Origin of the sequence: Kitasatospora sp. NPDC091335 (assembly GCF_044757205.1) — a bacterium.
Taxonomy (GTDB): Bacteria; Actinomycetota; Actinomycetes; order Streptomycetales; family Streptomycetaceae; genus Kitasatospora.
The window spans coordinates 223,919-280,085 of sequence record NZ_JBIVUM010000010.1 but is presented as its reverse complement, the minus strand read 5'-3'; the positions used below and the strand labels follow the sequence as shown (position 1 = coordinate 280,085).

The following is a 56,167-nucleotide window of genomic DNA, read 5'->3' as shown; positions in this document are numbered from 1 at the left end:
GTGGCCGTGGGCCCGCTCGCCCGCGACCTCGAACCCGGGATACGGCTGGACGCCGACCTCGGCGGCGAGGACCTGCTGAGGGCCGTCCAGGCCACTCCGGCGGGGGAGTACCTGGTGGTGGAGCCGGACGGCCGGGTGTTCGGCGTCGCCGCGCTCAGCGACATCGAGCAGCGGCTGACCGCCGCCGTCACCGGCCGCTGATCACCCGCGTCCCGCGAGCCGGTCCGCTTCCCTTAGGATTGGGCACATGTCCGAACCGACCGGTGCCGCCCGCCGACGCGGGCCCTTCCAGGTCGGGGACCAGGTCCAGCTGACCGACCCCAAGGGTCGCCACTACACGTTCACGCTCCAGGCCGGGAACCAGTTCCACACCCACAAGGGTGCGTTCCCGCATGACGAGCTGATCGGCGCTCCCGAGGGCACGGTCGTGCGTACGACGGGGAACGTCCCGTACCTCGCGCTGCGTCCCCTGCTCCCCGACTACGTCCTGTCCATGCCGCGCGGCGCCGCCGTGATCTACCCCAAGGACGCGGGGCAGATCCTGGCGATGGCCGACATCTTCGCCGGCGCCCGCGTCGTCGAGGCCGGTGTCGGCTCGGGCGCGCTCAGCACGTACCTGCTGCGCGCCGTCGGCGAGCAGGGCTCGCTGGCCTCCTACGAGCGCCGGCAGGACTTCGCCGACATCGCCAAGGGGAACGTCGAGCGCTACTTCGGCGGTCCGCACCCGGCGTGGAAGCTCACCGTCGGCGACCTCCAGGACAACCTGGTCGAGACCGACGTCGACCGCGTCATCCTCGACATGCTCGCCCCCTGGGAGTGCCTGGACGTCGCCTCCAAGGCGCTCGTCCCCGGCGGCCTCATCTGCTGCTACGTGGCCACCACCACGCAGATGTCGAAGACCGTCGAGGCGCTGCGCGACCACGGCACCTTCACCGAGCCGCAGGCCTGGGAGACCATGGTCCGCACCTGGCACCTGGAGGGCCTGGCGGTCCGCCCGGACCACCGGATGATCGGCCACACCGGCTTCCTGCTCACCGCCCGCCGCCTGGCGGACGGTGTCGGCCCGCCGCTGCGCCGCCGCCGCCCGGCCAAGGGCGCGTACGGCGAGGACTACGACAACGGGTCGGCCGAGCCCACCCTCCAGGAGCGCGCCGCCGCTCGCAAGGCCGCCCTCGGCGCGGAGACGGAGCAGCCCGACCTGGGCTGATCCCACAGACGGTCAAGGGGTGGTACGGGCTCTGCGCCCGTACCACCCCTTTCGCGTTCCGCCGGCCACGGTGTGGGACGATGCTCGCTCACGCAGACCAGCTCCTGGAGCTCTGGAGGGGACGCCTGGTGGAGACCGCGGTCGGGACGACGGCGACGGCTGGACAGCAGACACCGCGGGGCCGTACCGGGCCCGGGCACGCGCGAACCGCCCCCTGGCACTGGGCCGTCGCCCTGGCCGGCTGCGGCGCGGTGGTGGGCGCCGCGCTCGCGGCCTCGCCGGCGACCGGCAGCCCGGTGCCCGTGCACGGCAGCACCGCCGGGCCCCTCGCCGCCGGCGCGGCCCCCGACCCGGCCCTGGCCCAACTTCCGCTGGACTGCGGCCCGTTCCCGGTCAAGACGGCGCTCAGAGTGCCCGCGAAGCTCGGCGACGGGCGCCCCGGCACGGTGGTCGCCGCGCACTGCGCCGCCGAGACCGGCACCCCGCCGGACGCGGTCTTCCTGCTCGGCTTCGGCAGGGGCGGGAGCCCCGAGGTGGTCGCCACCCTGCTGCCCGAGCGCGAGAACCTCACCGTGAGCCGCATCACGGTGCGCTCGGACGGCGCCATCACCGGCCACGCGCAGGGGTATTCGAGCGAGGACGTGCCGCGCTTCAAGCCCGACATCTCACTCGACCTCACCTGGACGCACAGGGGCGGCGGCTGGGAACGCTCCCAGACCGCCGCCCCGGTCTCCGCCGTGTGACGACCGCCACCCGTCCGGACGCGGACTACTCCGCGTCCGGGCCGTAGACCTCGACCCGGTCGGCGACCCGGCGCACGTGAATGCAGTCGCCGGGGCACTCCTTCGCCGAGTCCACCACGTCCTGAAGGATCGTCAGCGGCACCGGGGCACTGTCCCCGGGCTGCTGGCGCAGCTCGTCGTCCGGGCCCTTCACGTAGGCCAGCCCGTCGATGTCGAGCTCGAAGACCTCGGGCGCGTACTGCACGCAGATGCCGTCGCCGGTGCACAGATCCTGGTCGATCCACACCTCCAGCGCCTCGGCCGCTGCCGCCGTCTGCTCGGTCACCGACATGGTCCCCTGCCGTTTCTGTCCCGGGTCGCCCCTATTCCTGGAGCAATCCCGCCATTCGTACAACGATCGGACCTCTACTTGTGGTCGCGATCGGATATCACTTCGCTCGACGATACATCTGGCCCGCTTTGGGTGGTGCGCGGTGGGTATCCCCTTAGCAGAGGGGAAGCACGCTGGGGCGAAGATCGGACACGCCCGTTCCATCTTTCTTGATCTAGGGGTTTACGGACCCCTGGTCCCAGGTAGGGTCTGGAAGCGTCCAGCTCCCCGGAGGAGGTGAGGACCGTGGCAGCCCACGATGACGACTACACCCGCAGCACCGGCAGGCCCGCTCGTGGTTCCGACGAGGCCGCTCAGGTCTCGTACCTTGAGCAGGAAATCGCAGTGCTGCGCCGCAAGCTCGCCGACTCGCCGCGCAATTCGAGGATCCTCGAAGAGCGGATCGTCGAGCTCCAGACCAACCTGGCGGGCGTGACCGCCCAGAACGACCGGCTCGCCTCCACCCTGCGTGAGGCCCGCGACCAGATCGTGGCCCTCAAGGAGGAAGTGGACCGGCTGGCACAGCCCCCGGCCGGTTTCGGCACCTTCCTCGACGCGAACGAGGACGGCACCGCCGACATCTTCACCGGCGGGCGCAAGCTCCGCGTGAACGTCAGCCCCGACGTCGCCCTCGACGAGGTGCGGCGCGGCCAGGAAGTGATGCTCAACGAGGCCCTCAACATCGTGGACGCGATGGCCTTCGAGAACATCGGTGAGATCGTCACCCTCAAGGAGCTCCTGGAGGACGGCGAACGCGCCCTCGTCCTCGGGCACACCGACGAGGAACGCGTGGTGCGGCTCGCCGAGCCGCTGCGCGGGCTGACCATCAGGCCCGGGGACGCCCTGCTGCTGGAGCCCCGCTCCGGCTACGTGTTCGAGGTCGTGCCGAAGTCCGAGGTCGAGGAACTGGTCCTCGAGGAGGTCCCGGACATCGACTACCGCCAGATCGGCGGCCTGAGCAACCAGATCGAGCTGATCCGCGACGCGGTCGAGCTGCCGTACCTGCACGCCGACCTCTTCAAGGAGTACGAGCTGCGTCCGCCCAAGGGCGTGCTGCTCTACGGCCCGCCCGGCTGCGGCAAGACGCTGATCGCCAAGGCGGTCGCCAACTCGCTGGCCAAGAAGGTCGCCGAGGTCACCGGCCGCCCCCAGGGCAAGAGCTACTTCCTCAACATCAAGGGCCCCGAGCTGCTCAACAAGTACGTGGGCGAGACCGAGCGGCAGATCCGCCTGGTCTTCCAGCGGGCCCGGGAGAAGGCGAGCGAGGGCACGCCCGTCATCGTCTTCTTCGACGAGATGGAGTCGCTGTTCCGCACCCGCGGTTCCGGCGTCAGCTCGGACGTGGAGAACACCATCGTCCCGCAGCTGCTCGCCGAGATCGACGGCGTGGAGGGCCTGGAGAACGTCATCGTCATCGGCGCCTCGAACCGCGAGGACATGATCGACCCGGCGATCCTGCGGCCCGGCCGGCTGGACGTCAAGATCAAGATCGAGCGCCCGGACGCCGAGGCCGCGAAGGACATCTTCTCCAAGTACCTCAAGGACTCGCTGCCGTTCCACCCGGACGACCTCAAGGAGCACGACGGCTCCGTCGACACCACGGTGGCCGCGATGATCCAGTCGGTGGTGGAGCGGATGTACTCCGAGACCGAGGAGAACCGCTTCCTGGAGGTCACCTACGCCAACGGTGACAAGGAGGTCCTGTACTTCAAGGACTTCAACTCCGGCGCGATGATCCAGAACATCGTCGACCGCGCGAAGAAGATGGCCATCAAGGACTTCCTCGACCACGGCCAGCGCGGTCTGCGCGTCTCCCACCTGCTCGCCGCCTGCGTGGACGAGTTCAAGGAGAACGAGGACCTCCCGAACACCACCAACCCGGACGACTGGGCCCGCATCTCCGGCAAGAAGGGCGAGCGGATCGTCTTCATCCGCACGCTGGTCACCGGCAAGCAGGGCGCCGAGTCCGGCCGCTCGATCGACACTGTCGCCAACACGGGGCAGTACCTGTAAGCACGCGGTCGACCGGGCCGGCAGCGGCCCCGGAGCCGTACGCACACCGTCCGGCTGTGGCGCCTCGCGGCCCCGCAGCCGGACGGCGCGTCTCCGGGCCCGCCGGTCGGCGCCCGGTCCTAGGCTCGACCCACCGTCCGCGGGCAGAGGAGTCCGGCGTCGGTGTTGTTCGGCGGTACGTCAGAGTGCTCCGCCCGTCGGGGGCGGCGCACCGGGCAAGGAGGGCCGCATGACCGTACGGCGCGTGATGGGCATCGAGACCGAGTACGGGATCTCCGTGCCCGGGCACCCCAACGCCAACGCCATGCTCACCTCGTCCCAGATCGTCAACGCGTACGCGGCGGCGATGCACCGGGCGCGGCGGGCCCGCTGGGACTTCGAGGAGGAGAACCCGCTGCGCGACGCACGGGGGTTCGACCTGGCCCGCGAGGTCGCGGACGCCAGCCAGCTGACCGACGAGGACATCGGCCTCGCCAACGTCATCCTCACCAACGGGGCCCGGTTCTACGTGGACCACGCGCACCCCGAGTACAGCTCGCCCGAGGTGACCAACCCGCGCGACGCCGTGCTCTGGGACAAGGCCGGCGAGCGGATCATGGCGGCGGCCGCGCAACGCGCGCTGGAACTGCCCAACGGGCAGAACATCCACCTGTACAAGAACAACACCGACAACAAGGGCGCCTCCTACGGCACCCACGAGAACTACCTGATGAAGCGGGCGACACCGTTCGCCGACATCGTCCGCCACCTGACCCCGTTCTTCGTCTCCCGCCAGGTGGTCACCGGCGCCGGCCGGGTCGGCATCGGCCAGGACGGCTCGGCGCACGGCTTCCAGATCAGCCAGCGGGCGGACTACTTCGAGGTCGAGGTGGGCCTGGAGACCACCCTCAAGCGCCCGATCATCAACACCAGGGACGAGCCGCACGCCGACGCCGAGAAGTACCGCCGGCTGCACGTGATCATCGGGGACGCCAACCTCTCCGAGATCTCCACCTACCTCAAGCTGGGCACCACCTCCCTGGTCCTGGCGATGATCGAGGACTCCTTCATCGCCGCCGACCTGGCCGTCGACCAGCCGGTGCGCACCCTGCACCGGGTCTCCCACGACCCGACGCTCAAGCACCTGATCACCCTGCGCAACGGGCGCAGGCTCACCGCCGTCCAGCTCCAGCTGGAGTACTTCGAACTGGCCCGCAAGTACGTCGAGGACCGCTTCGGCACCGACGCGGACGAGCAGACGGTGGACGTGCTGGCGCGCTGGGAGGACGTCCTGGGCCGGCTGGAGCGCGACCCGATGTCCCTGTCCAAACAGCTGGACTGGGTCGCCAAGCGGGAGATCCTGGAGGGCTACCGCAGCCGGGACGCCCTGGAGTGGGCCAATCCGCGGCTGCACCTGGTCGACCTCCAGTACAGCGACGTACGGCCCGAGAAGGGCCTCTACAACCGCCTGGTGGCCCGCGGGCGGTTCGAGCGGCTGCTCGCCGAGGACGAGGTCGAGCGGGCCGTCTCCAAGCCCCCCGAGGACACCAGGGCGTACTTCCGCGGGCGCTGCCTGGAGCAGTACGCGGAACACGTCGCGGCGGCCTCCTGGGACTCGGTGATCTTCGACCTGCCCGGCCGGGACTCGTTGCAGCGGGTGCCCACGCTGGAACCGCTGCGCGGCACCCGCAACCACGTCAAGGAGCTGCTGGACCGCTGCCGCACGGCGGAGGACCTGCTCCGGGTGCTGTCCGGCGGGTAACTTTTCGATCACCATGGGTGAACGTCCGCCGAATGGGAATCATCCGGGGTGGCAGCGGGCGTTGGACAGTAAGCGCCACCGGCAAACCGGGAGCGGCAGTCGCACCCTGTGTATAGGGTCGGTGCAGCAGCAGCGACCGAACCGTGCCAGACGAATCGAGCGGGGTGAGGGAAATGGCGAGCAAGGACACCGGCGGCGGCCAGCAGCGGGCAAACCGTTCCTCCGAGGAGGTCGAGGAGCAGGCCGCGGAAAGCCAGAATTCCGACGACCTCAAGGAGCGCCAGGAAAAGCTGAGCGACGACGTCGACGCGGTACTGGACGAAATCGACGAGGTCCTCGAATCCAATGCCGAGGATTTCGTCCGTGGATTCGTCCAGAAGGGCGGGCAATAGCCCGGCCCGGCCATTCGGGAAATCACGGTCGCGACCGTCGGAGGCGGCCGGACGGGGAACACCGTCCGGCCGTCCGGCACCGGCCCCTCCACCCGTGGACGGTGATCGTCGGGCGGGTAGGGTGCGGGCAGCGCGCGCTTCAAGCTACCTGGAAGGAATCGTGTGGAAGCCAACACTCGTGGCACCGGGCGTCTACCGGCTGCCTTCCTGACCCCGGGGTCCTCCTCGTTCCTCGACTTCCTCGCCGAGCACCGGCCGGAGCTGGTCCCCGGCGGCCGCCGCGGACTCCCCGAGGGCGCCGTGGTCGAGGCCCCGCACGGGACCACGATCGTGGCCGCGGTCTTCGACGGCGGCGTGGTGATCGCGGGTGACCGCCGGGCGACGATGGGCAACGTGATCGCCCAGCGCGACATGGAGAAGGTCTTCCCGGCCGACGAGTACAGCGCGGTCGGCATCGCCGGCACCGCCGGCCTCGCGATCGAGATGGTCCGGCTGTTCCAGCTGGAGCTGGAGCACTACGAGAAGATCGAGGGCACCACGCTCTCGCTGGAGGGCAAGGCCAACCGGCTCACCACCATGATCCGGGGCAACCTGGGCATGGCGATGCAGGGCCTCGCGGTGGTGCCGTTGTTCGCCGGCTACGACGTGGAGCTCGGCCGTGGCCGGATCTTCAACTACGACGTCACCGGCGGGCGTTCCGAGGAGCGCAGCTTCACCGCGACCGGCTCGGGCTCGGTCTTCGCCCGCGGCTCGATGAAGAAGCTCTACCGCGAGGAGCTGACGGCCGACCAGGCCGCCACCATGGTCGTCCAGGCGCTCTACGACGCGGCGGACGACGACTCCGCCACCGGTGGCCCCGACCTCGCCCGCAAGATCTTCCCGATCGTCTCGCTGATCACCGAGGACGGCTTCCGCCGGCTCACCGAGGCGGAGGTCACGGAGATCGTCGTCGCCATCACCGACGAGCGCCTGACCCGGCCCAACGGCCCGCAGGCCCCGCTGATCTAGTCACCTCACAGGAAAGGGACGACCGCCGGTGTCGACACCGTTCTACGTCTCGCCCCAGCAGGCCATGGCGGACCGCGCGGAGTACGCCCGCAAGGGCATCGCCCGCGGCCGCAGCGTGGTCGTGCTCACCTACGCCGACGGCATCGTCTTCGTCGCGGAGAATACCTCCAGGGCGCTCCACAAGGTCTCCGAGATCTACGACAAGATCGCCTTCGCGGCGGTCGGTCGCTACAACGAGTTCGAGAACCTGCGCATCGGCGGCGTCCGCTACGCCGACCTGCGCGGCTACTCCTACGACCGGGCCGACGTCACGGCCCGGGGCCTCGCCAACGTGTACGCCCAGACCCTGGGCACCATCTTCTCCTCGGTCGGCGAGAAGCCGTACGAGGTCGAGCTGATCGTGGCCGAGGTCGGCCGCACCAGCGACCAGGACCAGATCTACCGGCTCACGCCGGACGGCTCGGTCGTCGACGAGAAGAACTACGTGGTGGTCGGCGGCAACGCCGACTCGATCGGCAACTACCTGGGCCAGAGCCACCGCGCCGGCCTGAGCCTCACCGAGGCGGTGAAGGTCGCGGTCGACTCGCTCGCCCGCGACCCCAACGGCGGCAGCCCGCGCAGCCTCACTCCGGAACAGCTGGAGGTAGCGGTCCTCGACCGCCAGCGGTTCCAGCAGCGCAAGTTCAAGCGGATCCTGGGCAACCAGCTGGGCCGGCTGCTCGACGGTGACCAGTCCGCCGAGGCGGACGACGAGGAGAACCCGGCGGACGGCACGCCGGTGTAGCAAGTGCCTGCGGAGTCCCGTGCGGCGGCCCTGCCGCCGCCGTGCGGGACTCCGGTGCCCCTGCGGCGGCCCAGTCGTCGTGGAGGCGGTTTCGGACAGCTCCGACAGAGAATGGAGTGCTCATGGACCGCCGGATTTTCGGGCTGGAGAACGAGTACGGCGTGACCTGTACGTTCCGCGGGCAGCGACGGCTGTCACCGGACGAGGTGGCGCGGTACCTGTTCCGCCGGGTCGTCTCCTGGGGCCGCAGCAGCAACGTCTTCCTGCGCAACGGCGCCCGCCTGTACCTCGACGTCGGCTCCCACCCCGAGTACGCAACCCCCGAGTGCGACGACGTCGTCGAGCTGGTGACGCACGACAAGGCGGGCGAGCGCATCCTCGAAGGACTCCTGGTGGACGCCGAGCGGCGGCTGCACGAGGAGGGCATCGCGGGGGACGTCTACCTCTTCAAGAACAACACCGACTCGGCCGGGAACTCCTACGGCTGCCACGAGAACTACTGCGTGGCCCGGCACGGCGAGTTCTCCCGGCTGGCCGACGTGCTGATCCCGTTCCTGGTCACCCGGCAGCTGATCTGCGGCGCGGGCAAGGTGCTCCAGACCCCGCGCGGCGCGGTGTTCTGCGTCAGCCAGCGGGCCGAGCACATCTGGGAGGGCGTCAGCTCGGCCACCACCCGCTCGCGCCCGATCATCAACACCAGGGACGAGCCGCACGCGGACGCCGAACGCTACCGCCGGCTGCACGTGATCGTCGGCGACTCCAACATGTCGGAGACCACCACGCTGCTCAAGGTCGGCTCCACCGACCTGGTGCTGCGGCTGATCGAGGCCGGCGTGGTGATGCGCGACCTCACCCTGGAGAACCCGATCCGGGCGATCCGCGAGGTCAGCCACGACCTCACCGGCACCCACCAGGTGCGGCTGGCCAACGGCCGCGAGGCCAGCGCGCTGGACATCCAGGAGGAGTACTACACCAAGGCCCTGGAGTTCGCGGACCGCAAGGGCATCAACACCGGCACCGTCGCCCGGGTGCTCGACCTCTGGGGCCGCACCCTGGAGGCCGTGCGGTCCGAGCGGCTGGACGGGGTGGCCACCGAGATCGACTGGATCATGAAGTACAAGCTCATCGAGCGCTACCGCGAGAAGCACCAGATGAGCATGTCCAACCCGCGGGTGGCCCAGATCGACCTCGCGTACCACGACATCCACCGCCGCCGCGGCCTGTTCTACCTGCTCCAGGGCAAGAACCAGGCGCAGCGGGTGACCACCGACCTCAAGACCTTCGAGGCCAAGTCGATCCCGCCGCAGACCACCAGGGCGCGGCTGCGTGGGGACTTCATCCGCCGGGCGCAGGAGCAGCGCCGGGACTTCACGGTGGACTGGGTGCACCTGAAGCTGAACGACCAGGCGCAGCGCACGGTGCTGTGCAAGGACCCGTTCCGTTCGGTGGACGAGCGGGTGGAGAAGCTGATCGCGGGGATGTGACCGCGCGGCGGCGCGAGCGAGCCGTGTGAACACGTGGTGTGACCGAGTCCGTGATCACGACGCCATGATCAAGACCCTGGAGCCGGCCCCGGTGGTGTCTACCGGGGCCGGACGCGTGCCGGGCATACGCTGTCCGTCGAGTCAGGAGAGACGACTTCGACCGACAGTTAGGACCACCGTGCGCCGCACCGCCGGTTTGCTTCTCACCCTGCCGCTGCTGCTCGCGGTCGCCTGCGGCAGCTCGCCCAAGGCAGCCGGCCCGGCGACACCGTCCTCGGCGAGTGCCGCCCCGACGGTGCCGGCGCCGGTCGCCGAGGCGTCGCCGATGCCCACTCTTTCGGGTGGCGGGTTCGGGAGCAAGGCCACCATCACCATTCCCGAGGGCCAGCAGCCCAGCGGCCAGTTCGTGGTGAACACGGTCAGCGAGGGCGAGCGCGCGACCGTCGGCAAGGGCGACTGGGTGACGGTCAACTACACCGCCAAGGACTGGACCACCGGCAAGGACCTGCCCAGCTCGTACGACGCCAACGGCAAGCCGCAGCTGTACCAGGCCGGCAGCGGGCAGCTGGTGCCGGCGCTGGACCAGAGCGTGATCGGCAAGAAGGTGGGCACCCGGCTGCTGGTGGTGGCCCCGCCGGCGGCGGCCTTCGGCGAGCAGGGCTCCGGCCAGCTGGGCGTCAACAAGGGCGACACCGTGGTGTTCGTGCTGGACATCATGGAGAGCCTGCCGCCGGACTCCACGCTGACCGGGAACATGACCGAGCCGGCCGCGACGATGCCGCAGGTCAAGGACAACGGCAAGGCGGCCGCGACGATCACGATCCCGGCCGGGCAGGCCGCGCCCACCGACCTCCAGCAGGCGGTGCTGATCAAGGGCGAGGGCAAGCAGGTCAAGAGCGGACAGACCCTGGTGGTGCAGTACACCGGGGTGCTGTGGGCCGACGGCCAGCAGTTCGACGCCTCCTGGACGCACGGAGGCGCGCAGGCGGTGCAGATCGGCACCGGCAGCGTGATCGAGGGCTGGGACAAGGGGCTGGTCGGGCAGAACGTCGGCAGCCGGGTCCTGCTGGTGGTGCCGCCCGCGCTCGGTTACCAGGACAAGGCGCAGGGCTCGGTGCCGGCGAACTCGACCCTGGTCTTCGTGATCGACATCCTGGAAGCGGTCTAGGAAGATCTCAGGGGGATTCCGTACGCTTGGGCGGACGCTCGTACAACGTAGCGTCCGCCCTCATCCTGAGCTGTCATACTGCCCACGCACTGTGGCAGGCGCCGCCCGGTGCCGAAGGTCCTGGGCGGGCGGTGCGACCGCAGCCGGCGTGCCCACGCCGGGCGCAGACCTGGAAGACCTCGTGGCGAGATGGATGGGGAGTCATGACTGAGAAGACGCCGAGCCCGGGCGGGGCCGGTACCGCGGCGAACGACAGCTCTGCGGGTGACCCGGCCGCCTCCCGTCCCGGCGGTCAGGTCGGCGGGGACCGCGAGTCGATCGTCGTTCCGCCGGCGATCCTGGCGCAGCAGGCCGGCTGGGCGCAGCCCGGCGAGGCGCCGCGCCCCGCGGGCGGGACCAAGACGGACGACGCCCCGCAGATCTTCGCCTCCAACGTGCGCAAGGCCGACACCTCGGAGGCCGGGTACGACGAGAACCCGCCCGGCGTCGGCAAGCTGGGCGTGGTCCTCGGCACGGTGCTGGCCCTGCTGCTGGTCGGCAGCGGCATCACGCTCTACGTGGTGAACAAGGACGACGGCAAGGACACCGCGGCGGCCAAGCCGGACTCCACCACCGCGCCGCCCACGCCGACCGCCGATCCGGTGCCGCCGATCAAGGACAGCGCCAAGGTGCTGCCGACGGTCACCGGCGACTTCGGCGCGAAGGCCGAGATCCAGGTGCCGGGCGAGCCCTCCGACGGCTCCTTCGTGGTGAAGGTGCTGTCCGAGGGCAACGGCCCCAAGGTGGAGAAGAACTCCTGGGCCTCGGTGGACTACACCGCCAAGGACTGGAACACCGGCAAGGACATCCCGAGCTCGTACGACTCCGGGAACAAGCGGCAGATCTTCCAGGCCGGCACCGACGCGCTGATCCCGGCGCTGGACCAGGCCGTGGTCGGGAAGAAGGCCGGCAGCCGGCTGCTGGTGGTGGCCCCGCCGGCCGCCGCCTTCGGCTCCCAGGGCAAGCCCGACATGTCGATCGGGGCCAAGGACGACCTGATCTTCGTGATCGACGTCCGCAACAGCACCGCGCCCGACGCCGTGGTGAGCGGTACCGTCACCCCGCCGCCGGCGGACTTCCCGCAGGTCAAGGACAACGGCAAGAAGCCGGCCGAGATCACCCCGGTCGCCGGGGCGAAGGACCCGACCGAGCTGAAGTCGCACGTCCTGATCAAGGGCACCGGCCCGAAGGTGGAGAAGGGCGAGAAGGTCGTCGTCCAGTACACCGGCGCGCTGTTCTCCAGCGGCAAGGTGTTCGACTCCTCGCTCAGCAAGGGCCAGGCGTTCACCTTCCCGGTGGGCGGCAGCCAGGTCATCGCGGGCTGGGACCAGGGCCTGGAGGGCCAGACGGTCGGCAGCCGGGTCGAGCTGGTGATCCCGGCCGCGCTGGGCTACGGCGACAAGGGCCAGGGCGACATCCCGCCGGGCGCGGCGCTCGTCTTCGTGGTGGACATCCTGGACGCCGGTCAGGGCTGATCCACTTTCGGGTGACAATGGTGGACGTGTGACCTTCGGGTCCGGCCGCGTGGCCGGACCCGGACGGGCGGCGGGTGCCCGTACGGTGGTCTGCCCGGACGGTCGTCCGGTCGGACCGGGTGCGGGCGCCCGCCGCTTGGTCGTGAATGCAAGCGAACGTGAGAAGAGGGACCGTGAACCTGAACGAGAAGCCCGAGATCGACTTCCCGATCGGTGACGCTCCGAAGGAGCTGCAGATCCGCGACATCGTCGTCGGTGACGGCGCGGAGGCCAAGTCGGGCCAGGTCGTCAAGGTCCGCTACGTCGGCGTGACCTTCGAGACCGGTGAGGAGTTCGACGCGAGCTGGAACCGGAGCCCCAACGAGTTCAAGTTCCCGCTGGGCGGCGGCCGTGTCATCAAGGGCTGGGACCAGGGCGTCGTCGGCATGAAGGTGGGCGGCCGTCGCGAGCTGACCATCCCGTCGCACCTGGCGTACGGCGCCCAGTCGCCGACCTCGGCGATCCCGCCGCACTCGACCCTGATCTTCGTGGTCGACCTGCTGGGCGTCTGAGCCTGCCGAGACCGTGGGCCGGACCCCTCGGGGGGCCCGGCCCACGGGCCTGTCCGGGCCGGAACGGCCCGGCGCGGGCAGGAGGTGCGGGAGGCCGCTTTTGCCGTGCGTACCGCTACCGGTACGGTCGGTCCCGCCGGGTGGTGATCGCCCGGTTGGCGCACCCCGCGCGCGGCGCGGCACACCGGAAGGGTCAGCGATGGCGATCGCCAAGGCAGAGCGGCTGATGAATCTCGCCCTGTGCCTGATGAACACCAGACGTCCGCTCTCCAAGAAGGAGCTGCGGGAATCCGTCGAGGCGTACCGCGAGGCCTGGCAGAACGGCAGCGAGGACGCCTTCAACCGGATGTTCGAGCGGGACAAGGACGATCTGCGCGAGCTCGGTCTGGTGATCGACGTCGACGAGAGCACCCTGGACGGCGAACTCGGCTACCTGGCCCGCGCCGACCGCAACCGGCTGCCCGAGATCGCCCTGGACGCCGAGGAGGCGGCCGCGCTGACCCTGGCCGCCAGGGTCTGGCAGCAGGCCAAGATGTCCGGCGCGGCCAGCGGCGCCCTGCAGAAGCTGCGCGCGGCAGGGGTGCCGTTCACCGAGGCCGAGGGCCGGACCGCCCTGGAGCCGCGCATCCCCGCCCGGGAGGCCGCGTTCGAGCCGCTGCTCACCGCCGCCCGGGACCGCCGTCCGGTCACCTTCGAGTACCGCAAGGCCGGTGCCGCCGCCGTCGAGCAGCGCAGCGTGGAGCCGTGGGCGCTGGAGTGCTGGCGCGGGCACTGGTACCTGGCCGGGTACGACCGCGACCGGGGCGACGCCAGGGTGTTCCGGCTCAGCCGGATCACCGGCCGGGTGAAGACGAAGCCCGGGGCCTTCGTCGGCACCGTTCCCGAGCACGTGGACGTCCGGGCCACCGTGGCGAAGTTCGCCGGCGAGGGGGCCACCGCCAGCGCGACCGTCCGGGTCCGCCGGGGCGCCGGCTTCCCGCTGCGCACCAAGGCGCTGAGCAGCTCGCGGGTGGACGAGGTCTGGGACGAGCTGGAGATCCCGTACGGGAACGGGCTGGGCGCCGACCTGGCGGAGTTCGGGCCCGACGTGCTGGTGCTCGGGCCGGAGGAGCTGCGGGCGGATGTGATCGACCGGCTGCGGGCGGTCGCGGGTATCGAGGGAGAACGCGCGTGAGCAACGCCATCGACCAGACGCGACGGATGCTGTCGCTGGTCACCTACCTGCGCGAGCGGCCCGGGGCCGAGGTCGCCGAGGTGGCCAGGGCGTTCGGGATCAGCGAGCGCGAGCTGATCGGGGACCTCAACGTGCTGCCGATGTGCGGCACCAGCTTCCGCGGCGGTGACCTGCTCGACATCGACACCGACGGCGAGCGGATCTGGTGGCACAACGTCGACGACGTGGCCCAGCCGCTGCGGCTGGCCGCCGACGAGGCGACCGCGCTGCTGGTGGCCGCCCGTGCGGTGGCCGGGCTGCCCGGCCTGCGGGCCGGGGACCGGGAGGCGCTCACCCGGGCCGTCGCCAAGATCGAGAACGCGGCGGGGGAGAGCGCCGAGGGCAGCGCCAGGGTCGGGGTGACCTTCGAGGCGGAGAGCCACGTCTTCGCCGACATCGACCGGGCGCTCAGCGAGGGCCGCCGGCTCTGGCTGCGCTACTACTCGCACGGGCGCGGCGGGATGACCGAGCGCGAGGTCGACCCGATCCGGCTGCTCACCGAGGGCCACACCTACCTCGAGGCGTGGTGCCGCACCTCCGAGGACCACCGGATGTTCCGCCTCGACCGGGTCGCCGAGATCCGCGTCCTGGACGTCCCGGCCGACCCGCCCCGGCGCGAGCCGCGCGACCTGAGCGGCGGGCTGGTCAACCCGGCGGCGGACGACCCCGAGGTGGTGGTCGAGGTCTCCTCCGGCGGGCGCTGGGTGGCCGAGTACTACACCCACGACCGGGCCGAGGAGCTGCCGGACGGCGGCCTGCGGATCACCATGCGCAGCGCCGACCCCTCCCAGCTGCGCCCGCTGGCGCTGCGGCTGGGCCGGGACGGCCGGATCGTCTCGCCGCCGGAGCCGGCCGAGCAGGCGCGCTCGGCCGCGCGGGAGGCGCTGGCCGCCTACGGGGAGGGGCGGGCCTGAGCGGTGGAACCCGGGACCAGATTCAAGGTGTACTGCTCCGAGTGCCGGGAGAAGGTCGAGCTCCCGGCCGAGGAGTTCCGGCTGACCCTCGGTCGCACCCCGGCCCAGGCGCACTACAGCTTCGGTTGCCCGCGGTGCGGGGCGGCGGTGCGCAAGCCGGCCGGGGAGAAGATCGTCGAGGCGCTCACCGGGGCCGGGGTGCGCACCATGCGGCTCGTGCCGGCGGAGGGCTGACGCCCGTCCCGGCGGGGGCCGGCGCTCGTCCCGGCGGGGGACCGGCCCCCGTATAGGGTGGGGCGCATGTCCTGGATGCTCGTCGCCGCCGTCCTGCTCGCCACCGCGGGCCTGCTGGTCCTCGGGGTCCTCGCGATCCGGCTCTGGCTGGACGTACGGGCGCTCGCCGAGGGCGTGGACCGGGCCGCGCGGGCGCTGGCCGTGGCGGCCGAGGACCTGGCGGACGCGGTGCCCGGCGGAGGCGACCGGGCCGCGGAGCACAGCGCCCCGGCCGCATAGCACGGCGGGAACCGCGGGGGTACGGGGACTGCTGCGAGCGGGTGGGGGCGGGTTACGCTCTCAAGTGGCTCCTGAACCGCGTACCGGGGGCCGCTGTCCCGTTCGGGCGGCCGTCGTCGTGGCGTCATCCGCAGCGGTTACCATCCGCAGCGGACGGCCCGTCGGGCCGCCATGACTGAAGGTGGTCGCGCATGCGCATCTCGATGACTGCGATCGTGGTGATCGTGGTTCTCGCCATCGTGCTGTTCGGAGCCAAGCGGCTGCCGGACCTGGCGCGCTCGCTGGGCAAGTCGATGCGGATCCTGAAGAGCGAGGCCCAGGCGATGCGTTCGGACGGCGAGTCCGAGCCGCAGGCCGCTCCGGCTCCGGCGCCGGTGGCCGGCACCGCGGGCAGGGCCGTCCAGTCCGCTCCGGGCGCGTCGGCCACGGCCCGTCCGGTGACCGAGCCCGCCGCCGGGGCCTCCGCACCCGACGGCGACCGCCCGCACTGAGCGCGGGGCACGTGACGCGCCTGACGCGCGTCGCACGTCCGGCGTGCGCGACGCACGCGACCACGGAGGCCCGTCGACCGGCGGGCCCCGACGCACGAGTTGAGGACCGGGGTTGAGCAAGCTCTCCAAGGCGTCGAAGACGTCAAAGGATCCTGAGGGGCGGATGGCCCTCGCCGACCACCTGAGGGAACTGCGCAACCGCGTGGTCAAGTCGGTCCTGGCGATCGTGCTGATCACCATCGTGGCGGCGATCTACCACAAGCAGCTGGAGGACTTCCTCCTGAAGCCGCTGCCGCGGTGCGACACCAAGGAGCTGGCCGAGCACTACCACGGCAAGTGCGCCCAGGTCTCCAACATCGGTCTGACCTCCGGCTTCACCTGGATGCTCAAGGTGGCCCTGACGGCCGGCGTGGTCGGGACCGTGCCGATCTGGCTCTACCAGGTCTGGGCCTTCGTGGCGCCCGGTCTGCACCGGCACGAGAAGAAGTACACGGTCGTCTTCCTGCTCTGCGGGACGCCGCTGTTCCTGGCCGGTGTGGCCGTGGCCATCCTGGTGCTGCCGACCACGGTCGACGTGCTGATCTCGTTCACCCCGAACAACACCACGCCGATCCTGCCGCCCGAGGACTACTTCGACATCGCCACCCGGATGGTGCTGGTCTTCGGCCTCGCCTTCGAGTTCCCGCTGCTGCTGGTGATGCTGAACGTCATCGGCATGGTCACCGGCAAGCGGCTGCTGGGCTGGTGGCGCGGCATGGTCATGGGCATCACGGTGTTCGCCGCCTTCGCCACGCCGAGCGCCGACCCGCTGAGCATGCTCGCGCTGGCCGCGCCGATCTGGGCGCTGTACTTCATCGCGGTGGCGATCGCGATCTTCAACGACAAGCGCAAGGCCCGCCGCAACCCGGACGCCGGGCTGGACGACGAGGAGGCCTCGCAGCTGGACCTCTCGGTGCAGCCGGTGTCGGGCGCGGAGAACGTCCAGGCCTCGGCGGCCCCGGCGGCCGGTGCGGCCGTGCCGGCGTCCCGCCGTGAGGAGATGGACGACATCACCTGAGCCGGCCGGCCCTGAGGGAGCCCCGGTCCGCCGCCGCCGAGCGGTGGGCCGGGGCTCTTCGCTGCCCGGGCCCCGGTACTGCCCCGCCCCGGCAAGGCCAGGCCCCGGCTGCCGATCCGGACTTTCCGCTGGTCGGGGGGTTCGCGGGTTTCGGCGGGTGGTCTTGGCAGCTTGCATGGCATGTGACATATTACTGGTGTGCTGAAGACCGAAAGACCTCCCCTGGACGTCGTCGTGGTCGGCGCCGGCGTGGTCGGCGCCGCCTGCGCCTACTACGCCGCCCGCGCCGGGCTCGCCGTCGCCGTCGTGGACCGCGGGCCGGTGGCCGGCGGCACCACCGGCGCGGGCGAGGGCAACCTGCTGGTCTCCGACAAGGAGCCGGGCCCGGAACTCGACCTCGCCCTGCTCAGCACCCGGCTCTGGCGGGAACTCGCCGAGCTGATCGGCCCGGCGATCGAGTACGAGCCCAAGGGTGGGGTGGTCGTCGCCTCGACCGCCGCTGGGCAGGACGCGCTGCGCGCCTTCGCCGCCGGGCAGCGGGAGGTCGGGGTCGAGGCCGAGGAGGTGCCCGGCGAGCGGCTGCGCGAGCTGGAACCGCACCTCGCCGAGGGCCTGGCCGGAGGCTTCCACTACCCGCAGGACGCCCAGGTCCAGCCCGCCCTCGCCGCCGCCCACCTGCTGCGCGAGGCCCGCCGGATGGGCGCCGCGCTGTTCACCGGGGAGAGCGTCACCGCCGTCGACCGGGGGCCGGACGGCGTCGTGCGCGGCGTGCGGACCGACCGGCGCCGGCTGGCCGCCCCCGCCGTGGTGAACGCGGCCGGCACCTGGGGCGGCGAGCTGGCCGCACTGGCCGGCGTGCACCTGCCGGTGCTGCCCCGGCGCGGCTTCGTGCTGGTCACCGAGCCGCTGCCGCGGGTAGTCCGGCACAAGGTCTACTCCGCCGACTACGTGGCCAACGTGGCCAGCGGCTCGGCCGGGCTGGAGACCTCCGCCGTGATCGAGGGCACCCCGGGCGGGCCGGTGCTGATCGGCGCCAGCCGGGAGCGGGTCGGCTTCGACCGCACGCTCTCCCAGGAGGTGCTGAGCCGGCTCGCCGCCCAGGCCGCGGGGCTCTTCCCGGTGCTCGCCGGTGTCACGGTGATGCGCACCTACCGGGGCTTCCGGCCGTACCTGCCGGACCACCTGCCGGCCATCGGCGAGGACCCCAGGGTGCCCGGGCTGTACCACGCCTGCGGGCACGAGGGGGCCGGCATCGGGCTGGCCCCGGCGACCGGGCTGCTGATCAGCGAGCAGCTCACCGGCAAACGGCCGGAGCCGGACCTCGCGCCGTTCCGGGCGGACCGCTTCCCGTCCGGGTGACAGCGCGACCGCCTGAGCAGGCTCCCGCGAGAGCCCGAGCAGGCTCCCGCGACCGCCTGAATGGCTGCGCCCGAGACCTGCCGAACGCCCGACACCGCCCACATATGAGATTCCGTCCTGGATTGGAGAAGCCGCCGATGCGCCGCCGCACCCCCGCCGGGCTGGTCGAGGCCGAGCCCGGGCCCGCCCACCACATCGAGTTCGACGGGCGGCCCGTCCCCGCGCTGCCCGGGCAGTCGGTCGCCGCCGCGCTCTGGGCCGACGGCGTGCTCGCCTGGCGCACCACCAGGGTCGGCGGCAGGCCGCGCGGGGCGTTCTGCGGGATCGGCGCCTGCTTCGACTGCCTGGCCACCGTGGACGGCCGCCCCAACCAGCGCACCTGCCTGATCCCCGCCGAGCCCGGCACCACCGTCACCACCCAGGAGGGCCACGGCCGTGCCGACCTCGCCGTCTGACTCCCCGCTGTACGACCTCGCGGTGGTCGGTGCGGGCCCGGCCGGGCTCGCCGCCGCCGTCACCGCCGCCGACCTCGGGCTGCGCTGCGTCCTGCTGGACGGCGGGCCGAGCACCGGCGGGCAGTACTACCGCCACCCGGCGCCGGGCCTCGGCGCGGCCAGGCCGGACCGGCTGCACCACCACTGGTCCGTCTACACCGGCCTGGCCGAGCGGCTCGCCGCGCACGAGGACGCCGAGCGGGCCGCCTTCCTGGCCGGACACCAGGTCTGGGCGCTGGAGCGCACCGGGGACGGCTTCGCGGTGCACGTCACCCGCGGTCCCGGGAGCACCGACCGGGCCACCGTCCGGTCCCGGGCGGTGCTGCTCGCCACCGGCGCGTACGAGCGGCAGCTGCCGTTCCCCGGCTGGACCCTGCCCGGGGTGGTCACCGCGGGCGGCGCCCAGGCCATGCTCAAGGCCGGGCTGGTGCTGCCGGGGAAGCGGATCGTGGTGGCCGGGAGCGGCCCGCTGCTGCTCGCGGCGGCCTCCTCGCTGGTCACCGCGGGGGCCGAGGTGCCCGCGGTGGTCGAGGCCACCGCCTACCTCGGGTACCTGCGGCGCCCCGGCGTGCTGGCGGGCGTGCCCGGCAAGCTGGTCGAGGGCGCCGGGCACGGCCGTGCGCTGCTGCGCCACGGCGTCCGGCTGCGGCCACGCAGCGCGGTGGTCGAGGCGCACGGGGCGGACCGGGTCACCGGAGTCACGGTGGCCGGACTGGACGCCGACTGGCGGCCGCGGCCCGGCACGGAGCGGCGGATCGAGTGCGACGCGCTCGCCGTCGGCCACGGACTGCTCCCGCAGATCGACCTGGCCACCGAGCTGGGTGCGCGGACCCTCACCGGGCCGGACGGCGCGGTCGCGCTGGAGGTCGACGCCCGGCTGCGCACCAGTGTGCCCGGCCTCTGGTCGGCGGGGGAGACCAACGGCGTCGGCGGCGCCGACCTCGCGATCGCCGAGGGCGAGCTGGCCGCGCACGCGGTGGCCGGGAGGCAGCCGGCGGCCGTGCTGCTGCGCCGCCGCTCGCGGCTGCGGGCCTTCGCCGGGCTGATGGCCGCGGCCCACCGGCCGGGCCAGGGCTGGACCGGCTGGCTGCGTCCCGACACCGACGTCTGCCGGTGCGAGGAGGTGCCGGTGGCGGCGATCAGGGAGGCCGTCGAGGAGTTGGGCGCGGGCGATCCGCGCACCGTCAAGCTGCTCACCCGGGCCGGGATGGGCTGGTGTCAGGGCCGGATGTGCGGTCCGGCCGTGGCCTGCCTGGCCGGCCCGGGTGAGCCGTCACCGGACCGGCGGCCGCTGGGCTGCCCGGTGCCGCTCTCCCAGCTGGCGGCGGGGCCGACCCCGGAGGTGTAGGGCGCGTCCGGCAGTTCGCGTCGCGCACCCGGCGGGAATCGTCGGACACGCCCCTGGGCTCGCCGTCGAAGGGCGGGCCGGGGACCTTGTCTCCGGCCCGTCCACTCTAGTAAAATGTCACACCTCATCTAGGAGCTCATGTGTCCATCACCCAGCACGACACCACCCGTCCCTGGCGCGGCATCATGGTCGCCACCACGCTTCCGCTGCGCCCGGACCAGTCCGTCGACTACGACGCCTACGCCGAGCACGTCCGCTGGCTGATCGACTCCGGCTGCGAGGGCGTCGTCCCCAACGGCTCGCTCGGCGAGTACCAGACGCTCACCGCAGAGGAGCGCGCCAAGGTCGTCGAGGTCGCCGTCGAGGCGGCCGGTGACGGCTCCCGGGTCATGCCGGGCGTGGCCGCCTACGGCAGCGCCGAGTCCCGCCGCTGGGCCGAGCAGGCCGCCGAGGCCGGTGCCGGCTCCGTCCTGCTGCTGCCGCCGAACGCCTTCCGGGCCGACCACGCCTCGGTGCGCGCCCACTACGCCGAGGTCGCCAAGGCGGGCCTGCCGATCGTGGCGTACAACAACCCGATCGACACCAAGGTCGACCTCGTCCCCGCGCTGCTCGCCCAGCTGCACGCCGAGGGCTCGATCGTCGCGGTCAAGGAGTTCAGCGGCGACGTCCGCCGGGCGTACGAGATCGCCGAGCTGGCCCCCGGGCTGGACCTGCTGATCGGCGCCGACGACGTGCTGCTGGAGCTGGCGCTCGCGGGTGCGGTCGGCTGGATCGCCGGCTACCCGAACGCGCTGCCGGCCGCCTCGGTGGCGCTCTACGACGCGGCCGTCTCCAAGGACCTGGAGAGCGCGCTGCCGCTCTACAAGTCGCTGCACTCGCTGCTGCGCTGGGACTCCAAGACCGAGTTCGTCCAGGCCATCAAGCTCTCCATGGACATCGCCGGGCGCCCCGGCGGCCCGGTCCGCGCCCCGCGCGGGCCGCTCGCCCCGGAGATCGAGGCGGCCGTCCGCGCGGCCACCGAGAAGGCGCTGGCCGACGGCCACCTCTGAGCCCCGCCCGCTTCGGGACCGCCAGGCCGGCTGCGGCGGCAGCCGGCCTGGCCCCGCGGGCCTGTCCTGCCGACCATCCGAACCTGTACGGGAGTTGTGACCCATGCGCAGCCGTCACGTGTTCCATGCCGTCGACTCGCACACCGAGGGCATGCCGACCCGGGTGATCACCGGCGGCTTCGGCGTCATCCCCGGCGCCACCATGGCCGAGCGCCGGGTGCACTTCCAGCAGCACCTGGACCACTTCCGCACCCTGCTGATGTACGAGCCGCGCGGCCACGCGGCGATGAGCGGCGCGATCCTCCAGCCGCCGACCCGGCCGGACGCCGACTTCGGGGTGCTCTACATCGAGGTCTCCGGACTGCTGCCGATGTGCGGCCACGGCACCATCGGGGTCGCCACCGTGCTGGTCGAGACCGGGATGGTGCCGGTGGTCGAGCCGGTCACCACCGTCCGGCTGGACACCCCGGCCGGACTCGTGGTCGCCGAGGTGCGGGTCGAGGACGGCGCCGCCAAGGCGGTGACCATCCGCAACGTGCCGGCCTACTCGGTCGCCCTGGACCGCAAGATCGAGGTGCCCGGCCACGGCACGGTGAACTACGACCTCGCGTACGGCGGCAACTTCTACGCCATCCTGCCGCTCGCCGAGTTCGGACTGCCCTTCGAACGCGAGCGCAAGCAGGACATCATGGACGCCGGCCTGGCGATGATGGACGCGATCAACGCGAGCCAGGACCGGCCGGTGCACCCGGAGGACCCGTCCATCCACAGCTGCCACCACGTCCAGCTGCTCGCCCCCGGCTCCACCGCCGAACACTCCCGGCACGCGATGGCCATCCACCCCGGCTGGTTCGACCGCTCGCCCTGCGGCACCGGCACCTCGGCGCGGATGGCCCAGCTGCACGCGCGCGGCGAACTGCCGCTCGGGCGGGACTTCCGCAACGACTCCTTCATCGGGACCACCTTCACCGGTCGGCTCGTCGAGGAGACCGAGGTGGCCGGCCGGCCCGCGGTGGTGCCCACCGTCACCGGGCGGGCCTGGGTCACGGGCACCGCCCAGTACTTCCTCGACCCGAGCGACCCGTTCCCGGCGGGCTTCCTGCTCTGACCTCCCCTACCTCCTTCGTTCTCGTACCTCCCCCCGAAGGGCTGCTGGCTGTGACCATCACCTCGTACAACCCCGCCGATCCGGACGACCTCGTGGTCGCCGTCGAGGAGCCAGGAGCCGAGGCCGTGCGGGCCGCCGTCGGGCGGGCCCGGTCGGCGCAGCGCGACTGGCTCGCCGCCGGCGCGGGCGCCCGGTCGGCGGCGCTCGGCCGGATCGCGGACGCCGTGGAGGCGCACGCCCACGAGCTGGCCGCGCTGATCGTGCGCGAGGTCGGCAAGCCGCTCGCCGAGGCGCTCGGCGAGGTCGCCCGCACGGCGGCGATCTGGCGCTACTACGCGCAGGCGCCGTACGCGCCGTCCGGGGCCGTGCACGAGACCGCCGCCGGGCCGGGGCTGCTGCTCACCAGGCGCCGCCCGTACGGGGTGGCCGGGCTGATCACGCCGTGGAACTTCCCGCTGGCGATCCCGACCTGGAAGGCCGCCCCGGCGCTCGCCGTCGGCAACGCCGTGGTGCTCAAGCCCGCCCCCGAGGCGACGGCCTGCGCGCTGCGGCTGGCGGAGCTGGCCGGGCTGCCCGAGGACGTGTTCACCGTGCTGCCCGGCGGCGCCGAGGAGGGCACCGCGCTGGTGGACTCCACCGACGTGGTCTCCTTCACCGGCTCGACCGGCGTCGGCCGGGCCGTGGTGCGGGCCGCCACCGAGCGCGGCGTGCCGGTGCAGGCCGAACTCGGCGGGCTGAACGCCGCGCTGGTGCTGCCGGACGCCGACATCGCGCAGGCCGCCGGGCACATCGCCGCGGCCGTCGCCGGGTACGCCGGGCAGAAGTGCACCGCCACCAGCCGGGTGATCGCGGTCGGCGCCGCGTACGAGCCGCTGCGCGAGGCGCTGGTCAAGGCGCTGGCGGCGGTCGACGACGCGGTGTGCGGACCGGTGATCAACGCCGCCGCGCGGGAGCGCCTGACCGGCGCCGTCTCCTCGGCCGTCGAGGCCGGGGCGAGCGTGCTCACCGGCGGCCGGGTGCCCGAGCGGGCCGGCTGGTACGTCGAGCCGACCCTGCTCGCCGAGGTGCCGGCCGGACACCCGCTGGCGAGCGAGGAGTTCTTCGGCCCGATCGCGGTGCTGCACGCCGCGGCAGACCTGGACGAGGCCGTCGCGCTCGCCAACGACACCCCGCACAGCCTCGCCACCTCGGTGCACACCCGCAGCCTGGACGTGGCGCTGGCCGCCGCCGACCGGCTGGACGCGGGCATGATCCGGGTCAACGCCCCGTCCAGCGGCGTCGACTTCCACCTGCCCTTCGGCGGGGCCAAGGGCGCGAGCCACGGCGACCGCGAACAGGGCCAGGCCGCCCTGGACTTCTACACCGTCAGCCGGACCGTCAGCGTGCTGCCGGGAGGTGCCCTCTGATGTTCGTCCGCACCGTCGACTACCACACGGCCGGCGAGCCGTTCCGGATCGTGCTGGACGGCGTGCCGCCGATCCCCGGCGACACCGTCGCCGAACGCCGCGCCATCGCCCTCGGCGCGGGCGGCAGCGCGACCGCGCCCCGGCCCAGCGCCCTGGACGAGATCCGGCAGCTGCTCAGCCGCGAGCCGCGCGGCCACGCCGGGATGTACGGCGGCTTCCTGGTGCCGCCGGACGACGACGAGGCGCACCTCGGCGTGCTGTTCTGGCACAAGGACGGCTACTCCACCGCGTGCGGGCACGGCACCATCGCGCTCGGCGCCTGGGCCGTGGACTCCGGACTGGTGACGGCCCCCGAGGACGGCGTGGCACGGGTCAGGATCGACGTCCCCTCCGGCCGGGTCACCGCGCTGGTGCACCGGGCCGGTGGCCGGACCACCGGGGTGACCTTCCGCAACGTGCCCAGCCGGGTGACCGCGCTGAAGCTGCCGGTGCGCACCTCGCACGGCACCGTGGAGGTCGCCGTGGCGCACTCCGGCGCCTGCTACGCCTCGGTGCCCGCCGCGGCCTTCGGGCTCGCCGTGGAGCCGGGGAAGCTGGCCGAACTCACCGCCGTGGGACGGGAGATCAGGGCGGCGCTGGCCGGGTCCGAGGCGGTCGCGCACCCGACCGACCCCCGCCTCTCGGGCGTGTACGGGGTCATCCTGCACGACGAACTGCCGTCCGAGGACGGGGTGCTGTACCAGCGGAACGTCACCGTCTTCGCGGACGGGCAGATCGACCGCTCGCCCTGCGGCTCCGGCACCTCGGCCCGGCTCGCGGTGCTCGCCGCCGAGGGGCGGCTGGCCCCCGGCGAGCCGCTGCGCCACGAGTCGGTCATCGGCACGGTCTTCAGCGGCCGGGTCCTCCCGGGCGGCGACCCGCGGGGCGAGGGCGTGGTCACCGAGGTCGGCGGGACGGCCTTCCGCACCGGCGAGCACGGCTTCGTGCTGGAGCCGGGCGACGAGCTGGGAACGGGGTTCCTGCTGTGAGTCCAACCGCAAAGCCCGGCACGGCAATTGTGCCGCTCCAGTACGCCGTGGCGGGAACCGGCGGCGTCGGGCCGACCGGTGCGGTGGGGGCGATCGAGCGGGTGCTGCTGGACGGGTTCGACCCGGAAGCGGCACCCGCCCGGTCGGCCGTGCCGGTACCCGCCGGAGAACTGCTGCTGATGCCGGCCGCCGCCGGGCGGTACGCGGGCGTGAAGATCGCCGGGGTGGCACCCGCCAACCCGGAGCGGGGGCTGCCCCGGATCACCGGCAGCTACCTGCTGCTGGACGGGCCCACCCTGCAACCGCTCGCCCTGCTGGACGGCGCCGCGCTCACCGCGCTGCGCACGCCCGCCGTCACCGCGGCCGCGCTGCGGCGCCTCGCGGTGCCGGACGCGGAGCACCTGGTGCTGTTCGGCTCAGGACCCCAGGCCTACGGGCACCTGGACGCGCTGCTCGCCGTCCGGCCGCTACGCCGGCTCACCGTGGTGGCGCGCAACGCCGAGCGGGCGCAGGCGCTGGCGGCGTACGGGCGGGGGCTCGGGCTGACGGCCGAGGCCGGCGGGCCGGAGGCGGTCCGCGACGCGGACCTGGTGGTCTGCTGCACCACCGCGCGCACGCCGCTGTTCGACGGTGCGCTGGTGCCGGCGCACGCAGCGGTGGCGGCGGTCGGCTCGCACGAGCCGGACGCCCGCGAGGTCGACGAAATGCTGGTCCGGCGGGCCGAGCTGTACGTGGAGGCGCGTACGGTCGCGGCCCGGGAGGCCGGGGACCTGCTGATGGCCGGCGTGGCCGGGCGGCAGCTGTGGAACCTCGCCGAACTGGTGCGCGGTGACGCGCTGGTGCCGGACGGGCGGCCGCGGTTCTTCAAGAGCGTCGGGATGGCCTGGGAGGACCTGGCCGTCGCGGCGGAGGTGTACCGGCAGCAGTAGCCGTCCGGCGTCCGCTCAGTCGCCCAGGAACTCGAGCCGGCTTCCCGGGGTCGCCGCGCACTCGGCGAGCAGGTTCCGCAGTTCGCGGACGGCCGCCCGCTCGGCCTCGGTAGTGCAGCGGGCGAGCAGGGCGGTGGCCTCCTCGAAGGCCGCGCCCGCCTCCTGCTCGTCGAACAGGGTGTCCCCGTAGGGGTCGATCCGGCCGAGCCGGTGGCGGGCCGGATCGGTGTGCCGGGCCAGGGCGATGGTGAGGGCCTCGCCCGGGCTCGACAGGTGCAGCATCCTGGGGCTGGTACGGCGTCCGCCGTTCGGGTGGCCGTCGTACAGCGCGATGTCGATCGCCATGTCGTTACTCCTGGCTGTGGTCGGGAGTTGTGGAGCCGGAGCCGGTGCAGCGGGAAGGGATCCCCCGCTGCGCCGGCTCCTCACGTTTTCCGGTGGCGGGCAGGCCCGGGCAGGCGAGGGCAGGCCCGGTCAGGCCCGGTCGCCGGTGTAGCCGGCGAGCAGCCGGGCCAGGTGCCTGCCGGTGACCAGCAGCGGCTGCTCGCTGCGGGCGACCTGGGCGGACAGCTCGGCGCCCTCCAGGGCGTTGATCACCGTGCCGGCCAGCTCGACGGCGTCCTCCTCGCCGATGCCGGCGGTGCGCAGCCGCTGCGCCACGATGGCCCGCCAGTTGTCGAAGGCCTCGGCGACGGCCTCCTCGATCACCGGCACCCGGCCGACCGTCTCCAGCGCGGTGGTGGTGATCGGACAGCCGTCCTGCCAGTCGGAGGCGCGCAACTCCTCGGCGAGCAGCCGCGTACAGGAAGCCAGCGACTCGCCCAGATCCGGCGAGGAGTCGAGCCCGGCGCGCAGCAGGACGGCGAACTCCTCGTCCCCGTGCCGGATCGCCTCGGCGGCCAACTCCTGCTTGCCGCCCGGGAAGAAGTGGTAGACGGAGCCGAGGGTGGCCTCGGCCTCTCGGGAGATCTGCTTGATCCCGGTGCCCTCGTACCCCTGGCGTTGCAGCAGCCGGGAGGTGGCCCGGACGATCCGCTCGCGGGTGCCGGGCTTCGCGGCGCCCGTCGCGCCGTTTTTCGCCCCGTTCTTCGCGGCGCCCGTCGCGGAGGTCTTCTCGGGCGTCTTCTCGGGCGTCTTCACGCCGTGATTCTAGCCGAGGTGCTGAGTAGAGCGTTCGTTCCAGTCCTGTGCTAGCGTCGGCCCCGGCGCTCTGAATAGAGCGTTCGTTCCAGAGTGAGGGGGAGACGCATGTCCGTGGAGCAGCAGGCGCAGCGGTCCGTGACGGTGATCGGGCTCGGTCCGATGGGGCAGGCCATGGCCGGGGCGTTCCTGGACGCCGGGTACGCCGTCACGGTGTGGAACCGGTCGGCCGGTCGGGCCGGGGAACTGGTCGCCCGGGGCGCGGTGGTGGCGGCCGGCGTGGAGGCGGCGGTCGCGGCGAACGACCTGGTGGTGCTCAGCCTCACCGACTACGACGCGGTCTTCGAGGTGCTGAAGGCGGTGGAGCCGGTGCTGGACGGGAAGGTGGTCGCGAACCTCAGCTCGGACACCCCGGAACGCGCCCGCGAGGCCGCCCGCTGGCTGGCCGAGCGCGGGGCCGGGCACCTGACCGGCGGGGTGCAGGTGCCGCCGTCCGGCATCGGCAGCTCCGAGTCGTCCACCTTCTACAGCGGGCCGGTCGAGCTGTTCCGGCGGCACCGGGCCGCCCTGGAGGTGCTCACCGGAGTCGACTACCGGGGCGACGACCCCGGGCTGGCGCAGTTGTACTACCAGATCCAGATGGACCTGTTCTGGTCCTCGATGCTCGGCTACCTGCATGCCACGGCCGTCGCCGAGGCCAACGGGATCCCGGCCGAGGAGTTCCGGCCGCACGCCGTCGCCACCGCCTCGCTGGTGCCGCGGCTGATCGAGTTCTACGCGCCGCGGATCACCGCGGGCGACCACCGCGGGGACGTCGACCGGCTGGCGATGGCGCTGGCGAGCATCGAGCACGTCCGGCACACCGCGGAGGACTCCGGGGTGGACGGCGCGCTGCCGGCCGTCCTGGCGGAGCTGGTCCGTCGGGGCGTGGAGGGTGGTGACGGCGCGGCCGGCCTGAGCGCGCTGGTCGGACGGCTCCGCGGGGCGTAGCCGTCCGTGTCAAGCGGAAGATCGTGTGCCGTCGGCCGTTGTCACGGCCGACGGCCGCTGTCACCATGGCGTTCGACGCCACGAGGGGCTCGGGTGGCGGGTGTTCGAATCGCTGACGGACGCGCACGCAACGTAACGTGACATTGTACGCTGGTGTTCTGCACCCACCCGGAGGAACACCATGTCCGACCTCAAATCCCGCACCCTGATCTCCGTACAGGAGCGGCTTCGCGACCAGGTCGCCCACGCACTCCGGGCGGCCCTGATCTCCGGTGAACTGCGCCCCGGCATGGTCTACTCCGCACCCGCCCTCGCCGCCGACTTCGGTGTCTCCGCGACCCCGGTCCGCGAGGCCATGCTCGACCTCGCCCGCGAGGGCCTGGTCGAGGCCGTCCGCAACAAGGGCTTCCGGGTCACCGAGCTGACCGACCGCGACCTGGACGACTACACCGAGATCCGCGCCCTGATCGAGGTCCCGACCGTCGGCCAGGTCGCGCGCACGGCCACCAAGGATCAGCTGGAGCGGCTGCGCCCGCAGGCCGAGGCGATCGTCGCGGCGGCCCGCAAGCACGACCTGATCGGCTACCTGGAGGCCGACCGCCAGTTCCACCTGGACGTCCTGGGCCTGGCCGGCAACACGCGGCTGGTCGAGGTGGTCGGCGACCTGCGCAAGCGCTCGCGGCTGTACGGCCTCAACCGGCTGGACGAGCGCGGCGAGCTGGTCTCCTCGGCGGAGGAGCACCTGGAGCTGCTGGACCTGATGATCGCCGGCGACGCGGCCGGGGCCGAGGCCTGCATGACCCGCCACCTCAGCCACGTCCGGTCGCTGTGGGCCGGCGAGGAGAAGCCGGCCGAGCCGGAGCCCTCGGCCCTGCGACTCGGGGCCCGGCACGGCTGAACCGCTCGTTCGGGTGATGGTTGAGGATCGGGCGTCGGAGGGTGTCCGGGTCCTACGATGATGGTCTCGACATCGGCAGCCAGGAGGAAATCCATGTCCGCCGCAGCAGTGGAAGAGCCCAGGGAGCAGCCGACGCTGCTCGAAGCCGCGGAGCTGATCTCGCAGCAGTTTCCCGGCTACCGGGTCGAGATCGTCGGGAGCCAGATCACCGTGACGCCGCCGCCGGACATCAAGCACGGTCGATCGCTGACCAAGCTCATGCGCTTGTTCTTCGCCGCGGGTCTCGACGACGACGAAGCAGAGGTCCTGCAGAACGTGGGCATCTGGCTGCCGGGCGGCCCGTCCGACTACGCGGTGCCCGATCTGGCCATCCTCGACGCGAACAGTGACGACCTGCTGATCGAGTACAACTGCTACGACCCGGCGGCCTTTCGCCTCGTGGCGGAGGTGACCTCCTCCAACTTCAGTGACGACCTGAAGAAGAAGCCCGCCGCCTACGCGACGGCCGGGGTGCCCGTCTACGTGATCGTGGACCGGACGAACCAGCGCGTGATGGTCCTGACCGACCCCAAGGACGGCGAGTACCGGGTGCACGCCGTCCACCACCCCGGGCAGTCCTTCACACTGCCGGAGTCGATCGGCGCGTCGGTGACGCTCTCGGTGGACGACGTGCTGACGGCGAAGAAGTAGTTCAGACCGCCGCCGCGGGCACCGTCAGCCGGCCGTCGTGGACCTCGGCGACCTGGTCGACGGCCGTCAGGTGGGTGCGGTCGTGGGTGACCAGGACGGTGGCGGTGGCCCGGCGGTGGGTCAGGTCGGTGATCAGGTCGAGGACGGCGGCGCCGCGTTCGTGGTCCAGGGCGCTGGTGGGTTCGTCCACCAGCAGCACGGTGGGGTCGTTCATCAGGGCGCGGGCGATGTTGACCCGCTGGCGCTGGCCGCCGGAGAGCTGGTGCGGACGGCGGGCGGCCTGGTCGCGCAGGCCGACGGCGTCCAGGAGCTCCAGGGCGCGGGGGAGGGCGCTGCGCGGGGAGCGGCCGTCCAGGTGGGCCATCACCTGGAGTTGCTCCACGGCGGTGAGCGAGGGCAGCAGGTTGGCCTGCTGGAACACGACGCCGATCCTGGTGCGGCGCAGCGCGGTGAGTTCGGCCCGGCTGAGGCCCGTGGTGTCGGTGCCGTCGACGACCACCCGGCCGGAGTCCGGGGTGATCAGGGTGGCGGCGACCGCCAGCAGGCTGGACTTGCCGGAGCCGGAGGGGCCGACGACGGCGGTCAGCGAGCCCTTGGGGACGGTCAGCGAGACGTCGTCCAGGGCGGTGAGCCGGCCGTCGCCGTCCGGGTAGGTCAGGGTGATGCGGTCGAGGGCCAAACTCATCGGGCACTCCCCAGGGCGGTCAGCGGGTCGACGGAGGTGATCCGGCGGATGGACAGGGCCGCGCCGATCGCGCCGAGGGCGATCATGACGACGGCGGGCAGCAGGACGGTCGGGGCGTCCAGCACGAACGGGACGGCGGAGCCGATCAGCGCGCCGAGACCGGCCGCGACCGCGGTGCCCAGCAGGGTGCCGAGCACCAGCAGCAGGACGGCCTGGCCGAGGGCGTCGCGCAGCAGGTAGCGGGTGGAGGCGCCGAGGGCCTTGAGGACGGCGATGTCGCCGCTGCGCTGGATCGTCCAGACAGTGAAGAACGCGCCGATCACCAGGGCCGAGATGGCGAACAGGAAGCCGCGCATCAGCTGGAGGGAGCCGTTCTCCGAGGTGTAGGAGCCGATCGCGGTGAGGGCGTCGTCGCGGGTGCGGGTCTCGGTGCCGTGGCGGGCGTCGGCGGCGGCCAGGTCGGCGCCCTTCGCGGTGTCGAGCGCGATGACGGTGGCGTGGCCGGCGCCGCCGGGGGCGGCCTGCTGCCAGTCGCCGAGGCTGGTCCAGATCACCGGGGTGTGGCTGTACGCGGCGTCGCCCTCGACGGCGGCGACCCGCAGCGGGTGCCCGGCCAGGGTGAAGTCGGCGCCGGGGGCGAGGCCGCCCAGGTTCTCGGCGGCGGTCCTGGACAGCACCGCCTGGCCGGGGGCGACCCGGGTGCCCCGCGGGGCCAGGTCCGAGCCCTCGGGGACGCCGAAGGCGGAGAGCGCGGTGGTGCGCTTGCCCGCGGCGGCCTTGGTGGTGGTGATGCCGAGCGGCTGGGCGGAGGTGACGCCGGGCTCGTGGGCCCAGGCCTGCCACTGCTCGGGGGTGACCTGGGAGTCGGTGAAGGAGAGCTTCTGCCCGTCGGCCGGCTTGCCGAACACCAGGTGGTCGGCGGGCAGGCCGGTGATCGCGGAGATGTTCTGCCGGCCGAGCCCGGCGGTGAGCCCGGACAACAGGCCGACCAGGACGGTGATCAGTACGATGACGGTCCCCATCAGGGCGAACCGCCCCTTGGCGAACCTCAGGTCCCTCCAGGCGACGAACACAGTGAGCCTTCCTCTGCACAGGTGCTTTCGACTCTTCCACCGTCCCGGATCGGCGGGCCCGCGGGCATCGCGCCGGGGATTGCATCCTGGGCATCAAAGGGCAGAGGCCGAGTTCAACCTTTTGATTGATGCCGGGTGCGGACACGGAACCTAGGCTGGACGGATGGCGACCGAACGACTCAGAACCACCCCCGTCGCCCGCGTCCTCCAGGTCTGCCTGCACCTGCTCGTGGCGGGCCTGCTCGCGCTCGCCGTCGCCCGTGCCGTCCTCGTCGACCGGGGCGGCGATCCGTCCGCCGTCGCCGCCGCGGCCACCGCCATGGCCGCCGTCTACGCGGTCGGGCCGCAGCTGGCCTCCGTGCGCCGCTCGCGCCGGGCGGCCGCGCTCTGGCTGGCGCTGCTCGGCGTCACCTGGGCGGGCGTGCTGGTCGCCACCCAGGACGGCGTCTGGCTGGCGTTCCCGCTGTACTTCCTGGAGCTGCACCTGCTGGGGCGGCGCGCCGGGCTGGTGGCCGTCGGGCTGACCGCCGCCGCGTCGATCGCGGCCTGGTCCTGGCACCAGCACAGCTTCGGCTTCGCCGCGTCGATCGGGCCCGCGCTCGGCGCGGCCGTCGCCACCGCCACCGTGCTCGGCTACCAGGCGCTGTACCGGGAGAGCGAGGAGCGCCGGCGGCTGATCGACGAGCTGACCGCCGCCCGCGCCGACGCCGCCGCCGCCCACCACGCGGCCGGGGTGCTCGCCGAGCGCGAGCGGCTCGCCCGGGAGATCCACGACACCCTCGCGCAGGGCCTCAGCTCCATCCAGCTGCTGCTGCGCGCCGCCCAGCGGGCCCTGCCGGAGCGCACCGAGGCCGCCGGCGGGTACGTCGAGCAGGCGCGGCAGGCCGCCCAGGACAACCTGGACGAGGCCCGCCGGTTCGTCCGGGCGCTCACCCCGCCCGCGCTGGACGGCGATCCGCTGCCGGTCGCGCTGGAGCGGCTGTGCGCGACCACGACGGCGCACGGCGCGCTGCCCGTCCACCTGCACCTCTCCGGCGATCCGTTCCGGCTGCCGGCCGCGCAGGAGGTCGCGCTGCTGCGGATCGCGCAGTCGGCGCTCGGCAACACCGTCCGGCACGCGGGGGCCTCGCGGGCCGAGGTGACACTCAGCTACATGGAGGGCGAGGTGGCGTTGGACGTGTACGACGACGGGGCCGGGTTCGACCCGGCGGCGGTCGCCGGCCGCACCGGCGGGGACGGCGGGTTCGGGCTGCCCTCGATGCGGGCCAGGGCCCGGGCGCTCGGCGGCGGCTTCACGGTGGAGTCGGCGCCCGGGGAGGGGACGACGGTGGCGGTGCAGCTGCCGGTCGCTCCGGAGGCCGGCCAGTGATCCGGCTGCTGATCGCGGACGACCACCCGGTGGTGCGGGCCGGGCTGCGGGCGGTGCTGGAGTGCGAGCCGGACTTCGCCATCGTGGCGGAGGCGGCCACCGCCGAGCGGGCCGTCGAACTGGCCGCGGAGCCGGGTGTGGACGTGGTGCTGATGGACCTCCAGTTCGGTCCGGGATCGGCGATGAACGGGGCGCAGGCCACCGCGGCGATCACCGCCAGGGCGGGCGCGCCGCGGGTGCTGGTCGTCACCACGTACGACACCGACGCGGACACCCTCCCGGCCCTGGAGGCGGGCGCCACCGGCTACCTGCTGAAGGACGCGCCGCCGGAGGAGCTGGCGCAGGCCGTCCGGGCCGCCGCGGCCGGGCGCAGCGCGCTGGCGTCCAGCGTGGCGGACCGGCTGCTGGAACGGATGCGGACGCCGGCGGCGGCGCTCAGCGCGCGGGAGACCGAGGTGCTGGGGCTGGTCGCGGACGGGCTGGCCAACCAGCAGATCAGTCAGCGGCTGCACCTGAGCCAGGCCACGGTGAAGTCCCATCTGGTGCACATCTACACCAAGTTGGGGGTGGACTCGCGTACGTCGGCGGTGCGCGAGGCGCGGCGGCGGGGGCTGATCCGCTGAGCGTAGGGTGAGGGTGTTCAGGGCCCGCGCCCGTGGCCGTGTTCCGTACCCGCAGTGTGAGGAGCGCCCGATGACCGTCCGACTCGACGAGCTGGCCGTACCGGTGATCGCCGCCCCGATGGCGGGCGGGCCCTCGACACCCGAGCTGGTGGCGGCGGTGAACCGGGCGGGCGGCCTGGGGTTCCTGGCCGCCGGGATGAAGACCGCCGCCGGGATGTCCGAACAGATCGCCGCGGTACGGAAGTCGACCGGCCGGCCGTTCGGGGTGAACCTCTTCGTGCCGGGCCCGCCCGGGGACCGGGCGGCCGTCGCGGCCTACCGGGAGCGGCTGCGGCCCGAGGCCGAGCGGTGGGACGTGGCGCTGCCGGAGGAGGCCGGGCCCGACCGGGACGACTGGGAGGCCAAGCTCGCCGCGCTGCTCGCGGACCCGGTGCCGGTGGTCTCGTACACCTTCGGGCTGCCGACGGCAGAGGAGGCGGCGGCGCTGCGGGCGGCCGGCACGACGCAGGTCGGCACCGTGACCACGCCGGCGGAGGCGCGGGCGGCCGAGGCGGTCGGGATGGACGCGCTGTGCGTGCAGGGGCCGGAGGCGGGCGGGCACCGGGGCACCCACCGGGTGGCTGACCTGCCGGGGGAGCTGCCACTGCTCCGCCTGCTGCCCGCGGTCCGGGAGGTGACGGCGCTGCCGCTGGTCGCCGCGGGCGGGCTCGGCGACGGCCCGGCCGTCGCGGCGGCGCTGCGGGCGGGGGCGGTGGCGGTGCAGCTGGGCACGGCGCTGCTGCGCTCCGACGAGTCCGGCGCCTCGGCCGCCCACCGGGCGGCGCTCGTCGAACTCCCCGAGACGGCCGTCACCCGCGCCTTCACCGGCCGCCCGGCCCGTGGCCTGCGCAACGCCTTCATGGACCGCTACGGCCCGTACGCCCCGGCCGCCTACCCCGAGGTCAACCGCCTCACCACGCCCCTCCGCGCCGCCGCCGCCCGCCGCGGTGACACCGCCGCCATGCACCTCTGGGCCGGCACGGCGCACGCGCTCGCCCGCACGGGCCCGGCGGAGACGATCGTCGCGGAGCTGTGGCAGGCGGCCCGGGGGTAGCGCACCGGGGGCGCGCCGGGCGGCGAGTGTTATCCCCCGCAGGGGTGGGTTGAAAGGGAAGGCGCGCGGTAACATATAAGACACAACTTAATGTAGCCGCATGTGGGAGATCACGCTTCTGGCGCCGGTTGAGGAGTGGTACTTGCAGGTCTGCGAGGACGACCCCAAGACGGCCGAGAACATTCTTGAGGCACTGGACTTGTTGGCTGACGAAGGTCCGGCCTTGGGGCGGCCTGTGGTGGACCGCATCCATCGCAGCCGTTTGCACAACCTCAAGGAGCTGAGGCCAGGTTCCTCGGGTGTCAGTGAGGTGCGGATGCTGTTTGTCTTCGACCAGGAACGAGAGGGCATCATCCTCGTGGCCGGTGACAAGTCTGGTCGTTGGTCCGAGTGGTACGACGAGTCGATCCCTTTGGCGGAGAAGCGCTACGCAGATTACGTCGAGGAGCAACGGAACGGAGCACGCCGATGAAGGGGCGTAGTTGGACCGAAGTGCGAGCCGAGGTCGTGAAGCGGTTTCCCGAGCTGGTGACGCCGGAGGCGGAGACGAGGCGGGTACAGCTTCGTCAGGAGATGCTCGCTCAGATTCGGGGGCATGAGCTTGCGGAGCTGCGGCGCAAGGCCGGGCTCACGCAGAAGCACGTCGCCGAGCTGCTCGGGGTCAGCCAGGCGCGGGTGTCGCAGATCGAGCACGGACAGGTGGACAGCCTGGACAACCTTCGGGCCTATGCCGCCGCGATCGGCGGCGAGGTCGAGGTCACCGTCCGGCAGGGGGAGCGGACGATCAAGGTGGCCTGACCGTCCGCTCCTTGCGTCCTCAGGCGAGCAGGCCGGCCATCCAGGACTCGATGGCGTCGGCTTCGCGGGGCAGGGCGCCCGACATCAGGCGGGCGCCGTCCTCGGTGATGACCAGGTCGTCCTCGATGCGGATGCCGAGGCCGCGGAGTTCGGCGGGGAGGGTCTCGTCGTCGGGCTGGAGGTAGAGGCCGGGTTCGACGGTGAGGACCATGCCCTCCTCCAGGGTGCCGTCGAGGTAGTGGTCGGCGCGGGACTTGGCGCAGTCGTGGTAGTCGAGGCCGAGCATGTGACCGCTGCCGCAGAGGGTGTAGCGGCGGTAGAGGCCGTTGTCCTCGTCGAGGGCCTCCTCGGCGGAGACCGGCAGGACGCCCCAGTCGGCGAGGCCCTCGGCGATGACCCGCATGGCGGCGCGGTGGAAGTCGCGGTACTCGGCGCCCGGGCGCAGGGCGGCGATGCCGGCGCTCTGGGCGGCGAGGACGAGGTCGTAGGCCTGGCGCTGGACCGGGGTGAAGGTGCCGCTGAGCGGGAGGGTGCGGGTGATGTCGGCGGCGTAGAGGCTGTCGGTCTCGACGCCGGCGTCCAGCAGGAGCAGGGAGTTCGGGTCGAGGGCGCCGTCGTTGCGGATCCAGTGGAGCACGCAGGCGTGGGCGCCGGAGGCGGCGATGGTGGTGTACGAGGTGCCGTTGCCCTCGGCGCGGGCGCGCAGGTCGAAGACGCCCTCGATCCAGCGCTCGCCGCGGTGGTGGCGCAGCGCGGTGGGCAGGGCGCGGACGACGTCCTCGAAGCCGGTGACGGTGTGGTCGACGGCCAGTTGCAGCTGCCCGATCTCCCATTCGTCCTTGACCAGGCGCAACTCGGAGAGCACGGCGGCCAGTTCGCCGTCCCTGAGGTCGCCGGACAGCCGTCCGGTGGCCTCGTCGACCAGCGGGTCGGTGCCGGCCAGCACCCGGGTGGGCGGCTGTGGTCCGGTGAGCAGCTTGCCGAGGTCGTCGAGGTGTTCGGTGCGCACCCCGGTGAGCCGGGCGGCCTCGGCGAGGTCGGGGCGGGCGCCGACCCAGAACTCGCCGTAGCGGCGGTCGCGGTAGAACTCGCCGCCGTCGCGGGGGGAGCGCGGGCGCAGGTAGAGGACCGGCTCGTGGCCCTCGGGGCCGGCCGGTTCGAGGACCAGGACGTGGTCGGCCTGGTCCTCGCCGGTGAGGCCGGTGAGCCAGGCGTACGCGCTGTGCGGGCGGAAGCGGTAGTCGAGGTCGTTGCAGCGGACCTTGAGCCGGCCGGCCGGGACGACCAGCCGTTCGCCGGGGAAGGCGGCGGAGAGCCGGGCCCGGCGGCCGGGGAAGCGGTCGTATCCGGGGACGCGCCGGTCGGCGGGGAGGGGGGTGGCGGCCCACTGGGTGGCCATGAACGAGGCGAGGGCGGGAGGGACCGGGAGGTCGTGGCTCCCGGTGTTGAGGCCGGTCGGGGGAAGGGTCACCGGTGAACTCCTTGTCGGGGCTGGGGAGATGCGGGGCACGGACACAGCTCGGTAACGGGTGGCGTCACCTCTTGTGCAGTGCAATTTCACATTACTATGTTACGGGTCACACAGCGCAGCGGCCGGATCAGGCGGATCAGGCCCCCCACAGCGGAGTTGCACATGACCAGGCGCACCCACGCCGCCCTCGCGGCGGCCCTCGCGGCCACCCTCACCCTCGGCCTCGGGGCCTGCTCCAACGACAAGAGCGACAGCGGCGCCGACGCCGCGCCCTCCGACAGCAAGGGCCCGGGCGCGGCGTCCGGCACGGTCGTCGGCGGCACCCCGGCCAAGGGCGGCACCCTCACCGTCCTGACCAACCAGGACTTCGCGCACCTCGACCCGGCCCGCAACTGGGTGGTGCCGCACATGGACTTCGGCACCCGGCTGATCTACCGGACCCTGACCACCTTCAAGTCCGAGCCGGGCGCGGCCGGCAGCGAGATCGTCCCCGACCTCGCCACCGACCTGGGCACGTCCACCGAGGGCGGCAAGGTGTGGACCTTCACCCTCAAGGAAGGCCTCAAGTACGAGGACGGCTCGCCGATCAAGTCCGCCGACATCAAGTACAACGTCGAGCGGTCCTTCTCCCCGGACCTCACCGGCGGCCCCGACTACGCGATCCAGTACCTGGCCGGCGGTGAGAGCTACAAGGGCCCGCTGAACGGCGAGCACCTGGCGAGCATCGAGACCCCGGACGACAGGACCATCGTCTTCCACCTGAAGCGCCCGGTCGCCGAGTTCTCGGACACCGTCACCCTGCCGACCTTCGCCCCGGTGCCGCAGTCCCAGGAGAAGGGCACCCAGTACGACGCCCGGCCGTTCTCCTCCGGCCCGTACAAGATCGAGACCTACGACCGCGGCAAGCAGCTGGTGCTGGTCCGCAACACCAACTGGGACCCGGCCACGGACACGGTCCGCAAGGCGTACCCGGACAAGGTCGTGGTGACCCAGGGCATCAAGGGCGGCCAGGCCGACGACCGGATCATCGCCAGCGACGGCGCCGACGCCAACGCCATCAACATGCCCTGGATGCAGCACGAGACCGTCGCCAAGGTGCTGCCCAAGGCGGACGTCAAGGCCCGCATGGTCGCCGAGCAGACCGGATGTACCGACATGCTCTACCTGAACACCGCCAAGGCCCCCTTCGACGACCCGAAGGTGCGCGAGGCGATGATGTGGGCGGTCGACCGCGACGCCCAGGTGACCGCCTTCGGCGGCCCCGCGATGACCGACCCGGCGACCTCCTTCCTACCGCCGTCGCTGACCGGCGGCGCCAAGTCCGACCCGCTGAAGATCCCGGTGGCCGGCGACCAGGAGAAGGCCAAGAAGATGCTCCAGGAGGCGGGCAAGAGCGACCTCAAGGTCTCGCTCACCGTCTCGACCGGCGACAAGACCCGCGCCGAGGCGATCCAGCAGTCGCTGTCCAAGGCCGGCGTCCAGGTCACCGTGAACACGGTCGACGCGTCCGCCTTCGCCGACACCGTCGGCGACATCAGGAACGCCCCCGACCTGACCCTCAACGGCTGGTGCCCCGACTACCCCTCCGGTGCGACCTTCCTGCCGTTCCTCTTCGACGGCCGCACCATCAAGGAGAAGGGCAACCAGGGCAACTACAGCCAGTTCAAGGACCAGGCCACGATGGACCGGATGGACCAGATCGCGGTCATGACGGACGTCGCCGAGGCGAACAAGGCCTGGAAGCAGCTGGACGAGGACCTGATGAAGAAGGCCCCGGCCGTCCCGCTGCTCTGGCAGCGGCGCCCGCTGCTGGTCGGCACCAACGTGGCCGGCGCGTTCGGCAACTCGGGCTTCGCCGGCATGATCGACCTGGCCACCGTCGGTCTCAAGGACCCCGCCAAGGGCAAGTGAGGGACCGGCAGCCATGAGTACCACCACTGAGCCCGCCGCCGTGGCCGACGCCACGGCGGGGGGCGCCAAGAAGAGTGCCGGGCGCGGGCCCTGGCGGCTGGTCTGGGTCCAGCTGTGGGCCAAGGGCTCGGCCCGGTTCGGGCTGATCACCGTCGGCCTGCTGGTCCTGGTCACCGCCCTGGCGGGGCCGCTCGGCTCGCTCGGCGGCTGGAGCCCCGAGGAGTTCGACAAGCGCTCGCTCGACCCGTACCTGGGCGGTCTGCCCAAGGGGGACTTCGGCGGCATCAGCGCCCGGCACTGGCTGGGCGTCGAGCCGCTCACCGGCCGCGACCTGTTCGCCCGGGTGCTGCACGGCGGGCAGGTCTCCCTGCTGATCGCCTTCACCGCGACGGCCGTCGTCGTGCTCGTCGGCACCCTGTCCGGCATCGCGGCGGGCTACTTCGGCGGGCGCGTCGACACACTGCTGTCCCGGCTGATGGACCTCACGATGTCCTTCCCCTCGCTGATCTTCATGATCGCGATGATGTCGGTGGCCAAGGACGTCAACCGGATCCTGCTGATCACCCTGGTGATCGGGCTGTTCACCTGGCCCGGCATCGCCCGGGTGGTGCGCGGGCAGACCCTCTCGCTCAAGCACTGCGAGTACGTCGAGGCCGCCAAGGTGGGCGGGGCGCGCTCCTGGCGCATCCTCACCCGGGAGATCCTGCCCAACGTCTCCGGCCCGATCATCGCCTACACCACCCTGCTGGTCCCCGGCATGATCGCCACCGAGGCGGCGCTCAGCTACCTCGGCGTGGGCGTCCGCCCGCCGACCGCGTCCTGGGGCCAGATGATCGCCGAGAGCATCGTGCACTACGAGACCGACCCGACCTACTTCCTGATCCCGACCGCCTTCCTGTTCGTCGCCGTGCTCGCGTTCACGCTGCTCGGGGACGCGCTGCGGGACATCCTCGACCCCCGGGGAGGCCGGTCGTGATCCTCTACCTCGGCCGCCGCCTGCTCGGCGTGGTGGGCATCCTGCTCGCCATCTGCGCCATCACCTTCACCATCTTCTACCTGCTGCCCAACGACCCGGCCGCGGCCGCCTGCGGCAAGACCTGTAGCCCCGAGCGGCTCGCCGACGTCAAGGCGGCGATGGGCCTGGACAAGCCGGTCTGGGACCAGTTCCTCGCCTACCTCGGCGGCATCTTCGCCGGCCGCGACTACGGCAGCGGCCCCAGTGCGGTGCACTGCGGCTTCCCCTGCCTCGGCTACTCCTACGAGTACGGGCTGCCGGTGTGGGACCTGCTCACCGACCGCCTGCCGGTCTCCATCTCGCTGGCGCTCGGCGCGGCCGTGATCTGGCTGGTCCTCGGCCTCGGCGCGGGCGTCACCTCGGCGCTGCGCAAGGGCAGGCCGGTCGACAAGGCCCTGATGGTGCTGTCCGTCGGCACCGCCTCGCTGCCGGTCTACTTCACCTCGATCATGCTGATCTGGGGCGTCGTCCGGACCGCGGGCGTGCTGCCCTACCCGGCCTACCACAAGTTCACCGAGAACCCCTTCGAGTGGGGCTCCAACCTGCTGCTGCCGTGGATCGCGCTGGCCCTGCTGTACGCGGCGATGTACGCCAGGCAGAGCCGCAACTCGATGATCGAGACGATGGCCGAGCCGTACATCCGCACCGCCAGGGCCAAGGGCCTGCCGGCGCGGACGGTCACCGTCAAGCACGGGCTGCGCGCCGGGATGACGCCGATCCTGACCATCTTCGGGATGGACCTCGGCGGCCTGCTGGCCGGCGCGGTCATCACCGAGTCGATCTTCGGCCTGCCCGGCGTCGGCCGGCTGTTCTACGACGGCCTGGCCCGCTCCGACCAGCCCGTCATCCTCGGCGTCACCCTGCTCGCGGCCTTCTTCATCGTCGCGGCGAACCTGCTGGTCGACCTGCTGTACGCGTTCGTAGACCCGAGAGTGAGGTACTGATGACCAGGCTGTTGGAGGTCGAGGACCTCAAGGTCGCCTTCGACACCCCGCGCGGCACGGTCCGGGCGGTGGACGGGATCTCCTTCGCCGTCGAGTCCGGGCGGACCCTCGGGCTGGTCGGCGAGTCGGGCAGCGGGAAGTCCGTCACCTCGCTCGCCGTCATGGGACTGCACCACGGCGCCACCGTCACCGGCTCGATCCGGCTGAACGGCCAGGAGCTGGGCGGCCTGGGGGAGCGCGAGCTGGGCACCGTCCGGGGCCGCAGGATCGCGATGATCTTCCAGGATCCGCTGTCCAGCCTGCACCCCTTCTACACCGTCGGGGAGCAGATCGCCGAGCACTACCGGGTGCACTTCAAGGCCAACCGCAAGGCCGGACGGGCCAGGGCGGTGGAGATGCTGGCCGAGGTCGGCATCCCGGAGCCGGCCCGCCGGGTCGACGAGTACCCGCACCAGTTCTCCGGCGGCATGCGCCAGCGCGTCATGATCGCCATGGCGCTGGCCTGCGAACCCGAACTGCTGATCGCCGACGAGCCCACCACAGCGCTCGACGTCACCGTCCAGGCGCAGATCCTCGACCTGATCGCCCGGATCCAGCAGGAGCGCGGCCTCGGCGTCGTGATGATCACCCACGACCTGGGCGTGGTCGCCCGGGTCGCCCACGAGGTGCTGGTCATGTACGGCGGCCGGGCCGCCGAACAGGCCCCGGTGGAACGGCTGTTCGCGCAACCCGCGCACCCGTACACCCGCGGCCTGCTGGACTCGCTGCCACGCCTGGACGACACCGACGACGCCCCGCTGCGGGCCATCCCCGGCAGCCCGCCGTCGCTGATCGCCCCCGCCTCCGGCTGCTCCTTCGCCCCGCGCTGCGCCCGCACCGCCGCCGCGTCCGCCGAGGAGCACGCCCGCTGCCTGGGCGAGCGCCCGCTGCTCGGCGTGCTCGCCCCCGGCCACCAGACCGCCTGTCACCTGCCACTGGTGCCGGAAGGGGTGCTGTGATGACCACACCGTCGACGAAGGATGCGCCGCAGGCTCCGCTGCTGTCGGTCCGGGACCTGGTGAAGACCTTCCCCGGCCGGCGCTCCCGCACCGGCCGGCCGGGCGCACCGGTCCGGGCGGTGGACGGGGTGAGCTTCGACGTCGGCGCGGGGGAGACGCTCGGCCTGGTCGGCGAGTCCGGCTGCGGCAAGTCCACCACCGGCCGGATGATCGTCCGGCTGCTCGACCCGACCTCGGGCACCGTCACCTTCGACGGCACCGAGATCGGCGGGCTCTCCCAGGCCCGGCTGCGGCCGCACCGGCGCGACCTCCAGATGGTCTTCCAGGACCCGTACTCCTCGCTCAACCCCCGGCAGACGGTGGCCCGGATCATCTCCGAGCCGCTGCTGGTCCAGGGCGAGGGCGCGGCGGCGGCGCGCAAGCGGGCCGCCGAGCTGATGGAACTGGTCGGGCTGATCCCCGAGCACCTGGACCGCTACCCGCACGAGTTCTCCGGCGGCCAGGCCCAGCGGATCGGCATCGCCCGCTCGCTGGCCACCTCGCCGCGGCTGGTGATTGCCGACGAACCGGTCTCCGCGCTGGACGTCTCCATCCAGGCCCAGGTGGTCAACCTGATGGAGCGGCTCCAGCAGGAGCTGGGACTGGCGTACGTGTTCATCGCGCACGACCTCTCGGTGGTCAAGCGGGTCTGCGACCGGGTCGCGGTGATGTACCTGGGCCGGATCGTGGAGATCGGCGACAAGGCCGAGGTGTACGGCAGGCCCGCGCACCCGTACACCAGGGCGCTGCTGTCGGCCGTGCCGCTGCCGGACCCGGAGGCGGAGCGGACCAGGGAGCGGATCGTGCTGCTCGGCGACCCGCCGAGCCCGGCGGCCCCGCCGCCCGGCTGCTCCTTCCACCCGCGCTGCCCGAAGGCGCAGGACCTGTGCCGGACCGAGCGGCCGCTGCTGAGGATCGCCGGGCCCGGCGAGCGGCAGGCGGCCTGCCACTTCCCGGAGGGCTGAGCCGGCGCTTACAGACCCCCGGTCGGACGCGGCGGGGAACCCTGCGAGGGCCGCGTCCGACCGGGTTCCACCCACCCTTCCCCATGCCCGTCCGCGGGCCCGCCCGTTCACTCCTCGACGGGCAGCAGGCCGTCCTCGGGGAGCAGCCGTCGGGGGCCCGGGCCCTCGGCGGCCAGTTCGTCCCCGGGGTTGAGCACCCGGCAGCGGCGCAGCGAGACGCAGCCGCAGCCGATGCAGCCGGTCAGCTCGTCCTCCAGCCGTTCCAGTTCGGCCCGGCGGGCGCGCAGTTGCTCGGCCCAGTGCCGGGAGATGCGCTCCCAGTCGTGCTTGCCGGGCATCCGGTCCTCGGGCAGGCCGGTGAAGACCTCGGCGACCTCGGAGAGCGGGATGCCGAGCCGCTTGGCGACCAGGATGAGCGAGATCCGGCGCAGCACGTGCCGCCGGTAGCGCCGCTGGTTGCCCGCGGTGCGTTCGGCGGAGATCAGCCCCTGGTCCTCGTAGAAGCGCACCGCCGAGGTGGCGATCCCGGCCCGCCGGGCCACCTCGCCGACGCTCAGCAGATCGACCGGCGCGGTGGTCATGGCGGCTCCTTGACTTCAAGTTCTGTTGAAGTCCTAGCGTACCGGACGTGACCGAATCACCCGCCGTCCAGAACCACACCACCGCTGCCGAGCGGGATGGTTGCCCGTCGGAGCCGCCGTCCGCCGGGGCCTCCGGCGGGTGGCGCGAACTCTTCTCCCGCCGGTACGCCGCCGCCGCCTCGATCCTGGCCGGCGGCGTCGCGCTGTACGCGATGAACCTCTACTTCACCGCCGCGCTGATGCCCTCGATCGTGGGCGACATCGGCGGCGGGCGGTACTACGCGTGGGTGGCCACCGGCTTCCTGATGGCCGCCGTCATCGCCTCGATGCTGGTCAGCCGGCTGCTGGACCGCCTCGGCGCCGCCCGGGCCTACGTGCTGGGCTTCCTGGTCTTCGGCGTCGGCGCGGTGGTCAACGCGCTCAGCCCGTCGATGGCGGCGCTGATCCTCGGCCGGGTGGTGCAGGGCCTCGGCGGCGGGCTGGTGGCCGGGCTCGGCTACGCCGTGATCCGCAGCGCGCTGCCGGAGCGGCTGTGGACCAGGGCGGCCGGGCTGGTCTCCGCGATGTGGGGCGTCGGCACCCTGGTCGGGCCGTCGCTGGGCGGGCTGTTCGCCCAGCTCGGCGCCTGGCGCTGGGCGTACGTCCTGCTGCTGGCCGCCGCGCTGGTGCTGGCCGTCCTGGCCCGCCGGGTGCTGCCCGGGCGCTCCGGCGCCGGGCACGGAAGCGGCCCGGTGCCGCTGCCCTCGCTGCTGCTGCTCACCCTGGCGGCGGCCGCCTTCAGCGTCAGCTCGACCGTGCCGGGCGGCCGGCCGACGGCGCTCTGCCTGCTCGCCGGGGCGGCGCTGCTGGCCGGCTTCGCGGCGGTCGAGCGGCGCGCGGCGGCGACGGTGCTGCCGCAGCAGACCTACCGGCCGGGCAATCCGCTGAAGTGGCTCTACCTGACCGTCGCGGTGCTCTGCGCGGGCGTGGTGGCGGAGAACTTCATCCCGCTGTTCGGCCAGCGGCTGGGCGGCCTCGGCCCGCTGGTGGCCGGGTTCCTCGGCGCCGCGATCTCGGCCGGCTGGACCACCGCCCAGCTGTTCAGCGTCGGGATCGAGTCGGCCCGCGGCCGGGCCCTGGCGGTCCGCGCCGCCCCGCTGGTGCTGGTCGGCGGCCTGCTGGTGTACGGGCTGACCCAGACCGGGCACGCCTCCGGGCCGCGGGTGGTGCTCTGGGCGGTGGCGCTGTTCGCCGCCGGCACCGGGATCGGGCTGGCCTTCCCGCACCTGAGCGTGGCCGCGATGCGCAGCAGCAGCGACCCGGCCGAGGGCGGCAAGGCGGCCGCGGCGATCAACACCACCCAGCTGATCGCCTTCTCGGTGACCTCGGCGCTGGCCGGCACCCTGGTCAACCTGGGCGGGGACAGCCCGGTCGACGCGGCCCGGTACATGACCTTCGGGATCGCCGCGATCACCGTCCTGGGGGTGGCCACCGCCGCGCGCACCGCGCGCAGCCTGGGGCGCTGAGGCGCCCGGGTACACGAGCAGGCCCCGGATCCCTTTTCGTCGGGGGGATCCGGGGCCCTTCGCGCGTTCGCCGGGCCGGGAGGCTCCGGGTCAGGGGGTCTCCGGGTCAGGAGGCCGGGCCCACCCGGACGGTGGTGATCTTCCCGCCCTGGGACTCCCGGACGACCTCGATCTTCGTGTTGGTGTCCGGCACCTTCACCGTCAGCTGCGGCGTGGCCGCGTCGCCGTACACCCCGGTGTGGTCGTTGAACACCGGGACGGCCGGCTTGGCCGGGATGCGCACCGCGGTGCCGCCCTTGTGCAGGGTGAACGGCGTGGTCGGCTTGAGCGAGAAGGTCGCGTCGTAGGTCTGCGCCCGCCCGTTGACCAGCGTGCCGTCGGCGAAGCGGATCGGCGCCGGGCGGGCGTCGACCGGCAGGATCAGCCCGCCGCCGGGGTGGTCCTTGGTGTTGTTGTCACCGTACGAGGTGTCCCACAGCCAGATCAGGACGCCCTCCTGGTACGGGTAGTTGTCCACCACGTTGGCCTTGCCCGCGACGCCGCTGTAGCCGAAGTTGTACGGGCCGGTCTTCAGGAACGACCCGTAGCCGGTGTAGCGGCGGTTCTCGGCGAGGTACGCCCGCGGGTGCTGCTTGACGGCGGTGCGGCCGGTGATGACCGTGAAGCCGCTGGCCGTCCAGCCGCCGGTGCCGTTCTCGGCGCCGTCGGCGAACAGCTCGGCGCCGCCGGCGGTGGCCTTCACGGCGTCCACCAGCACGCCCCTGCCGTGGGTGTTGCTGTCCGAGGTGACGTGGAAGCGCAGCCGGACCTGCCGGCCGAGGTAGCCGTCCAGCGGGATGTGCAGCTGCTTGTGGCTGCCGGAACTGCCGCTCAGCCCGGGGGTGTTGGCGCTGGTGTTGCCGATCGGGGCGCCGTCCACGGTGCCGCCGAGGGCGGTCCAGTGCTTGCCCTCGTCGGTGGAGGCCTCGACGGTGAGGAAGTCGTAGTCCTGCTCGGTGTCGTACCAGACCGCCGCGTCCAGGGCGGCCGGTCCCGCGGCGGTGCGCAGGTCGACGTCCCGGGCCAGCGAGTTGTCGAGGTTGTCGCCGGTGTCGCTCCACCACTGCCTGCCGCCCTCGTACGGGTCGGCGAGGTCGGTGCGGGTGGTGCCGTCCGGCAGGTGGACCAGGACGGCCTGCGCCTGGTCGGTGTTGTAGCTGCTCACCCCGAGGGCGTGGGTGGAGCGGGTGGCGGCCTGGGCCTCGTCGTAGTCGAGCCAGCCGAACTGGAGCTTGCTCCAGGCGTCGAGGTCGCCGGGGTAGCCGCCGGTGGTGTTCGGGCCCTTGCCCAGGTACGAGCCGGAGGACATCAGCGACCAGAAGTTGACGCTGTTGTCACCGCCGCTGGTGGAGTACAGGTCGGGCAGGCCGAGGTTGTGGCCGAACTCGTGGGCGAACAGGCCGACGCCGCTGTTCTCACCCCCCTGGACGTAGTCGTAGACGTACAGGCCGGTGTCGCCGACCGGGGCGCCGCCGATCTTGTTGCCCTCCGGGCCGGTCTGCCCGGTCGCGTCCGGGAAGGTCCAACTGCGGTGCGCCCACAGCGCGTCGGCGCCCTGGGCGCCGCCGCCCCAGGTCTCGTCGACGCCCGCGTGCACCACGACGACGTTGTCCAGGTAGCCGTCCGGCTGTGCGAACTCGCCGTCCTTGTCGTGGTCGTAGCGGTCGTAGACGTCGTACTGGGCGAGCTGCGCCTTGATGTCGGCGGCCGGGCGGCCCTTGGCGACCTCGCCGTCGTACCAGGCCTTGACGGCGTCCCGGATGAACTCCTGGCCCTGGGTCCAGGCGCCGGAGCCCTGCGGGCCCTTGTTGCTGCCGTAGCGGGCCTCGTTGTGCGGGACGGTGACCCAGTCGCTGACGGTGCCCTGGACGTCGTAGCGGCCGGAGGACTGGGTGCGGTAGTAGTTGCGCATGGACACGGCACCGGGCGTGTCGTCGAAGAACATCTTCTGGTAGTAGGCGCGGTCGAAGTTCTGCGACCACAGGGTGTGGTTGTCGTCCTTGCCGGGCTTGGGGATCTGGTTGTGGAGCGGTCCGGGGGTGCCGCCGTAGCGGGGCTGGCCGTTCCACTGGGTGGTGTTGTCGACCTCGTCGCCGAACTGGGCGAGGATCACGAAGACCTTGTCCGTGCGCTGGTGCGCGAGCTGGACGTAGTCGTTGCCGATCCTCACCTTCGCCGGGGCCCGCTTGCCGGCGGCCTTGGCGGCGGCGCCCTGGTCGAGGGCGCCCTTGTTGAGCTGTTCCAGGGCCTTGCCGCGCAGCGCCTGGCGTTCGCGCTCCTGCGGGGCCATCGGGGCGGGCGGGGCCTCGGCGCCCTCCGGGGCGTCGGAGGCCGCGGCGGCGGTGAGGGAGATCGGGGGAGCGGCCTGGGCGGGGGTGCCCAGCAAGGTGGCCGCTATCGCGCCGGTGGTGAGCGCGGCGGCGAGGGCCGCGGACAGTCTGCGCAACTGACCGGTCCTTTCCGGAAGATGGGGGTGCTTCGACATCGGTAAGGTGAAGCGCAGGTAATATTTCACATGTCACGGGTTACGTGGAAGAGGTGTGAAACAAGCGAACGGGCGCCGCACCCGGAGGTGCGACGCCCGCTGCCGGACCGGCGATCGTGTGGAGTGCCGGATTCCGGCCCGGATGGTGCAACGGGTCATCCCAACGAGGCGCGCAGGAAGGCGAGTTCGGCCTGGGCCAGCTGCTCGCCCAGCCCGCCCGGGGTCATGTGGGTCACTCCGGGCAGCGGCAGCACGGTGTGCGGGCGTCCCGCCCTGACGAGCGCCTGGGAGAGCAGCAGGGTGTGCGAGGGGTGGACGTTGTCGTCGGCCAGCCCGTGGATCAGCAGCAGCGGCCTGCTCAGGCCGGGCGCGTCGGTGAGCAGGCAGTCGTCGGCGTAGCCCTCCGGGTTGTCCTGCGGCAGGCCGAGGTAGCGCTCGGTGTACGCGGTGTCGTAGAGCCGGAAGTCGGTGGGCGGGGCGCCCGCGCAGGCGGCGTGGAAGACGTCGGGGCGGCGCAGCACGGCGAGCGCCGCGAAGTAGCCGCCGTACGACCAGCCGCGCACGCCGACCCGGCCGAGGTCGAGGTCCGGGTGGGCGGCCGCGAGCGCGTGCAGGGCGTCGACCTGGTCGTCCAGCGCCACCTGGGAGAAGCGGCGGAAGATGGTGCGGCTGAAGTCGGGGGAGACGAACGGGGTGCCGCCGTTGTCGGTGGTGACCACCGCGAAGCCCTGGTCGGCCCACCACTGCTTGAGCTGCCAGCGGCGCGGCTCGGCGGCCACCGCCTGGTAGCCGGGACCGCCGTAGACGTCCAGCAGGACGGGCAGCCGCCGGCCGGGGACGTGGTCGCGCGGGTACACCACGGCGGTGGGCAGGGCGCGCTCGGTGACCCGGGCGAGCCGCGGCTCCACCCGGTGGGGCAGCATGGCGCTGAGGTCGGTGAGCGGAATCTCGTGGCCGTCGCGGCTGATGACGCGCCGGACGCCGTCGGCGGTGGCCGAGGTCAGCAGCAGGGTGTCGGCGGCGGCGAGGGCCGTGTGCAGGCCGGGGCCGGCGGTGAGCCGCTCGGGCGCGCCGCCGTCCGGGTCGACCAGGTGGACGTACTGGTGGAACGGGTCGCCCTCGCCGGTCTCGCAGAGCAGCCGGCCGTGCAGGGTGCCGACCACCCGGCGGATCTGGAGCCCGGTGGTGTCCAGCGGCTTGCCGTCCAGCGCGAGGCCGCGGGCCTGCGGGGTGTCGAGGACGGTGAGCAGTCGGCCGTCGGCCAGCCGGTCGGGAGTGCCGGGCAGGTCGTCCACCCAGAACTCGTCGGTGGTGCGGGAGAGTTCGGTGGTCACGCCGGTGGCCGGGTCGGCGCTCAGCAGCAGCACGTTCTGCTGGAGGCGGTCGGCGACGGTGAGCAGCACCTCCTCGGTGGAGGCCCAGGAGGCGGCGCAGACGTACGGGAACTCCTCGCGGTCCCAGCGCAGCGGGACCCGGCCGCCGTCGAGGCCGAGCACCCAGAGCTGGACGTCCGCGTTGGGGCCGCCGGCCTGCGGGTAGGCGAAGTCCTCGGGCGCCTCGCCGGGGTGGGCCGGGTCGGCGAAGTACCGTCGGGGGACGGCGGATTCGTCCACCCGGGCGGCCAGCAGCGCGCCGCCGTCCGGGCGCCACCAGTGGCCGCGGGCGCGGCCCAGCTCCTCGGCGGCGGCGAACTCGGCGACGCCCCAGCGGGCGCCGTCGGCGGGGGAGAGCGGTTCGAGGCCGGGGGTGACGTACAGGGCGTCCTCGGCGACGTAGGCGACGCGCTGCCCGGTGGCGTCCGGCCGGGGGTCGAACGCGGGCCCGGCGACCGGGAGTTCGTCGCTGTTGCCGGTGGTGGTGTCGGTGCGGAACAGCCGGCCGTCCAGGGTGAAGACGGCGGTGGCGAGGTCGGCGGTGGCGGCGTACGTGCCGATCCCGGCGGCGACCAGCCGGATGCGCTCGCGCAGCCGGCGCTCGACGGCGGGCAGGTCGTCGCGCCGGCCGGTGCGGCCGGGCAGCAGCGCGGCCGGATCCGCGACCAGGCGCTCGTCGCCGGTGGCGGTGTCGAGCAGGTGGAGGCGGTCGACCGGGTCCTCGGGACCGGCCGATCGGAGCAGCAGCAGCCGGGTACCGTCCTCGGCGAAGGTGCACGCACGCGGTGCGCCGAAGGTGAACCGACCGGTACGGGCGCTGAGGGCAAGGAAGGCGTCGGTGATGGTCACGGCCTGATGGTGGTCGCGCGGTGCGCGTTCCGACCAGTAGTCTGTCATGTGAAATGTCACACACTAGTGTGAGTGTCAGCCAGCGGAGGAAACCGTGACCGACGACCTGCGGACCGCCCAGCCCCCGGCACCGCTGCCCGCCGCCGACGGGCTGTTCAGCGTGTCGCCGCGGACCGCGCACCTGAACCACGGCTCGTTCGGGGCCGTGCCCATACCGGTGCAGCGGGCGCAGGAGCGGCTGCGGATCGAGCACGAGCAGGACCCGGACGGCTTCTTCGCCGACCTGCCGGCCCGGATCGCCGCCGCCCGGGCCCTGCTCGCCGCCGAGCTGGACACCGACCCGGAGCGGCTCGCGCTGGTCGCCAACGTCACCGAGGCGGTCGCGATCGCCCTGGACAGCATCCCGTTCGCACCCGGCGACCGGATCCTGGTCACCGACCACGGCTACGGCGCGGTGACCCAGGCCGCCGTCCGCAAGGCCGCCGAGACCGGCGCCGAGGTCGTGGTGGCCAGGGTGCCGCTGGAGGCGCCGGACGAGCAGGCCGTCCGGGAGGCGGTGCTGGACGCCGTGGACGGGCGGACCACCGTCGCGATCCTGGACCAGCTCACCTCGCCCACCGCCCGCCTGGTGGCCGGCCGGGCCCTGCTCGCCGACCTGCGCGCCCGCGGCGTGACCACCGTGGTGGACGGCGCCCACGCGCCCGGCATGCTGCCCGCTCCGATCGACCCGAACGCCGACTTCTGGTTCGGCAACCTGCACAAGTGGGCCTTCGCCCCGCGCGCCACCGGCGTGCTCGCCGTCCGTCCCGAGTGGACCGCCCGGGTGCGCCCGCTGGCGCTGTCCTGGGAGCACGACAAGGGCTTCCCCGGCAACGTCGAGTGGCGCGGCACCTGCGACTACACGCCCTGGCTGGCCGCCCCGGCCGGCTTCGGGCTGCTGCGCGGACTCGGCCACGCGGAGGTGGCGGCCCACAACACCGCGCTGGCCGGGTACGGCCGCCGGGTGCTGGCCGAGCGGACCGGCCTGGCGCCGCTGCCCGGGACGCCCGGGGTGTGGATGAGCACCGTCCGGCTGCCCGCCGGGTACGGCGAGACCGAGCCGCAGGTGAAGGCGCTGATGGCCGAGGTGTGGCACCGGCTCGGCACCCGGATCGCCGTCCGTCCGTGGGCCGGCGGCGGGGTGCTGCGGGTCAGCGCCCAGCTGTACAACCGGGCGGCGGAGTACGAGCGGCTGGCGGACGGCCTGGCGGAGCTGCTGAAGGGGTAGCCGCACCGGCAGCGAAGGGCGCGTCGGGGTCAGATCTCCAGAGCGAGTTCGATCCGCTTGAGGTGGTGCCTGGCCATCGCCAGGTTGGAGCGGCCGCGGTTGAGCGCCAGGTAGAGGAACAGCCCGCGGCCGCCGGGCGTCGTGATCGGCCGGACCATGTGGTACTGGTGGGTCAGCGTGATCAGCATGTCCTCGATCTCGTTGTCGAGGAGGTTGAGCGCCTCCAGCGCGCGCATCTTGGCGCGGACCACGTCGGTGTTCCCGGCCGCGGCGACGTTGAGGTCCAGCTCGCCGCCGTCCCCGAGGCTGCCGAGCGCCATGCCGCTGCCGTAGTCGACCAGGGCGACGCCGATGGCGCCCTCGATCGCCATGGCCTCCTTGAGGGACGTCTCCAGGTTCGCCATCGTGGCTGTCCTCCCGCGTGTCGGTGGCTGTTCCGTGACCGTGACGACGGTAGGGAGCACCGGCGGATTCCACCGGGGATGACCGGAGACGTTCGAACCCTGCCCCGTTCCGATCACTTGAGGACATCGGCCACCATGGATCTGAGAGAGGAGTGGTCTCGGGTGTGACAGCGGGGAGTGATCCCGTCGCACGGAAAAACGGTGCTATCGATGTCGGTCCTCCCGGGTAACCTCTCGCTGAGATGCGAGATCACACCAACCACACCCGGACGGCGATGAACACCCCCGATCCAGAGCCCCAGGACGACCAGGAGCTCGGCCCCGCCGAGGCGTACGCGGCCAGTCGTCGCCGGGCCCAGGAGCAGGCCACCGCCCTGTACGGCTTCCAGCAGCTGTACGACTTCCCGCTGGACGACTTCCAGCTGGAGGCCTGCGAGACGCTGGAGGCCGGATCCGGCGTCCTGGTCGCCGCCCCCACCGGCTCGGGGAAGACCATCGTCGGCGAGTTCGCCGTGCACCTGGCCCTGGCCGCCGGTCGCAAGTGCTTCTACACCACGCCGATCAAGGCGCTCTCCAACCAGAAGTACGGCGACCTGGTCAAGCGCTACGGCGCGGCCAAGGTCGGCCTGCTCACCGGTGACAACACCGTCAACGGCGACGCACCCGTGGTGGTCATGACCACCGAGGTGCTGCGCAACATGCTCTACGCGGGCTCCAGCACCCTCGACGGCCTCGGCTACGTCGTGATGGACGAGGTGCACTACCTCGCCGACCGCCTCCGCGGCGCCGTCTGGGAGGAGGTCATCATCCACCTCCCCGAGTCGGTCACCCTCGTCTCGCTCTCCGCGACCGTCTCCAACGCCGAGGAGTTCGGTGACTGGCTGGACACCGTGCGCGGCGGCACCAAGGTGATCGTCTCCGAGACCCGCCCCGTGCCGCTGTGGCAGCACGTGATGGCCGGCAACCGGATGTACGACCTGTTCGCCGACCCCGACCGGGACGGCCGCCCCAAGCACAGCCTCAAGAACCCCGGCAAGGCCGTCAACCCCGAGCTGGTCAGGCTCGCCCGCTCCGAGATCGACCGCAACCCGCGCGACCGCTTCACCCGCGGCCGGGGCCGCTCGATGCCCAACGGCCGTCCCGGCCGGGTCTGGACGCCGGGCCGGGTGGACGTCATCGACCGGCTCGACGCCGAGGGCCTGCTGCCCGCGATCACCTTCATCTTCAGCCGGGCCGGGTGCGAGGCCGCCGTCCAGCAGTGCCTCAGCTCCGGCCTGCGGCTCAACAAGGACTCCGACCGCGCCCGGGTCCGGGCCATCGTCGAGGAGCGCTGCGCCGACATCCCCGACGAGGACCTGCACGTCCTCGGCTACTTCGAGTGGCTGGACGGGCTGGAGCGCGGCATCGCCGCCCACCACGCAGGGATGCTGCCCAGGTTCAAGGAGGTGGTCGAGGAGCTCTTCGTGAAGGGCCTGGTCAAGGCCGTCTTCGCGACCGAGACCCTGGCGCTCGGCATCAACATGCCCGCCCGCTCGGTGGTCATGGAGAAGCTGGTCAAGTGGAACGGCGAGACCCACGCCGACATCACCCCCGGCGAGTACACCCAGCTCACCGGCCGGGCCGGGCGGCGCGGCATCGACGTCGAGGGCCACGCCGTGGTGCTCTGGCAGCGCGGCCTCGACCCGGAGGCGCTGGCCGGCCTGGCCGGCACCCGCACCTACCCGCTGAAGTCCTCGTTCCGGCCCTCCTACAACATGGCCGTCAACCTGGTCTCCCAGTTCGGCCGGCACCGCTCGCGCGAACTGCTGGAGACCTCCTTCGCCCAGTTCCAGGCGGACCGCTCGGTGGTCGGCATCGCCCGCCAGGTGCAGCGCAACGAGGAGGGCCTGGACGGCTACCGCGAGTCGATGACCTGCCACCTCGGCGACTTCGACGCGTACATGGAGCTGCGCCGCAAGCTCAAGGACCGGGAGAACGAGCTGGCCCGCGAGGGCAGCAGCCAGCGCCGCTCGGCCGCCGCCGAGTCGATCGAGCAGCTCAAGCCGGGCGACGTCATCCACGTGCCCACCGGCAAGTTCGCCGGCCTCGCCCTGGTCCTCGACCCTGGCCTGCCGCCGGTCAACCGCTCCGGCCGGGGCGGCCCGCGCCATCCCGACTTCCAGGACGGCCCGCGCCCGGTGGTGCTCACCGCCGAGCGGCAGGTCAAGCGGCTCGCCATGATCGACTTCCCGCACCCGGTCGTCGCGATCGAGCGCCTGCGCATCCCCAAGTCCTTCAACCCGCGCAGCCCGCAGTCCAGGCGCGACCTCGCCTCGGCACTGCGCACCAAGGCCGGCCACCTGGAGCCCGAGCGGTTCCGGCGCGGCCGTGCGGCCGCCGCCGACGACCCGGAGATCACCCGGCTGCGCACCGAACTGCGCCAGCACCCCTGCCACGGCTGCTCCGACCGCGAGGACCACGCCCGCTGGGCCGAGCGCTACCACCGGCTGCACCGCGACACCGAACTGCTGGAACGCCGGATGCGCTCGCGCACCCACACCATCGCCCGCACCTTCGACCGGGTCTGCGGGCTGCTCACCGACCTCGGCTACCTGAGCGGCGACACCGTCACCGACGACGGCAAACGGCTCGGCCGGCTCTACGGCGAACTCGACCTGCTCGCCTCCGAGTGCATCCGCGAGGGCGTCTGGAGCGGCCTGGCCGCCGCCGAACTCGCCGCCTGCGCCTCGGCGCTGGTGTACGAGGCGCGCCAGTCCGACGACGCCGGCGCCCCCCGGGTGCCGGAGGGCGCGGCCAAGGAGGCACTCGGCAAGATGGTCCGGATCTGGGGCCACCTGGACGCCCTGGAGGAGCAGCACCGGATCAACACCGCCGAGGGCGTCGGCCAGCGCGAGCCCGACCTGGGCTTCGCCTGGGTCGCCTACCGCTGGGCGCTCGGCCACAACCTCGACCAGGTGCTGCGCGACGCCGAGATGCCGGCCGGCGACTTCGTCCGCTGGACGAAGCAGCTGATCGACGTCCTGGGCCAGATCCAGGACGCCGCCGGCGAGGACGTGGAGCTTCGCAGGACCGCCCGCAAGGCCGTCGACGGCCTCCGCCGCGGCATCATCGCCTACTCCTCCGTGGGCTGAGCCCGTACACCCGCAGGGGCCCGCCCGCTCACCCGAGCGCGCGGGCCCTTTCGCATGCCCGGTGACAAGCCGGCCGAAGCCGCCGGTGCCTCATGGCCCCGGCGGCTTCTTGGCTACCCCCCACCCCCCTGTGCGGCTTCGGCTTCACCTCGCCGCTTTGGCCTTCACGGTGTTGCGCGGGAAGTCGGCCCAGCAGACTTCCCGGGGCGAACGAGACATCCATATCCGGCGTTGGTGCCCTCGCTCGATCCGAGCGAGGGCACCAACCACAATCTCCATGCCGCACTGATGAGGGGTCAGCTCGTGAGCGACCGGTGTTCGACCAGGGGCCCGGCGTCGGTGAGGTGGCCGAAGGCGGGGGCGGCTTCGGGGGCGGCGTCGGGTGCGGGACGGTCCTCCCGGCGGGTGGCGACGGTCAGGCAGGCCGCGATCAGCACGACGTTCTTGAGGATGTACTGCCCCTCCAGCGTCGGGACGGGCGGGACGCCGTGCACCCACACGTCGTCCGGCAGCAGGACGAGCGTCGCGAAGACGCCGGCCATGTGCACGAAGAACACCGCCAGGACGACGCGGAGCAGCAGCCCGGTGACCAGCCCGGCCCCGATGGCGACCTCCATGAGGGCCAGCAGCGGCCGTGAGACGCCGGGCGGCACCAGGTCGAAGGTCAGCAGGCTCATGCAGCGGGTGGCGAGGTCCTCGGCGGGGCTGGCTCCCGGGAGGAACTTGAGCACCCCGAACCAGAGGTACACCACCCCGACGCTGGCCCGCAGGACTCCGGGGGCCACCCGCCGGTAGCCGCGGGAGAACTCCGCGGCCCCGCGTCTGCCCGTCCGCACCACCTGTGCGAGATGCGACGCCATCCGCCCCTCCTTCAGATCCTTTCAGGTTCCCCGGCTCCGAGGAGGACGGGGGAACACCGTGGCCGGCTGGATCCGGGTGAGGGGTGGCCCGGGATTCCGCAGCTTAGCGCCCGGGTGCCGCAGCGGATAGGTTCATGGTCCTGTCCGATGATCGGACGGAAAACGTCGGCGGTAGCGGACTTCTGGTGGCGCATCGGCAGCACGAAGGGGCCCCGCACATTCGTATCGAATGTGCGGGGCCCCTTCGGCGTGCGGCGGCTCAGCGTGCGGCGAGGGCCTCCAGGAGGCGGTCCAGGGAGGTGCCGAGGCCCCAGCGGGTGGCGAGGTGCTCCAGGGTCATCGGGTCGAGCGGCTCGGTCGGCAGGGCCGGGTCGAAGGCGGGCAGCGGGGCGTCGTCGGCGACCCGGACGACCGTGGGGGCGACGTCCAGGTAGGCGGCGCCTTCGACGATGTTGCGGCGGCGGGCCGGGGTGAGCCTGGAGCCGGGGTCGAGGGCGGCGGCACGGATCGCCGCGAGGTCGCCGTACTCGTTGATCAGCTGGGCGGCGGTCTTCTCGCCGATGCCCTTGACCCCGGGCAGGCCGTCCGACGGGTCCCCGCGCAGGGCGGCCATGTCGGCGTACCGGTCGCCGCGCACGCCGTACTTCTCCAGCAGCAGCGCGTCGTCGGTGACCTGGAGGTTGCCCATGCCCTTGACCGGGTAGAGCACGGTGATCCCGCGGTCGTCGTCGACGAGCTGGAAGAGGTCGCGGTCGCCGGTGACGATCTGCACCGGCCCGGTGGCGCGGGCGGTGAGGGTGCCGATCACGTCGTCCGCCTCGTAGCCGGGGGAGCCGACCCGGGCGATGCCGAGCGCGTCCAGCACCTGCTCGATCACCGGGACCTGCGGGGCGAGCGTGTCGGGCACCTCCTCCTCGCCGTCCTCGGCCGCCTCGGCGACCCGGTGGGTCTTGTACGAGGGCACCAGGTCCACCCGCCACTGCGGGCGCCAGTCGGCGTCCATGCAGGCGACGAGCTCCTCGGGGCGGTGGTCGTGGACCAGCCGGGCGATGAAGTCCAGCAGCCCGCGGACGGCGTTGACCGGCTC

General features: G+C 72.7%; 54 protein-coding genes and 1 pseudogene (2 of these 55 cut by a window edge). 43 read left to right on the top strand and 12 right to left on the bottom strand.

Annotated elements, in window-relative coordinates; genetic code table 11:
- The 3 genes from ACIQOW_RS22785 to ACIQOW_RS22775 form a co-directional block, all read left to right on the top strand.
- Positions 1-201: the final stretch of a site-2 protease family protein gene (locus ACIQOW_RS22785; protein WP_401087762.1), read on the top strand. Its footprint begins 1,017 nt before the window's first position; only the last 201 of its 1,218 coding nucleotides appear in the window; its start codon lies off the left edge, out of view; the stop codon is at positions 199-201.
- A 46-nt stretch (positions 202-247) separates the two neighbouring features.
- On the top strand, positions 248-1,207 hold the full coding sequence (locus tag ACIQOW_RS22780) for a tRNA (adenine-N1)-methyltransferase (protein WP_401087676.1): 960 nt from the start codon (positions 248-250) through the stop codon (positions 1,205-1,207).
- 80 nt (positions 1,208-1,287) lie between these two features.
- Positions 1,288-1,950, top strand: coding sequence for a hypothetical protein (locus ACIQOW_RS22775; RefSeq protein ID WP_401087674.1), 663 nt, complete (start codon positions 1,288-1,290; stop codon positions 1,948-1,950).
- Positions 1,951-1,975: 25 nt separating this feature from the next.
- Here the strand turns inward: ACIQOW_RS22775 and ACIQOW_RS22770 are convergent, their stop codons facing one another.
- A complete protein-coding gene (locus ACIQOW_RS22770) occupies positions 1,976-2,281 on the bottom strand; it encodes a ferredoxin (RefSeq protein ID WP_401087672.1) in 306 nt (101 codons plus the stop codon).
- A 285-nt stretch (positions 2,282-2,566) separates the two neighbouring features.
- On the opposite strand from ACIQOW_RS22770, the gene arc reads away from it, so the two are divergent.
- The 24 genes and pseudogenes from arc (at position 2,567) to ACIQOW_RS22650 (ending at position 25,884) form a co-directional block, all read left to right on the top strand.
- A complete protein-coding gene (gene arc, locus ACIQOW_RS22765; protein ID WP_188299083.1) occupies positions 2,567-4,333 on the top strand; it encodes a proteasome ATPase in 1,767 nt (588 codons plus the stop codon).
- A gap of 229 nt (positions 4,334-4,562) precedes the next feature.
- Positions 4,563-6,074, top strand: a complete 1,512-nt coding sequence (gene dop, locus ACIQOW_RS22760) for a depupylase/deamidase Dop (RefSeq protein WP_401087669.1) — start codon at positions 4,563-4,565, stop codon at positions 6,072-6,074.
- A 173-nt stretch (positions 6,075-6,247) separates the two neighbouring features.
- The gene (locus ACIQOW_RS22755; RefSeq protein WP_188299085.1) at positions 6,248-6,466 is read left to right on the top strand and encodes a ubiquitin-like protein Pup; all 219 of its coding nucleotides are present in this window, start codon (positions 6,248-6,250) and stop codon (positions 6,464-6,466) included.
- 133 nt (positions 6,467-6,599) lie between these two features.
- A pseudogene (locus ACIQOW_RS22750) lies at positions 6,600-6,677 on the top strand (recombination endonuclease VII); the annotation flags it as partial.
- On the top strand, positions 6,674-7,474 hold the full coding sequence (gene prcB, locus ACIQOW_RS22745) for a proteasome subunit beta (protein WP_401087760.1): 801 nt from the start codon (positions 6,674-6,676) through the stop codon (positions 7,472-7,474). The pseudogene ACIQOW_RS22750 and the gene prcB, both read left to right, overlap by 4 nt.
- Positions 7,475-7,502: 28 nt before the next feature.
- Positions 7,503-8,258, top strand: coding sequence for a proteasome subunit alpha (gene prcA, locus ACIQOW_RS22740; protein WP_188299087.1), 756 nt, complete (start codon positions 7,503-7,505; stop codon positions 8,256-8,258).
- A 122-nt stretch (positions 8,259-8,380) separates the two neighbouring features.
- Positions 8,381-9,742, top strand: coding sequence for a Pup--protein ligase (gene pafA / locus ACIQOW_RS22735; RefSeq protein ID WP_188299088.1), 1,362 nt, complete (start codon positions 8,381-8,383; stop codon positions 9,740-9,742).
- Between the two features lie 178 nt (positions 9,743-9,920).
- Positions 9,921-10,910: an FKBP-type peptidyl-prolyl cis-trans isomerase gene (locus ACIQOW_RS22730; RefSeq protein WP_401087666.1), complete on the top strand. Its 990-nt coding sequence runs from the start codon at positions 9,921-9,923 to the stop codon at positions 10,908-10,910.
- Positions 10,911-11,113: 203 nt separating this feature from the next.
- A complete protein-coding gene (locus tag ACIQOW_RS22725) occupies positions 11,114-12,424 on the top strand; it encodes an FKBP-type peptidyl-prolyl cis-trans isomerase (protein WP_188299090.1) in 1,311 nt (436 codons plus the stop codon).
- Positions 12,425-12,603: 179 nt separating this feature from the next.
- Positions 12,604-12,975, top strand: a complete 372-nt coding sequence (locus tag ACIQOW_RS22720) for an FKBP-type peptidyl-prolyl cis-trans isomerase (RefSeq protein WP_401087758.1) — start codon at positions 12,604-12,606, stop codon at positions 12,973-12,975.
- Between the two features lie 199 nt (positions 12,976-13,174).
- On the top strand, positions 13,175-14,149 hold the full coding sequence (locus ACIQOW_RS22715; RefSeq protein ID WP_401087663.1) for a helix-turn-helix transcriptional regulator: 975 nt from the start codon (positions 13,175-13,177) through the stop codon (positions 14,147-14,149).
- 26 nt (positions 14,150-14,175) lie between these two features.
- A complete protein-coding gene (locus ACIQOW_RS22710; RefSeq protein ID WP_188299097.1) occupies positions 14,176-15,102 on the top strand; it encodes a YafY family protein in 927 nt (308 codons plus the stop codon).
- Positions 15,103-15,105: 3 nt separating this feature from the next.
- Positions 15,106-15,336, top strand: coding sequence for a hypothetical protein (locus ACIQOW_RS22705; RefSeq protein ID WP_030055598.1), 231 nt, complete (start codon positions 15,106-15,108; stop codon positions 15,334-15,336).
- A gap of 66 nt (positions 15,337-15,402) precedes the next feature.
- Positions 15,403-15,615, top strand: coding sequence for a hypothetical protein (locus tag ACIQOW_RS22700; protein ID WP_401087661.1), 213 nt, complete (start codon positions 15,403-15,405; stop codon positions 15,613-15,615).
- Between the two features lie 191 nt (positions 15,616-15,806).
- A complete protein-coding gene (gene tatA, locus ACIQOW_RS22695; RefSeq protein WP_401087659.1) occupies positions 15,807-16,106 on the top strand; it encodes a Sec-independent protein translocase subunit TatA in 300 nt (99 codons plus the stop codon).
- Between the two features lie 163 nt (positions 16,107-16,269).
- Positions 16,270-17,163, top strand: coding sequence for a twin-arginine translocase subunit TatC (gene tatC / locus ACIQOW_RS22690; protein ID WP_401087756.1), 894 nt, complete (start codon positions 16,270-16,272; stop codon positions 17,161-17,163).
- 198 nt (positions 17,164-17,361) lie between these two features.
- Positions 17,362-18,522 carry an NAD(P)/FAD-dependent oxidoreductase gene (locus ACIQOW_RS22685; protein ID WP_401087657.1) on the top strand — a complete coding sequence of 387 codons (1,161 nt, stop codon included), beginning with the start codon at positions 17,362-17,364 and terminating at the stop codon, positions 18,520-18,522.
- Between the two features lie 137 nt (positions 18,523-18,659).
- Positions 18,660-18,977, top strand: coding sequence for a (2Fe-2S)-binding protein (locus tag ACIQOW_RS22680; protein WP_401087655.1), 318 nt, complete (start codon positions 18,660-18,662; stop codon positions 18,975-18,977).
- Positions 18,958-20,364: an NAD(P)/FAD-dependent oxidoreductase gene (locus tag ACIQOW_RS22675; protein ID WP_401087654.1), complete on the top strand. Its 1,407-nt coding sequence runs from the start codon at positions 18,958-18,960 to the stop codon at positions 20,362-20,364. Before ACIQOW_RS22680 ends, ACIQOW_RS22675 begins: the two co-directional genes overlap by 20 nt.
- Before the next feature lie 185 nt (positions 20,365-20,549).
- Positions 20,550-21,413, top strand: a complete 864-nt coding sequence (locus ACIQOW_RS22670) for a dihydrodipicolinate synthase family protein (protein WP_401087754.1) — start codon at positions 20,550-20,552, stop codon at positions 21,411-21,413.
- 103 nt (positions 21,414-21,516) lie between these two features.
- Positions 21,517-22,521, top strand: coding sequence for a proline racemase family protein (locus ACIQOW_RS22665; protein WP_401087652.1), 1,005 nt, complete (start codon positions 21,517-21,519; stop codon positions 22,519-22,521).
- Positions 22,522-22,571: 50 nt separating this feature from the next.
- Positions 22,572-23,927 (top strand): aldehyde dehydrogenase family protein, encoded by a 1,356-nt coding sequence (locus ACIQOW_RS22660; RefSeq protein WP_401087650.1) that lies wholly within the window; start codon positions 22,572-22,574, stop codon positions 23,925-23,927.
- A complete protein-coding gene (locus ACIQOW_RS22655; RefSeq protein WP_401087648.1) occupies positions 23,927-24,955 on the top strand; it encodes a proline racemase family protein in 1,029 nt (342 codons plus the stop codon). Before ACIQOW_RS22660 ends, ACIQOW_RS22655 begins: the two co-directional genes overlap by 1 nt.
- Positions 24,952-25,884, top strand: coding sequence for an ornithine cyclodeaminase family protein (locus ACIQOW_RS22650; RefSeq protein WP_401087646.1), 933 nt, complete (start codon positions 24,952-24,954; stop codon positions 25,882-25,884). The genes ACIQOW_RS22655 and ACIQOW_RS22650 overlap by 4 nt, the downstream gene beginning before the upstream one ends.
- 15 nt (positions 25,885-25,899) lie before the next feature.
- Here ACIQOW_RS22650 and ACIQOW_RS22645 read toward each other — a convergent pair whose 3' ends face one another.
- Both ACIQOW_RS22645 and ACIQOW_RS22640 read right to left on the bottom strand, forming a co-directional pair.
- A complete protein-coding gene (locus tag ACIQOW_RS22645; protein WP_401087644.1) occupies positions 25,900-26,229 on the bottom strand; it encodes a hypothetical protein in 330 nt (109 codons plus the stop codon).
- A 129-nt stretch (positions 26,230-26,358) separates the two neighbouring features.
- Positions 26,359-26,916, bottom strand: a complete 558-nt coding sequence (locus ACIQOW_RS22640) for a TetR/AcrR family transcriptional regulator (RefSeq protein ID WP_401087753.1) — start codon at positions 26,914-26,916, stop codon at positions 26,359-26,361.
- Between the two features lie 216 nt (positions 26,917-27,132).
- Between ACIQOW_RS22640 and ACIQOW_RS22635 the strand changes: the two genes are divergently transcribed.
- From ACIQOW_RS22635 to ACIQOW_RS22625, 3 genes are all read left to right on the top strand, one after another.
- On the top strand, positions 27,133-28,014 hold the full coding sequence (locus ACIQOW_RS22635; RefSeq protein WP_401087642.1) for an NAD(P)-dependent oxidoreductase: 882 nt from the start codon (positions 27,133-27,135) through the stop codon (positions 28,012-28,014).
- A 181-nt stretch (positions 28,015-28,195) separates the two neighbouring features.
- Positions 28,196-28,912 carry a GntR family transcriptional regulator gene (locus tag ACIQOW_RS22630; protein WP_401087640.1) on the top strand — a complete coding sequence of 239 codons (717 nt, stop codon included), beginning with the start codon at positions 28,196-28,198 and terminating at the stop codon, positions 28,910-28,912.
- A 93-nt stretch (positions 28,913-29,005) separates the two neighbouring features.
- Positions 29,006-29,602, top strand: coding sequence for a Uma2 family endonuclease (locus ACIQOW_RS22625; protein WP_401087638.1), 597 nt, complete (start codon positions 29,006-29,008; stop codon positions 29,600-29,602).
- Position 29,603: 1 nt separating this feature from the next.
- On the opposite strand, the gene ACIQOW_RS22620 is transcribed toward ACIQOW_RS22625, so the two are convergent.
- Together ACIQOW_RS22620 and ACIQOW_RS22615 are read right to left on the bottom strand one after the other, a co-directional pair.
- Positions 29,604-30,287 carry an ABC transporter ATP-binding protein gene (locus tag ACIQOW_RS22620; RefSeq protein WP_188295829.1) on the bottom strand — a complete coding sequence of 228 codons (684 nt, stop codon included), beginning with the start codon at positions 30,285-30,287 and terminating at the stop codon, positions 29,604-29,606.
- Entirely contained in the window at positions 30,284-31,360 is a 1,077-nt protein-coding gene (locus ACIQOW_RS22615; RefSeq protein ID WP_401087636.1) for an ABC transporter permease, read from the bottom strand. The genes ACIQOW_RS22620 and ACIQOW_RS22615 overlap by 4 nt, the downstream gene beginning before the upstream one ends.
- 163 nt (positions 31,361-31,523) lie before the next feature.
- On the opposite strand from ACIQOW_RS22615, the gene ACIQOW_RS22610 reads away from it, so the two are divergent.
- The 5 genes from ACIQOW_RS22610 to ACIQOW_RS22590 all read left to right on the top strand — a co-directional run bounded on the left by ACIQOW_RS22610 (position 31,524) and on the right by ACIQOW_RS22590 (position 35,243).
- The gene (locus ACIQOW_RS22610; protein ID WP_401087634.1) at positions 31,524-32,729 is read left to right on the top strand and encodes a sensor histidine kinase; all 1,206 of its coding nucleotides are present in this window, start codon (positions 31,524-31,526) and stop codon (positions 32,727-32,729) included.
- Positions 32,726-33,352: a response regulator transcription factor gene (locus ACIQOW_RS22605; RefSeq protein ID WP_401087632.1), complete on the top strand. Its 627-nt coding sequence runs from the start codon at positions 32,726-32,728 to the stop codon at positions 33,350-33,352. Before ACIQOW_RS22610 ends, ACIQOW_RS22605 begins: the two co-directional genes overlap by 4 nt.
- Positions 33,353-33,422: 70 nt before the next feature.
- Positions 33,423-34,445 (top strand): nitronate monooxygenase, encoded by a 1,023-nt coding sequence (locus tag ACIQOW_RS22600; RefSeq protein ID WP_401087630.1) that lies wholly within the window; start codon positions 33,423-33,425, stop codon positions 34,443-34,445.
- Between the two features lie 100 nt (positions 34,446-34,545).
- Complete coding sequence (locus tag ACIQOW_RS22595) at positions 34,546-34,917, top strand: type II toxin-antitoxin system RelE/ParE family toxin (RefSeq protein ID WP_401087628.1); 372 nt, start codon at positions 34,546-34,548, stop codon at positions 34,915-34,917.
- Positions 34,914-35,243, top strand: coding sequence for a helix-turn-helix domain-containing protein (locus ACIQOW_RS22590; protein ID WP_401087626.1), 330 nt, complete (start codon positions 34,914-34,916; stop codon positions 35,241-35,243). Before ACIQOW_RS22595 ends, ACIQOW_RS22590 begins: the two co-directional genes overlap by 4 nt.
- Positions 35,244-35,262: 19 nt before the next feature.
- Here ACIQOW_RS22590 and ACIQOW_RS22585 read toward each other — a convergent pair whose 3' ends face one another.
- Positions 35,263-36,714: an aminopeptidase P family protein gene (locus tag ACIQOW_RS22585; protein WP_401087624.1), complete on the bottom strand. Its 1,452-nt coding sequence runs from the start codon at positions 36,712-36,714 to the stop codon at positions 35,263-35,265.
- A 162-nt stretch (positions 36,715-36,876) separates the two neighbouring features.
- On the opposite strand from ACIQOW_RS22585, the gene ACIQOW_RS22580 reads away from it, so the two are divergent.
- The 5 genes from ACIQOW_RS22580 to ACIQOW_RS22560 are packed head-to-tail and all read left to right on the top strand — an operon-like array spanning position 36,877 to position 42,586.
- Positions 36,877-38,625 (top strand): ABC transporter substrate-binding protein, encoded by a 1,749-nt coding sequence (locus ACIQOW_RS22580; RefSeq protein WP_401087622.1) that lies wholly within the window; start codon positions 36,877-36,879, stop codon positions 38,623-38,625.
- Positions 38,626-38,638: 13 nt separating this feature from the next.
- Positions 38,639-39,601 carry an ABC transporter permease gene (locus tag ACIQOW_RS22575; protein ID WP_401087620.1) on the top strand — a complete coding sequence of 321 codons (963 nt, stop codon included), beginning with the start codon at positions 38,639-38,641 and terminating at the stop codon, positions 39,599-39,601.
- A complete protein-coding gene (locus ACIQOW_RS22570; RefSeq protein ID WP_401087618.1) occupies positions 39,598-40,584 on the top strand; it encodes an ABC transporter permease in 987 nt (328 codons plus the stop codon). Before ACIQOW_RS22575 ends, ACIQOW_RS22570 begins: the two co-directional genes overlap by 4 nt.
- Positions 40,584-41,582, top strand: coding sequence for an ABC transporter ATP-binding protein (locus ACIQOW_RS22565; RefSeq protein ID WP_401087616.1), 999 nt, complete (start codon positions 40,584-40,586; stop codon positions 41,580-41,582). Before ACIQOW_RS22570 ends, ACIQOW_RS22565 begins: the two co-directional genes overlap by 1 nt.
- Positions 41,582-42,586 carry an ABC transporter ATP-binding protein gene (locus tag ACIQOW_RS22560; RefSeq protein WP_401087614.1) on the top strand — a complete coding sequence of 335 codons (1,005 nt, stop codon included), beginning with the start codon at positions 41,582-41,584 and terminating at the stop codon, positions 42,584-42,586. Before ACIQOW_RS22565 ends, ACIQOW_RS22560 begins: the two co-directional genes overlap by 1 nt.
- A 107-nt stretch (positions 42,587-42,693) precedes the next feature.
- Here the strand turns inward: ACIQOW_RS22560 and soxR are convergent, their stop codons facing one another.
- Positions 42,694-43,167: a redox-sensitive transcriptional activator SoxR gene (soxR, locus tag ACIQOW_RS22555; RefSeq protein ID WP_401087612.1), complete on the bottom strand. Its 474-nt coding sequence runs from the start codon at positions 43,165-43,167 to the stop codon at positions 42,694-42,696.
- Between the two features lie 47 nt (positions 43,168-43,214).
- Between soxR and ACIQOW_RS22550 the strand changes: the two genes are divergently transcribed.
- Positions 43,215-44,672 (top strand): MFS transporter, encoded by a 1,458-nt coding sequence (locus ACIQOW_RS22550; protein WP_401087610.1) that lies wholly within the window; start codon positions 43,215-43,217, stop codon positions 44,670-44,672.
- Between the two features lie 106 nt (positions 44,673-44,778).
- Here the strand turns inward: ACIQOW_RS22550 and ACIQOW_RS22545 are convergent, their stop codons facing one another.
- Positions 44,779-47,157 (bottom strand): immune inhibitor A domain-containing protein, encoded by a 2,379-nt coding sequence (locus ACIQOW_RS22545; RefSeq protein WP_401087608.1) that lies wholly within the window; start codon positions 47,155-47,157, stop codon positions 44,779-44,781.
- Between the two features lie 194 nt (positions 47,158-47,351).
- A complete protein-coding gene (locus tag ACIQOW_RS22540) occupies positions 47,352-49,418 on the bottom strand; it encodes a prolyl oligopeptidase family serine peptidase (RefSeq protein WP_401087606.1) in 2,067 nt (688 codons plus the stop codon).
- Positions 49,419-49,512: 94 nt separating this feature from the next.
- On the opposite strand from ACIQOW_RS22540, the gene ACIQOW_RS22535 reads away from it, so the two are divergent.
- Positions 49,513-50,685: an aminotransferase class V-fold PLP-dependent enzyme gene (locus ACIQOW_RS22535; protein WP_401087604.1), complete on the top strand. Its 1,173-nt coding sequence runs from the start codon at positions 49,513-49,515 to the stop codon at positions 50,683-50,685.
- Between the two features lie 29 nt (positions 50,686-50,714).
- Here the strand turns inward: ACIQOW_RS22535 and ACIQOW_RS22530 are convergent, their stop codons facing one another.
- Positions 50,715-51,089, bottom strand: a complete 375-nt coding sequence (locus ACIQOW_RS22530) for a hypothetical protein (RefSeq protein ID WP_401087602.1) — start codon at positions 51,087-51,089, stop codon at positions 50,715-50,717.
- Between the two features lie 275 nt (positions 51,090-51,364).
- Here ACIQOW_RS22530 and ACIQOW_RS22525 point away from each other — a divergent pair, with 275 nt between their 5' ends.
- Positions 51,365-54,220: a DEAD/DEAH box helicase gene (locus ACIQOW_RS22525; RefSeq protein WP_401087751.1), complete on the top strand. Its 2,856-nt coding sequence runs from the start codon at positions 51,365-51,367 to the stop codon at positions 54,218-54,220.
- Between the two features lie 296 nt (positions 54,221-54,516).
- On the opposite strand, the gene ACIQOW_RS22520 is transcribed toward ACIQOW_RS22525, so the two are convergent.
- Positions 54,517-55,080 carry a DoxX family protein gene (locus ACIQOW_RS22520; RefSeq protein WP_401087600.1) on the bottom strand — a complete coding sequence of 188 codons (564 nt, stop codon included), beginning with the start codon at positions 55,078-55,080 and terminating at the stop codon, positions 54,517-54,519.
- Between the two features lie 259 nt (positions 55,081-55,339).
- Positions 55,340-56,167, bottom strand: the 3' portion of a protein-coding gene (locus ACIQOW_RS22515) for a 5'-3' exonuclease H3TH domain-containing protein (protein ID WP_401087750.1). 75 nt of this gene lie beyond the right edge of the window; only the last 828 of its 903 coding nucleotides appear in the window; its start codon lies off the right edge, out of view — the gene reads right to left on this strand; its stop codon occupies positions 55,340-55,342.

Excerpts from the sequence above, each read along its gene's own strand:
- ACIQOW_RS22780 (WP_401087676.1), top strand. The coding sequence starts at position 248 with ATGTCCGAACCGACCGGTGCCGCCCGCCGACGCGGGCCCTTCCAGGTC.
- ACIQOW_RS22775 (WP_401087674.1), top strand. The coding sequence starts at position 1,288 with ATGCTCGCTCACGCAGACCAGCTCCTGGAGCTCTGGAGGGGACGCCTG.
- ACIQOW_RS22770 (WP_401087672.1), bottom strand. The coding sequence starts at position 2,281 with ATGTCGGTGACCGAGCAGACGGCGGCAGCGGCCGAGGCGCTGGAGGTG.
- dop (WP_401087669.1), top strand. The coding sequence starts at position 4,563 with ATGACCGTACGGCGCGTGATGGGCATCGAGACCGAGTACGGGATCTCC.
- ACIQOW_RS22755 (WP_188299085.1), top strand. The coding sequence starts at position 6,248 with ATGGCGAGCAAGGACACCGGCGGCGGCCAGCAGCGGGCAAACCGTTCC.
- pafA (WP_188299088.1), top strand. The coding sequence starts at position 8,381 with ATGGACCGCCGGATTTTCGGGCTGGAGAACGAGTACGGCGTGACCTGT.
- ACIQOW_RS22725 (WP_188299090.1), top strand. The coding sequence starts at position 11,114 with ATGACTGAGAAGACGCCGAGCCCGGGCGGGGCCGGTACCGCGGCGAAC.
- ACIQOW_RS22715 (WP_401087663.1), top strand. The coding sequence starts at position 13,175 with ATGGCGATCGCCAAGGCAGAGCGGCTGATGAATCTCGCCCTGTGCCTG.
- ACIQOW_RS22710 (WP_188299097.1), top strand. The coding sequence starts at position 14,176 with ATGCTGTCGCTGGTCACCTACCTGCGCGAGCGGCCCGGGGCCGAGGTC.
- ACIQOW_RS22700 (WP_401087661.1), top strand. The coding sequence starts at position 15,403 with ATGTCCTGGATGCTCGTCGCCGCCGTCCTGCTCGCCACCGCGGGCCTG.
- tatA (WP_401087659.1), top strand. The coding sequence starts at position 15,807 with ATGCGCATCTCGATGACTGCGATCGTGGTGATCGTGGTTCTCGCCATC.
- tatC (WP_401087756.1), top strand. The coding sequence starts at position 16,270 with ATGGCCCTCGCCGACCACCTGAGGGAACTGCGCAACCGCGTGGTCAAG.
- ACIQOW_RS22680 (WP_401087655.1), top strand. The coding sequence starts at position 18,660 with ATGCGCCGCCGCACCCCCGCCGGGCTGGTCGAGGCCGAGCCCGGGCCC.
- ACIQOW_RS22670 (WP_401087754.1), top strand. The coding sequence starts at position 20,550 with ATGGTCGCCACCACGCTTCCGCTGCGCCCGGACCAGTCCGTCGACTAC.
- ACIQOW_RS22665 (WP_401087652.1), top strand. The coding sequence starts at position 21,517 with ATGCGCAGCCGTCACGTGTTCCATGCCGTCGACTCGCACACCGAGGGC.
- ACIQOW_RS22655 (WP_401087648.1), top strand. The coding sequence starts at position 23,927 with ATGTTCGTCCGCACCGTCGACTACCACACGGCCGGCGAGCCGTTCCGG.
- ACIQOW_RS22645 (WP_401087644.1), bottom strand. The coding sequence starts at position 26,229 with ATGGCGATCGACATCGCGCTGTACGACGGCCACCCGAACGGCGGACGC.
- ACIQOW_RS22635 (WP_401087642.1), top strand. The coding sequence starts at position 27,133 with ATGTCCGTGGAGCAGCAGGCGCAGCGGTCCGTGACGGTGATCGGGCTC.
- ACIQOW_RS22630 (WP_401087640.1), top strand. The coding sequence starts at position 28,196 with ATGTCCGACCTCAAATCCCGCACCCTGATCTCCGTACAGGAGCGGCTT.
- ACIQOW_RS22625 (WP_401087638.1), top strand. The coding sequence starts at position 29,006 with ATGTCCGCCGCAGCAGTGGAAGAGCCCAGGGAGCAGCCGACGCTGCTC.
- ACIQOW_RS22620 (WP_188295829.1), bottom strand. The coding sequence starts at position 30,287 with ATGAGTTTGGCCCTCGACCGCATCACCCTGACCTACCCGGACGGCGAC.
- ACIQOW_RS22610 (WP_401087634.1), top strand. The coding sequence starts at position 31,524 with ATGGCGACCGAACGACTCAGAACCACCCCCGTCGCCCGCGTCCTCCAG.
- ACIQOW_RS22600 (WP_401087630.1), top strand. The coding sequence starts at position 33,423 with ATGACCGTCCGACTCGACGAGCTGGCCGTACCGGTGATCGCCGCCCCG.
- ACIQOW_RS22595 (WP_401087628.1), top strand. The coding sequence starts at position 34,546 with ATGTGGGAGATCACGCTTCTGGCGCCGGTTGAGGAGTGGTACTTGCAG.
- ACIQOW_RS22590 (WP_401087626.1), top strand. The coding sequence starts at position 34,914 with ATGAAGGGGCGTAGTTGGACCGAAGTGCGAGCCGAGGTCGTGAAGCGG.
- ACIQOW_RS22580 (WP_401087622.1), top strand. The coding sequence starts at position 36,877 with ATGACCAGGCGCACCCACGCCGCCCTCGCGGCGGCCCTCGCGGCCACC.
- ACIQOW_RS22575 (WP_401087620.1), top strand. The coding sequence starts at position 38,639 with ATGAGTACCACCACTGAGCCCGCCGCCGTGGCCGACGCCACGGCGGGG.
- ACIQOW_RS22565 (WP_401087616.1), top strand. The coding sequence starts at position 40,584 with ATGACCAGGCTGTTGGAGGTCGAGGACCTCAAGGTCGCCTTCGACACC.
- ACIQOW_RS22560 (WP_401087614.1), top strand. The coding sequence starts at position 41,582 with ATGACCACACCGTCGACGAAGGATGCGCCGCAGGCTCCGCTGCTGTCG.
- soxR (WP_401087612.1), bottom strand. The coding sequence starts at position 43,167 with ATGACCACCGCGCCGGTCGATCTGCTGAGCGTCGGCGAGGTGGCCCGG.
- ACIQOW_RS22530 (WP_401087602.1), bottom strand. The coding sequence starts at position 51,089 with ATGGCGAACCTGGAGACGTCCCTCAAGGAGGCCATGGCGATCGAGGGC.
- ACIQOW_RS22525 (WP_401087751.1), top strand. The coding sequence starts at position 51,365 with ATGAACACCCCCGATCCAGAGCCCCAGGACGACCAGGAGCTCGGCCCC.
- ACIQOW_RS22520 (WP_401087600.1), bottom strand. The coding sequence starts at position 55,080 with ATGGCGTCGCATCTCGCACAGGTGGTGCGGACGGGCAGACGCGGGGCC.